The sequence below is a fragment of the Phormidesmis sp. 146-20 genome (assembly GCF_052939475.1).
Genome location: NZ_JBJPHT010000048.1, coordinates 1 through 56490, shown reverse-complemented (window position 1 = coordinate 56490; position 56490 = coordinate 1). Strand labels below are relative to the sequence as shown.

The window sequence follows — 56490 nt, the reverse complement described above, 5'->3', positions numbered from 1 at the left end:
TTCATTAGATCTCAACTTCTGACCTTTGACACAATTTATTTTACAATCCCCTAGCTGCCGCTCAACCTAGCCGTTCATCGCATTCGCCCCTGTACTGAAGTATGGGTCTAACCGTACGAACTGGACTAGAAAAGCTGAATTGGTTCCAGACCTTCCAAGTAGACCTTCCTCAAATAGCGCCGCAGGGTGGGACGACATCGAAGCAGAGAGATTTTTACATGTTCCAACCAGTCGCTTTCAGCATAGAAACCTAGCCACCAATCTGTGACATGGTGCGGCTGTAGGTTCCTGATGATCCCGATTCTCGCTGTTTGTAATTGATCTCTGGTTTGAGCATTAACAATTCGCTGACTTGCTCTCGTAGCGTCGAGGTCGGAACACCCGATCGCAGTGCCGTTCTCAAGTCAATTTGTCCTGTCTCATTGAGCAAACAGGGACGCAGCCAGCCATCCGCCGAGAGCCGCATTCGATTGCAGCGATCGCAAAAGCATTCTGACATTTGACTAATGAATCCCAACGTTCCTTTTGCGCCAGGAATCTGAAACACATCTGCGGGGCCATTTCCTTTCACCTGTCCTTCGGTGAGTCCCCAGCGTTCGCGAATCTGCTGTCGGAGTGTTTCTGAGCTAATCCAGCCGCTATTGTTAAACAGGGCATCGTTGCCGATCGGCATGAATTCAATAAATCGGACGTGCCATTCGCGATCGAGACTCAAAGCAGCGAGTTCTAGAATCTCATGGTCATTCACGCCAGGAATCACAACCACGTTTAACTTAAGGGGACTGAAGCCCACCTGATGCGCTTTTTGAATCCCATTCCAGACTTGTTGCCAGCGCGATCGACCTCGATTTCCTACAATTTTGTCAAAGGTTTCAGGCTCCAACGAGTCGAGACTAATGTTGATTCGCCGCAAGCCTGCATCATACAAATCCTGAGCCAGATCCGCCAACAAAAACGCATTCGTCGTCATCGATAAATCTTGCGTCTGAGGAAAGTGAGCGATCGCTCTAACAATCTCGACCACCCCCGGCCGGATCAGCGGCTCTCCACCTGTCAGCCGAAATCGAGTAAAGCCAACGGGAATAAAGACCTCTTGTAACAGCGTCATCAACTCTGCTTGAGTCAGTAAATTTTGCTGCAAAACATAGGCGATCTCTTCTCCTTCCGGCATACAGTACTGACACCGAAAATTGCAGCGATCGACCAAACTGATGCGAAGATAATCTACTTGGTTCATGCCTCCATTGTGTATGATCTGAGCCAATGCTTCAATTAAGAGGCTTTGATTTGACCTGGTTCGATCGAGTTTTTTGCTTCGTTGTTCACGGCTTCTGCCTCCCAACCCCTCAATATTGGGGGACTTTAAGAGAAGAATTCTGGTTCAAAGTTCTCTAGTTGTGGGGAATTTAGGGGATGTTCCCGGATCTGCAACCCCCTGCGGGTATCTCGAAGAGTAGGAAGCAAAGCCTTCATTAGAAATGACGTTATCCAGAGGTTTGTGAATCCGCGCAGATTTTGTTCTCATAGCTGCGGTTTGAACCGCCGATCGAAAAGTTTTGTCAGGCAACCAAGTCCTGTGACTTATTAAAAGGGAGCCACATTTTCAGCATTTGTCGGATGGAATGCTGACGATCTTCTTGGACAAATACCAGCGGCAATAGTGCCACCAACCGCACGACGCTCGACAGCGCAAACAATCCGGGTAAGCCGCCGTAGTCTGCCAACTCTGCCAAAAAGCCACCCGCCGTTGTGCCCAGTGCCCCACTCACCCCCGCGATCGCCGCCGCCACCGCAAAATAAACCGACTGATTTTTGACAGGTGCAATGCCCAATTGAATGTTGTTGTTGCAAAGGTCGATCGCCGCCCAGGTGCCTCCCGCCAACATATGCAGCAAGGGCAACCACAGCCAAACTGACAGCGTATCCGTCCCTGTGCCCAGCCACAACAAAGGAGTGACCGCCACCAAAATTCCGACTAATAACAACAGCGATCGATTGCCAAAGCGATCGGCCAGCTTGCCCCAAAACAGCAGCATCACCAAATTTGCGCCCGCCGTTAAGCTGTTGTAAATTGTCACACAACTCACATCCAGACCCAAATCATCGAGCATGTAAAGGTTGAAAAAAGGTGCGCTCAAATTAACGGCAAACATCCAAACGCTGAAGTAAATCAGAAATTTAAGGAAGTTGCGATCGCCCAACAAGCGACTAACTAATCCAAAGGGTGGATCAGTCTGAGAAGATTCCGGAGAAGCTTCAACTTGCGCCAACTCAGAAGTGCTTACAGAGGGACGATCGTCCAGTATCGGAGATTCTGTCTGTTCTACAGGTTGTTCTACAGATTGTTCTACAGGTGCCTCATCCAGCGTTTCTAGAATTCCTCTTTGTTCCCGTGGGTTGACATCTGTCATCAGCCATTGATAGCCAAGACTAACCAATCCAAAAATAATGCCCAAAAGGAGCACGATTCCATAGCCCTCGATCGCTCCTCTCGGATAGTGAGATACCATCAAACCCGCCAACGGGACGCAGACCAAACTAGTCAAATTTGCAGCACTATTCCGAAGGCTAAAATACCGTCCCCGCAGTCTTCTTGGCACCAGCGCCGCCAACCAACTCAGCCACGAGGCACCCCCCAAAGCGCCCAAAAAATTCGTCAAAAAGACGATCGTCAATGTCCACAACACCAACGAATGAGACGCGACCTGCTGCCACGAGGCGATCCCAATCACCGCGACCAGTAATAACCAGATCAGACGGGCAGGCACATAGATCCAAAAGCAATAATTGTGACGACTGGTGGTGCGATCGCCCAAATAGGCTCCCAACGGCTGAATCAAATTTGCCAACATGGGGATCGATGCCGACAGTCCAATTTCTACGGGACTCGCGTGCAACTCTACCAAAAAGTTACTCAACAACACGCCGCCCGTAATGTTAGAAAAAACCGTCGCAAACACCCCATCCAGCGTCGAGGCTCTCAAACTTTTGCGAATTGCGTCCTTATGGATCTTAGTCTCAGGCGCAGCGGCGATCGGAAAGACGGGTTCAGTTCCCGTGATCGATTCGGGCGATTCTGTTGAAAAAGGATTGACGGTTGCGATCGTTCCCGAATTCACTAAATCCACTGCTGACCTCTGCACTCTGAAACCAAGGGCTTATCAACTTGCGACATTCAAAAAGTCTATCGCACTCGTCTGATCAAGATTAAGCAATTCTGAAGATGCAGCGACTCCCCTTTAGAACGATTTCTGCTTATCGCTTTGGGAGAAACCTTTTCAGGCTCAAGTCTTCAAAAATTTTCCAGATGTCAGCAACTTTTAAACAATGGACGGTATTAGAGAACACTATTTTTGGCGTTGCTGAATCATGGGATGAATTGCCCCAATGCGAAGGGGAACCCAAGGTTCAAAGTCCCCCAGAATAGGGGATTTAGGGGGCGAAAAGATTAACACTTCTCACAGATTCATCCCTCCAATCAGCAATGCCCTATTTTTGAGGTGATAGTTGAACGAGTGTTTCCATCTTTCGCAGTCAACCCATCACCTCATTTTCTCTTACCAACCCTTTAATACAGGTTCTCTCAACAACTCACGCTTGGTTTTGGTGTTGGTGACGGTGAGAAAGTTTCCTTTGGGCGTTTTGGCCAGAATGTAGACAAACTCTTTGTTAACGGCTTGAAAATAATTGCCTCGACGATCGTAATCTTTGAGCGGTAGCCGAATGCTCTTGCGGGCTTTTTTGCTAACGCCCACATAAGTAAGAGGCGTGTCACCACTGCCACAAATACTCACCCAAAAGTTTTTAGTTTCCGCCGTGATAAACAGGCTCTCTTCCTTTTTGCAGTAGTTCTGCGTTGTTTGAGCGAGTAGGCGATCGTTCGGTTGGGGTTGTGAGTTAGAAATCGTCTGTGCGGCTTGAAGAGGAGCGGCTTCCATTAGAGAAGCCAAGCCCACTAGCACTACCTGCACACTGAGGGAGAGATTGAGAAATCTATATCGAATCATAGGTTTGACACCGAATGCTGACTGTATAGAAGTTTACTCCATACTGAAAGTTCTTATCAAAATTCTTCTCAAATAGGTTGATGACATGTAGAGCGTTTAATGTTGCGCCAAAGTGATCTTTGAGTTCTACAGATCTTAGAGAGCAACCTAAATCACCCACTTGTGCGGGACTTCAAGCCAAAGCAGTCTCGAATTCTCAAAGTCCTCCAGACTGGATGATTTAGGGGGCGAAGGATCTGTAGTATTAACAAATTGATTGGGTATTAAGTAGCGCTGGTTTAAAGACTACACGTTCTGATGTCTCAGGTTTACTAGATTGTCTAAAGTCTAAAAACTAATAGAACGATCTACAAAAGTATCTCTAGTACTCTTGCAGCAATTCTAAAATTTTTTCAAACTGATACTGACTGGCTAACTCTCGGATTGTTTCTGCCTCAAACGCTTGCTCAGAGGGAATTTGATACAGCAGTTGCAAAATCAGGTCATCGTCACAGCGACTTGCAGCTTGATACAGTTGCTCCACCAAGGTCAATGGTAACATCGTCGGATCAAATGATTTTGAGGATTGAGCGTTCCTTGAAGTTTGAGACTGAGATAAGTTGTTTTGATCGTCGGCGTAGAAGTATCGCACTCCCAAAATTTGAGCGATCGCATCATACAGATCATTGACTCGGAGCGGCTTACTGAGAAACGCATCACACCCGGCAGCAAAGGCTTTGGAGCGATCGCTTTCTGAGATGCTGGCTGACAATACAATGATTTTGGGTTTTATGTCTGACTGAGCCTGTCGAATCTGCTGCGTCGCGACGAGTCCATCCATTTGCGGCATCCACAAATCCATCAAAATCAAATGAGGTTGCCACTGTTGCCATACGAGCAGCGCTTCTCGGCCGTTTCCCGCTTCTTGAAGCAAAAAGCCCAATGGATCTAGCCAGTAAGACAACAGCTTGCGATTGTCAGATTGGTCATCTACGAGCAAAACGCGATAAGTGGGCTGATTGGGTGCTAGACCCAGAACCTGGAGACTGGGATAGTGAAGGGAGGATCGACCTGGTATCGGCGGCCCCATCGCTTGACGAACCGGAAGGTCGATCGTAAACAGAGTCCCCTGACCCAACTGACTTTTGACTGAGAGAGTGCCCCCCATCAATTCGACAAATTTACGACTGATCGTTAGCCCCAGTCCTGTCCCTTCGCTGTCCCTTTTCCCGGCGCTGGTTTGCCCAAAGGCTTCAAAGATCTGGTCGAGATCCTCTGGAGCAATTCCGATTCCAGTGTCTTCGACTTCAACATGCAGCCTGTCGAGGGTTGAGTTTGTCTCGATGCCATACCATCTAACTCGCAAGATCACCCGTCCAGTCTCGGTAAACTTGATCGCGTTGCCCACCAGATTGAGCAGGACTTGACGCAGTTTTTTAGCATCTGTGAAGATGTTAGCCGGAACGTCAGCCGCGAGTTCGACTTGAAACTGTAACCCTTTGACCTCAGCCCTGCGCTGAAGCATTTCTTCTACTGTTGTCAAAAGTGAAATCAAATCGATGTTTGTTTCGACTAATTCGACTTGTCCTGCTTCAATTTTGGAGAGATCTAGAATGTTGTTGATCAGTTCTAGTAAGTGTTCGCCGCTGCGATTAATAATCTGAAGACTTCTTTGTTGAGTGAGTGTAGTTTCAGGCGTATCACATAGCAGTTGAGCAAAGCCTAAAATTGCGTTTAAGGGCGTTCGTAATTCGTGGCTCATGTTGGTGAGAAAGGTACTCTTGGCCAGGTTTGCTGTTTCGGCCGCTTCTTTGGCGCGGGCCAGTTGAGCATTGGTTTTGGCTAACTCCGCCGTGCGTTCTGCAACCTGAGCTTTGAGGGTGCGATTGTAGGCAGACAGTAGGGCTTCTGCTTGTTTGCGATCGGCAATATTTTGAAAACACACGATCGCTGCACAAACGTTTCCCGCTGCATCCAAAATTGGGCTGGCTCTGACTTCTAAAGGAACCACCGCACCATCTCGGCGGATTTCCATATCCTCAATTGTGATATTTTCGCCCTGAAGCGCTCGAAAAGCGGGTAGCTGCTCTACGGGATAAAACTGCTGCGTTCCTGCTTGAAAAACACCGCACAAATGATTCCACTGCTCGATCGTCGCCCCCTCGACAAACCTTTGACTAAGTAGCTGTTGGGCTGACTGATTTAGATAGGTGACCATCTGATTGGCATCCACCACAGCAATCCCAATTGGAATCGTTTCGAGAACGCTGGCGAGTCGCTGCTCACTGTCTTGCAACGCTCGAAAGGAAGCCTGAATCTGCGTAGACATCTGGTTAAAAGAAGCCGCGAGTGACCCCAATTCGTCTGAGCGATCGAGGTGAATGGGTTGGTCAAATTGCCCAGTTGCGATGTTTTTGGCGGCAAAATCAAGCTGTGAGATCGGATAGGTGATCCAGCGGGCAGTAGCGGTTCCGGTGATGGTGGCGATAAAAAAGGCGATCGTGCAGAGTGCGATCGTGCGGCGTGTATTGTCATGAATCTGCTGCATAAAGTCGGCTTCAGGAATCACCATCACGGTCAGCCAGTCTACGCCCGATTGATTTTTGAGCGGGGCAACATAGACGAGTTGCCGCTGACCGTTTTCTATAAACTCAAAGCGTTGAGGCTGCTGAATCGTGTCTAACTGAGGCTGCGACCCCTTGCGGGTCACTTGAAGAGCGTGCATCAATGCCGTCGCGGTCGCCCGAATCAAAGGCACACTGCTCTCGGTGGCTAGACGCTGACCGGGCTTGCCCTCACTGACTGTAAAAGGACTTTCGCTCGTCGAAGACGAAACCAATCGTCCCGATCGCTCCATGATGAAGACTTTACCCGTCGGACTCACATTCAATTTGGTCAAATATCGCTGAATGTTTTGTAGCGCAAAGTCTAGTCCTACAACGCCCTTGAGCCGGGATTGGCGATCGTAAACGGGCTGACTGACCGCAATAAAGATCGTCCCCGTCGTAAATCCTGGATAAATCTTGCTCCAGGTTAGCTGGTTGGCTTGTTTTGCAGAACGATACCAGGGACGAAGCCGAGGATCATACTTTCCGGGGTCTGTTTTGAGTCTTTGAGTCCGCTTGCCCGTTGCATCAACTCCGTAATAGGTGCTTTGAAAGTTAGTCGATCGATTCACCACATTGATCCGCAGTTTGTCGTCGGGTGTCCGTCGATTGATGCCCAAAAAAGTTCCGTCTTCTGCGCCAAGCGAAATCCAGCTAATGGTGTCAAACTTTTGAATCTGTTGCCAGAGTAAGCGATCGTTAGCTGGGTTGGCGACCGTCAAATCCCACTTAATTTCTCCTCGATTGACGGCATCCACTGTGATTTGATTCATCAACTCTGCTTTTGAGAGAAAGCCTGTCAGATAGAGATGAATGCGATCGACAATTTCTTCTTGAAGTTTATTAACCAAAGTCTGGACGGTTTGCTGTCCGTTTTGAAAAGACAAATAGCCCACAAGTCCAACCGCTGCCACGATTTGCAGGACAAAGGGAATTGTAAAAACAAACAGCAACGGAACTTTCTTAAATGATTTTCGAGAAGGCGCTGACTGAGGCATCGAATTCAACATTGCAGCGAAAAATGGCAACCTGATTTTAGCTTATGTAAAAGTTATGTAAAAACTTGAAGTATCGATGATTACCTGAATCATCAATACAAAAGAGACAAAAATCAGAGACATTAGACGCGAGCTATTAAATATTAGATCCAGATATTAGATACGCTCAGTCGATCGCAAAGTGAGTTATGTTGGGCGTTGCTGATTGAAGGGATGAATCTGTGGGAAGTGTCCATCTTTTCGCCCCCTAAATCCCCCAAAATTGAGGGACTTTGAACCTTGGGTTTCCCTCTGCTTTGGGGCAATTCATCCCACGATTCAGCAATGCGGTGTTGTGACCACGAAATCCCGATTGTTTGAAGGGTGGGCTACAAGAACAAAGGGTGCCTTCGCACACTAAAGAAGCGATTTTACCCGTTAGTCCACGGAGGGGGACTTTGTTCTGATAGCCGCGTTGCCGAAGGCCCTTGCGAAGCTAACACTAATTGCCAGTGTTCTGTCTGTCAAAGTTTTGCTGCCATTTTTGTCGCTGCTCAGAAGTCAAGGTGGCTGAGATCGAGTCAATGTAAGTCTTTAAAGGAACTGCCAGCGAGTCTTGAAGCTGTTTGGCATCATTTTTTTGTAGCTGACCCGCAAGTTCTGGCTTTGACTGAAGGATTTTGGTGGCATCTTGCTGCATTTTTTGGCGAGCCTGTCTAATCTGCGCCTGTTGGTCTGACGTGAGTTTGATGCCCTGCAATTCAGCCGAAAGGGTACGATCGACCTCTCCCAAAGCCGCCTCGATCGCACCGTTTACGCCTTGCTGGGCGTTGGTTTTGAGCGCGTCTACGATCGTTTGCTGAAGTTGGGCCCGTTGCTCATCGAGCTTTTGTTGAATGAATTTGCCGATCGCCGTTTTCGAGTTTTCTACAGCGCTATTTACCCCTTTTGAAAGTTCGGAGGTGAGCCGCCCGGCGGTAGAGTTTGCGAGTTGGTCAGCAACTTCGGCTTGGCGTTCGTCGAGTCGTCTGGGTCGTCTTTCGGAGGTGGGCTGAGACGCTTGAGAGGGGGCAGGCGTTGGGGACTGCGCGGACGTTGGGGCAAGCTGCACTCGGTTGAGCGACTGACTAACCGCAAGCACCATACCTGCAATGCCTGCTAGAGAAATGGCGATCGCCATCATGGAGAGAGATTTATTTTGATCTGGCATAGTGCCCCCTTTTGCGCCTAAAAATCGTTCAGATTCAGCATTCCCCAAGCGGAAAGCCTTCTCCTATAACATCAAGTTCAAGGGGTCAAACTCCTGAAGCGATGATCGATTTGTTGAGTAATACCAAATTGATCTTTGAGTGCTACAGATCTGGGAGAGCAACCCAAATCCCTCACTTGTGGGGACTTCAAGCCAAAGAAGTCTCGGATTCTCAAAGTCCCCCAGACTGGGGGATTTAGGAGGCGAAGGATCTGTAGCATTAACAAATTGATTTGGTATGGGCGGCAGTATCCAGTAGACGCTGTGAACGATCATTCAGGGTTCAACCCAAAGGCTTCTCATCTTATTCTCCTACAATCGAATGACTCTTATAGAAAAGTTCATCTAAATAAATCAATGGAAGGAAAAAATACTGAATGCTCGAAAGCCTCTCTAGGGAAATGTATAAATTAAATAACAGTTTAGTGAGTTCCTATGAATGATCTTCAGTTAGCCCAATGTTATGAACTGCTTGACATCAAACCTGGCGCAACGGGGGAAGCGATCGACACCGCTTACTCAAAAAAGGTGATGGAGAAGATTCGACTGGGAGACAAGGCAGAGAAAGATCGCCTAAAGATTGCCTACGAAATGCTAAAAGACTATACGCAACTGCAAGCTTATCAAAATGCCCAGCAGATTAGCGAGTCAAAAACAATACAACATCGAATTACTGATTTATTAAACAAAACCTTAAACACTCAAGACACTCAAATTAGACTGCGAGAGACAGAGCTACAAGTTCTCGTGCAAGCAAAAGCACCTAAAGCTGAAATGATTGCCAAAATACATCGCAGTCTCAAAGAATTTTTGGCACCAGAGATCAAAACGGTTGTAATTTATGGAATGAGAGGCAATCAGACGATCGTCTGGAAAAAGCAATTCCCCATGCCTACATCAGGACTCACTCAAGACGATGTTAATCCCTACTCATTTAACAATCGTTTTATAAATCTTGCAGCGTTTCCAATTGCATTTCTATTTGCGCTGGTTACCAACATTGGCTCATTCAAACTTCTATTTTTATCGACGCATATTTGGATTCATGAATGTGGTCATGCGACGGTTGCATGGCTTGCGGGACATCAAGCAACCCCCCTTCCCTTTGGCTGGACAAACGTAGGAGAGGAGCGATCGCTCTTTGTCTACTTTGGCATTCTCGTCTTATTTGGTCTGCTGTTTTGGACAGGACTACGAGAGCGCAAACGTTGGGTAATGGGACTGGCGATCGCCCTCACGCTCTTACAGTTTTATTGCACCTGGATCATGCCGATCGACACCTATGAAATGTGGCTGTCTTTTGGTGGCATTGGAGGCGAGTTTTACCTCAGCACTCTGCTCATGATCAGCTTCTACTTTCCGCTTCCTGAGAAATGGCGCTGGGATTTTTGGCGATATCCGGTTCTTTTGTTAACGGCGAATACATTCTGGGCCAGTTTTTGGCAGTGGCACCAGATCAAAACAGGCGAAGGCTCGATTCCTTGGGGGTCGCTATTTGGCGGTGAGGGCGACGCAGGGGGCGATATGAATCAGTTAAGTCTGACCTATGACTGGAGCGATCAGCAGATCATTGGCGCTTATACCCTTTTGGGTAATGGGTGTCTGCTGATTCTGATTGGCATTTATTTGTGGGTTTTGAGCAAGTATGGGCGATCGATTATAACGTCAGTTCGATGAGAGTGACTTGCTTCGTTTCAATCGGCTTCAGCCCCCTAAATCCCCCACAAGTGAGGGACTTTGAACGAGAAAGATTGTCTCAAAGTCCCCCACTTGTGGGGGGTTGGGGGGCTGAAGTGCTGAATAACGAAGCGAGAAAACTCCATCGAATTCACGTGATTATGGCTCGGTGAGCGATGGCTTAAAGTGTTGTGAAGACTGGGTTTTGAAGGTTGCTTTTTTGAGGTGAATTCAATGAATTATTTCGCTTCGCTGTCCGCGTCTTCTGCCCCCCAACCCCTCATTCTGGGGGACTTAAGACAAGATCTTGGGTTCAAACTTACTTACCTAGGGGACTTTAGTTGGCTCTCCAGAATCTGCACCAAAGGGGAAAATTCATCGAATTCACAGGGTGACACCGCCTTACTTGGGTAAGCGATCGCCCGCTTGTCGAGTGACAACAGGTTTGGAGCCGTCATGACCGTCGAGCGACCCATCAAACGAAACATTCGCTGGAGCAGGCTGGGGCAATTTGCGGATTCGACCTTCTGCTGACTTGATCACCACATACAAGACAGGGACAATAAACAAACTCAACACAGTAGCCACACACATTCCACCGACGATCGCCGATCCCAAAGATTGTCTAGCCGACGCTCCCGGCCCACTTGCCAAGACGAGAGGAACTGCCCCCATCGTGGTCGAAATCGCCGTCATCAAGATGGGACGCAACCGTTCGCGACAGGCCTCCGTAACCGATTGGACAATGCTCAAGCCTTTCTCGCGCTCTTCATTGGCAAACTCAACAATCAAAATCGCGTTCTTACTGGCCATCCCGATCAGCATCACAAATCCGATTTGCGTATAGACATCGTTGGCGGTTCCCTTAAGCAACACAGCCATCAATGCGCCAAGAATTGCAAGCGGCACCGTGAGCATGATGATCAACGGATCGATGTAGCTTTCATATTGAGCCGCCAAAGTCAGAAACACGAAGGTAATGCCCAAAGCAAAGATAAACACTGCGGCACCGCCTGATTCGAGTTCCTCCAGAGACAGCCCCGACCACTCATAACCAAATCCTCTGGGCAGCGTTTCTCTGGCAACCGCTTCCATCGCAGTAATCGCTTGCCCCGAACTCGATCCGGGTGCGGCAGCTCCGTTGATTTCCACGGATCGAAACAGGTTGTAGTGGTTGATAATTGACGGGCCGATCGTCTGCGTCACTTTCACCAAATTGCCTAATGGAATCATCCTACCCGGAGCGCCATTCACGCTGGCACTGCGAACATACAGCCGCTTGATGTCATCTGGGTTAGCGCGAAACTGACTGTCAGCCTGCACATAGACCCGATAAGCGCGATCGAACTGGTTAAAATCATTCACATAAGCCGAACCCAAAAAGATTTGCAGCGTGTTGAAAATGTCTTGCAGCGAGACTTGTAGCTGGCTGGCACGAACTCGATCCACCTCAACCGAAATCTGCGGCGTGTTGGCGTTAAAGTTGGGTCGCAGTCCGGTGAGTTCTGGGCTTTGAGCGGTAGGATAAGTCGTCGCCCGTCCTAAAAATTTGCCCAACGTCTCGCCCAAGGCCCCAAATCCCAATCCGGTGCGGTCTTGCAGGTGAAACTCAAATCCCCCAAAGTTACCGATTCCGGGAATGGCAGGCAGGTTAAACGGCAAGACGACCGCTTCTTGAATCGAAGCCAATTTGGGAAACAACCCACTAGGCTGCGGAAAAAATCCACCAATAATCGCTTGTAGAGACTGATTGGGCCCCGATCGCTCGTCCCACGGTTTTAGCGTTGAGAAAATCAAGCCATTGTTGGGTGTGGCTCCACTAAAGCTAAATCCCCCCACCGCAAAGATGTTTGAAATTTCGGGCTGCTGTTTGAGAATGGCTTCCGCTTTTTCTAAAACTTTTTCCGTGTAGTCAAGCGATACGCCTTCAGGAGCCTGCACGATCGTAATAAAAACGCCCTGATCTTCATCGGGGATGAACGCCTTGGGGACGAAGTTGTAGACGAAATACGTGAGAACCAGCGCCAGTGAAAACCCGATGATCACCACTCGTTTCATCCGAATCGCCTGCGTCACGCCCCGCGCATAGCCATCTCGCGTTTTGTCGATCGCCCAGTTGATCCGATTAAAAAACCAATTATTCGGAGTTTGTCCAGGCTTGAGCAACACAGCAGACAACATCGGCGTGAACGTGACTGCATTAAAGGTAGAAACGGTAACAGAAAAAGCGATCGTCAGTGCAAACTGTCGATAAAGCTGTCCTGTAGTTCCTGGAAAGAATGCAACGGGCACAAATACGGTAATCAGAACGAGTGAAGTTGCGATGACTACACCAAACAGCACATTCATCGATTCCATTGCCGCTTCACGCGGATTCATCCCTTCATCTTGAATGCGACGGCTAATATCTTCGATAATCACGATCGCATCGTCCACGACCAATCCCGTTGCCAACGTTAAACCAAATAGCGTCAGCGTGTTGATTGAGAACCCCAACAGTTTAACGAAGATAAAGGTGCCAATAAACGCAACGGGAATCACAATGGCAGTAATGAGTGCCGATCGCCAGTTCTGCAAAAACAAAAACAAAATCACAACAACTAGCACGACTGCCTCGATCAGCGATTGCACGACTTCTTGAGTACCCGCTTGAATAAAGGTCGTCGTGTCAAAGGCAATGGCATAGCGAATCCCTGGGGGAAAGCTTTTGGACAAGTTCAGCATTTCTGCCTTGACCGCATCAGCCACATCCAGCGCATTGCTACCAAACTGTTGATTGATGCCGAGTCCAACCCCTCTGTGAGTGACGCGATCGTTAGGAGTAAATCGCAAAACTGAACCGTAATTTTCTGCTCCCAATTCTGCACGACCGACATCTTTAAATCGAACTAACGCTCCATTGCTGGCAGATTTGATCACCACATTGCCAAACTCTTCAGCATCTTTGAGGCGACCTTGAGCCGTCACAGAAAATTGATACTGCTGACCAGATGGCGCAGGCGGTTGTCCAATTTGTCCGGCTCCCACTTGCAGGTTTTGTTCTTGTAAGGCGGCGACCACATCTTGAGGAGTCAGATTGCGACTGGCTAATCGTTCTGGATCGAGCCATAGCCGCATGGCGTATTTGCGTTCGCCAAAAATCTGTACGCCGCCCACGCCTTTGATCCGCTTAACGGCATCAGCTAAATAGAGATCGGCGTAGTTGCTGAGATAGATGTCGTCGTATTTGTCTTTGCCTGTTTTTTCGTCAATTTCAGCGTACAGCCCGATCGCCAGCAAAAAGTTATTGTTGGCCTTGACGACCTGCACTCCGGTTTGGGTAACTGGCCCAGGCAAGCGAGACAGAACGGTAGAAACGCGATTTTGCACATCCACGGCTGCTAGATCCTGGTCGCGTCCCAGATCAAAGGTCAGGTTGATGCTGCTGGTTCCTGTATTGGCACTGGTGGATTTGATGTACTTCACCCCGTTGATGCCGTTTAGCTCCCGTTCCAGAATGTTGGTGACGGTCGATTCGACGACTTCTGCGTTTGCGCCTGTGTAGTTAGAGGTGACGCTGACTTGGGGGGGAGCAATTTCAGGATACTGCGCGATCGACAGCGTTGGAATACAGGCAATTCCCAGTAGCGTGATCACGATCGAACACACTGTTGAGAATACGGGACGCTGGATAAAGAAATTAGAAATCGACAGAATCATAGTCTGTGACGGTAGAGGATTCTAACAGGCAATCGAAATAGAACTGTGAACTGATGACAATGAGACGTGGAATACGAAAATCACACCGTCTCACAAAGTAAATCAAACACCTCGTTCAGTGTTTAGCAAAAGAATGAGATTGAAACCAAATTGGCTATTTAGCAGCCGGGGCAGGGGGCGCTTCGGCGATCGGCGCACAGTTTTGCAGTTGTAGAATTCCTGATGTGACAATGCGATCGTTGGCGGTCAGTCCTTCTGTGATTTCTTGATCGTTGCCGACGATCTTACCTAACGTGATAGGTTTTTGGGCTGCGACAAGCTGATCAGGAGGCACGCTGGCAGGTGGGCCACTAGGGGAGGCTGCGGGAGCCTGACAGCCCGATTCGCTAAAGGGAGCCGCCACAAAGATAAAGTCTCTACCGCCCAATCGAGAAATTGCACTCGTTGGCACCACCACACCCGGACGATTGCTCCAAACGACTCTAGCTCTCACAAACTGGGACGTTCGCAAATTGCCCACATTGCTAAAAGTCGCTTTTGCCTGCACAGACTGCGTAGTGGGATCGACATTCGGAGCGACAAAAGAAATTCTCCCGTTCTGCACCGCTTTATTTTGATCGTCCAGTAGTTTGACAGGTAACCCGACTCGCAGCGCCGACGATCGCTCCAACGGCACCTGAATCTGAATTTCTAACTGCTGATTTTGCGTTACAGTAAGCAACTGCGTCGTGGGACTGACGGTATCCCCCACCTTAATAGGAATGTCGCCGATCGTCCCCGAAAATGGAGCGACAACCGTGTAATTTTGCAGTTGAGCCTGCCCCTCGGCAATGGTAGCTTGGGACTGCTCAAAAGCGCGTCGATTGCGACTGACGGTGGACTGAGCGCGATTGATCGCTGATCGTTGAGCCTGAATGTCGGCATCGGCTTTTTGTAAATCTGCCTGAGCGGTTCGCAATTGATTTAACTGCTGGTCAAGAATTTGCCGACTGGTGGCCCCTTGCCGAAACAAATCCTGATATCGCGCATATTCCTGCTGTCTCAGTTGTACATCTGCCGCCGCCGCCGCTCGACTCGCCTGAAGCGATTTCAAGGTATCCTCAGCGCTGGCCACATCCGCTTGCGCCGTATCAATTTCAGCCGCCGCCGTTTCGGCCGCCGATCGCCGACTGGCAACCTGGGCCTGCTGTTCTGCCGCATTGATTTGTAAAAGCACCTGTCCGGCTTGAACGCGATCGCCCGCCTTAACATTGATCGCACTGACTCGCCCCGAAGCCTGTGGTTGCAAAGTCACCGACTGACGCGAATCCAACGTCGCCGCATAATCTGAACTGTCTTCGATCGTCGCCGTTTTTGGATTAGACAACGGGACGGGAGTCGCTTGCGGCTTCATCTGACTGGCAAAGATCATCGGCAAAATGATCCGACTAAACACAATCCAACCGATGCCCCCCAGGAGGGCCAAAATGATGATTGCAGGCAACAAAAACTTACGCCAGCGAGGAGGAGGAGCGCGATCGGGAATGGGCGTTTCTACAATAATCGGTTGACGAGTCAGGTTTCGGTTGGTTTCTTCAGCGCTCATAAGTCAGGTTCCAGCTACGAAGAGGCTATTGAGTTAGCACAAGCGGAAGATTTGTCCAACCTGCTAGGGAATGAAGAGAAATCCCACCAAAGAGCTAAATCATCCGTTGATTATACTACTACGTGTACGAATTATTTGACCTCATCCTTTTGGTGTAGTTGGAGGTCAAAACAAAGCGTCTAGTAAAAGCTTCTATCCTCTGATTCAGCGCTTTTGCTCTCAAATTCTCCACTCCTAAAGGGTTCTGAGCTAGAAATCTCAAGTTGAGGTGTCGAGAATCTCACGCCTTGAGAAACCGCAAACCTATCTTTCTCGTAGGGAGTTAGGCCGCACGAAACGCACCCCTCACGATCGTGAATCAAAACTCGTTGTCTGTAGGGCGTATCAAACGATGGAAGCGCACGGCTAACTTAGATCGGTGCGTTTTGCAAGGTTCGACCCACCCTACAGTTTTGAGGATTGTTGGATTTAGAGTCTAGGGCAAATCGGTGCTGCCCATCAGATAGCGATCGCATTCACGCGCCACACCGCGGCCTTCGTTAAACGCCCAAACGACTAGGCTTTGACCCCGCCGACAGTCCCCCGCCGCAAATACGCCTGGAATGCTGGTCGTGTATTGTTCGTGGTCAGCTTTGACGTTGCTGCGAACATCCCGCTCCAGTCCGAGTGCATCCAAAAGGGGCTGTTCGGGGCCGAGAAAGCCCATCGCTAATAGGACAAGCTGCGCGGGAAGAACCTTTTCGGTGCCAGGAATTTGCTGGGGAATAAACTGTCCCTTTTCATTTCTCGCCCACTGTACCTGCACGGTGTGAACGGCTTTCACCTGTCCGGCTTCGTCGTCTTCAAAGTGGGTTGCCGTCGTCAAATAGCCACGGGGATCTTCGCCAAACTGAGCCGCCGCTTCTTCTTGCCCGTAGTCGAGACGATAGACTTTGGGCCATTCGGGCCAGGGGTTGTCGGCAGCGCGTTCGGTGGGCGGTTTGGGTAAGATTTCGAGTTGTTCGAGACTCTTGCAGCCGTGACGAATGGAGGTACCTACGCAGTCCGTTCCTGTGTCGCCGCCGCCGATGATTACAACGTCTTTCCCTTCGGCTGAAATGAAGTCTGCGGGCGGGTTGCCATCCAAAACGGCTTTGGTGTTGGCGGTGAGAAAGTCCATTGCAAAGTGAATGCCTTTTAGGTGACGACCGTCGATCGCCAAATCCCGTGGTCGAGTCGCCCCAGTACACAGCACGACAGAATCGAAATCCTTGAGCAATGTTTCAACAGGCAAATCCTTTCCCACTTCAGTATTGCAAATGAACTTCACGCCTTCGTCTTCCAGCACTTTGAGACGGCGCATCACGACTTCTTGTTTGTCCAACTTCATGTTGGGAATGCCGTACATCAAGAGTCCACCGGGACGATCGGCGCGTTCATACACCGTCACCCAATGTCCAGCTTTATTGAGTTGAGCGGCCGCAGACAATCCCGCCGGGCCAGATCCAATAACAGCAACCTTTTTCCCGGTGCGTTTGGTGGGCGGCTCTGGAACGATCCAGCCTTCTTGCCAGCCTTTATCGACGATCGAGTACTCGATATTCTTAATCGTCACAGGCGGATTGTTGATGCCCAAAACGCACGCCCCTTCACAGGGAGCCGGACAAACTCGACCCGTAAATTCTGGGAAATTGTTGGTTTTGTGCAGGCGATCGAGCGCTTCCTTCCACAGACCGCGATACACCAGATCGTTCCATTCCGGAATCAGATTATTCACCGGACAGCCGCTGGCCATGCCGCTGATCACCGTTCCTGTATGACAAAAGGGAATGCCACAGTCCATACAGCGTGCGCCCTGAATCCGAAGACTCTCTTCAGGCATCGGCAAATGAAACTCGTCCCAATTGTGAATGCGATCGAGGGGCGATCGTTCTGAGGGAGACTCGCGTAGAAATTCGATAAATCCGGTTGGCTTGCCCATAGTTGTGAGGGATGAGGGATGAAAAACTGTGAGAGATGGTCGGTAAAGTTTCCCTAACGTCATCCAGCAGCGAAGTTAGAGAAATCAAAGTTGATGGCTTAATTTAGCTGCCGCCGATGCGCGTGAGGTCGCGGGCGTTTTCTTCAAAAGCAGCGATCAGCGCGTCGTCACCGCTTAATCCGTCTGCTTCGGCTTTCTTGAGGGCTTGCAAAACTCGCTTGTAGTCTCTGGGCATAACTTTGACGAATTGAGGAATGCAGTCGTCCCAGTTGGCGAGAACTTGAGCAGCTTTTTGACTTTGGGTGTAGTCAGCATGACGCTGAATCAGTTGGCGAAGCGCCTCGATTTCTTCAGGGTCTTCTAGCGTCTCAAGTCCAACCATTTGGGTGTTGCAGCGAGTCGCAAAGTTGCCCTGTTCATCAAGAATGTACGCCACTCCACCGCTCATGCCTGCTGCAAAGTTGCGTCCAGTTTTGCCCAAAACAACCACCTTGCCGCCTGTCATATATTCGCAACCGTGATCGCCCACGCCTTCCACGACGACATTTACACCAGAATTTCGGACAGCAAACCGTTCGCCTGCCATGCCTCGAATGTAGACTTCACCAGAGGTTGCGCCATAGAGAGCGACGTTGCCGATGATCACATTGTCTTCAGCGATGAAGGTGGAAGCTTTGGGCGGATAGAGAAGAATCTTGCCGCCGCTCAGTCCTTTGCCAAAGTAGTCGTTTGCGTCGCCTTCTAGCTCCAGCGTGACTCCTTTGGGGACGAATGCGCCAAAACTCTGACCTGCGCTGCCCTGAAAGTGAAGATGAATCGTGTCTTCGGGGAGGCCTTGCCAGTGACGTTTGGTGATTTCATTGCCGAGAATGGTGCCGACGGCGCGGTTGACATTGCGGATCGGCAGGGTGGCTTTGACGGGAGTCGAGGAAGCGACCCCTTGCGGGTATCTCGAAGAGATCGCCTCCTCACACAACTCCAACAAGACGGTCATATCCAACGATTTCTCTAAGCCGTGATCTTGAGGAATCTGGCAAAACCGCCCTACATCGTCCCCGACTTCTGGCTGATAGAGAATCTTGGAGAAGTCCAGACCTTTGGCTTTCCAGTGCGCGAATGCCTGCTGCGGTTCCAGAACATCCGTGCGTCCCACCATTTCGTTGAGGGTACGGAAACCCAACTGCGCCATCAGTTCCCGGACTTCTTGAGCAATGAAATTCATGAAGTTGACGGTGTGTGCTGGGTCGCCGCTAAAGTTTTTGCGAAGTTGGGGATCTTGAGTCGCTACGCCGACGGGGCAGGTGTTGAGGTGACAGACGCGCATCATAATGCAGCCCAAGGTCACCAAAGGAGCGGTGGCAAATCCAAACTCTTCAGCGCCCAGAAGTGCTGCTACAACGACATCACGACCTGTTTTCATCTGACCATCGGCTTCGATGACGATCCGCGATCGCAGATTATTCAAGACCAGCGTTTGATGCGTTTCAGCGAGTCCCAATTCCCAGGGCAGCCCCGCATGTTTGATCGAAGTCTGCGGCGACGCGCCCGTTCCCCCATCAAATCCAGAAATCAGGACGACATCGGCGTGAGCTTTGGCAACCCCAGCGGCGATCGTTCCCACCCCCACTTCTGACACCAGTTTGACGCTGATGCGAGCGGAACGGTTGGCGTTTTTGAGGTCGTGAATCAACTCGGCGAGGTCTTCGATCGAGTAGATGTCATGGTGCGGAGGCGGCGAAATTAAGCCCACTCCCGGCGTTGAGTGCCGAACTTTGGCAATCCAGGGATAGACCTTTTTGCCGGGTAGCTGTCCGCCTTCTCCCGGCTTTGCGCCCTGAGCCATTTTGATCTGAATTTCCTGTGCCTGAGAGAGATACAGGCTGGTGACCCCAAATCGACCCGAAGCCACTTGTTTGATCGCACTGTTTTTAGAATCGCCGCGATCGTTTGTCCAGGTGTAGCGATCGGGATCTTCGCCGCCTTCGCCCGTGTTGGATTTGCCGCCGATGCGATTCATTGCGATCGCCAGCGATTCGTGCGCTTCCTGCGAAATCGAACCGTAGCTCATCGCGCCCGTTTTAAAGCGTTTCATAATTGCTTCGATCGATTCCACTTCCTCAATCGGGACGGGCTGACGCGGCTTAAATTGCAGCATTCCCCGCAATGTAAAGCGCTGTTGATTTTGTTCGTTGACCAGAAGAGCATATTGCTTGTAGAGGTCGTAGCGATCTTCTCGTACCGCTTTTTGCAGCGTGTGAATAGTTTGCGGGCTAAACAGATGCGCCTCGCCTTCTTTGCGCCACTGATAGTCGCCGCCGACATCCAGCGTGTGACCGTTGACTTCGCGATCGGGAAACGCATGACTGTGACGCAAAATCGCTTCTTGAGCAATCACTTCTAGACCAGCACCTTGAATACGAGAAGCTGTCCAGGAGAAATACTTATCTACAAGGGATTGGCTTAAACCGATCGCTTCAAAAATCTGTGCGCCTCGATAACTTTGTAACGTGGAAATTCCAATTTTGGAAGCGACCTTGACAACGCCTTTGGTCGCCGCTTTGACATAGTTTTTACACGCAGTTGGGAACTCAACACCAACCAGCGACCCTTGACGAATCATCGCCTCGATCGTTTCAAATGCCAGATAGGGATTGATCGCCCCGCAGCCATAGCCAATCAGCGATGCGTAGTGATGCACTTCTCGCGGTTCGCCCGATTCGAGAACCAGCCCAACTTTGGTACGAGTGCCCTGACGAATTAGATGGTGATGCAGTCCGGCAACGGCTAACAGCGCGGGAATTGGGGCGTTATTAGCATCCACATCGCGATCGGACAAAATCAGAATATTTGCCCCCGCTGCGATCGCTTGATTGGCTTGAGAACAGATCGACTCGATCGCTTGCTCCAGTCCGACCGCACCTGCTTTGGGATCGAACAACATGGGCAGCGTCACCGATTTGAAATTGCCTTCGGAAACGTGTTTTAATTTCGCCAACTCTGCATTGCTGAGAATGGGCGTTTTCAATTCGATCAGGTGACAGCTTTCGGGTTGTGGGTTGAGGAGATTTCCTTCTGCCCCGATCGTGGTTTCTGCCGATGTGATAATTTCTTCACGAATGGAATCGATCGGCGGATTTGTCACCTGTGCAAACAATTGCTGAAAATAATCGTAAAGCAGTTTCGGACGATTTGAGAGAACGGATAACGGCGTGTCTGCTCCCATTGCACCCACGGCCTCAACGCCATCTTTGGCCATTGGCGTTAGGAGTAACCGCAATTCTTCAAACGTGTATCCAAATGCTAACTGACGCTGCATTACCGTATTCGGATCGGATTCCAAAACAGGTGCGTCTTGCAGTTGCGACAGTTCAACCATGTGTTGATTGATCCATTCGCGGTAGGGTTGCTGAGTGGCGATCTGAGTTTTGATCTCATCATCCGCAACAATCCGCCCCTCTTCCATATTCACCAAGAACATGCGACCCGGTTCTAGCCGACCTTTGAGCGCAATCCGTTCCGGTTCAATCTCCAACACGCCTGCCTCAGAAGCCATGATCACCAGGTTATCTTTGGTGACGTAATAGCGAGACGGCCGCAGCCCATTGCGATCGAGCACCGCTCCAATCATCGTGCCATCCGTGAACGCGATCGAGGCTGGCCCATCCCACGGTTCCATCAAACAGGAATGGTACTCATAAAACGCCTTTTTCTCATCGCTCATCGACTCGTGCGCCGTCCACGGTTCTGGGATCATCATCATGACGGAATGCGGCAGCGATCGACCCGCCAACACCAGCAGTTCTAACGCATTGTCAAAAATGGTGGAATCGCTCCCCTCGACGTTGATCACAGGCTGCACTTTTTTGAGATCGTCGCCAAATAATTCCGACTCAAACAGCGATTGACGCGCATTCATCCAATTGATATTGCCGCGCAGGGTATTAATTTCGCCGTTGTGAGCAATGTAGCGATAGGGATGCGATCGCTCCCAACTCGGAAACGTATTCGTACTAAATCGAGAATGCACCAACCCCAAAGCGCTTTCTAGATCGGGATCGTGCAGATCAGAATAATACTGCCCCACCTGAGCCGTCATCAACATGCCTTTGTAGACGATCGTCCGGCATGACAAACTCGCGGGATACCAGAATGGATCGATCCTTGGTACGCGAATGGCATTGTGCGATCGCTTCCGAATCACATACAGCTTGCGCTCAAACGCCAGATCATTCGCCAAGTCAGCAGCGCGATCAATAAACACCTGCTGCATAAACGGTTCGCTCGATTTAGCCGTTTCGCCCATTGAGGAATGATCCGTCGGTACATCCCGCCAGCCAAGCACCTTCTGCCCTTCTTGCGCGACAATCTGCTCAAAAATCCGCCGTCCCTTTTCTCGCTGTACCGGATCAGGCGACCCATAGATCATCCCCACCCCATACTGACCGGGATCAGGAAGGGTAATCTCGACCTCAGCCGCCACCTTTTTGAGAAACTTGTGAGGCACCTGGAGTAAAATCCCTGCCCCGTCGCCCGTATTGGTTTCACAGCCGCAAGCACCGCGATGTTCCAGATTTTCTAAAATTGTCAGGGCTTGCTCAACGATCGCGTGGGATTTTTCCCCTTTCATGTGGACAATAAAGCCAACTCCGCAAGCATCATGCTCGAACTGCGGATCGTACAAGCCCTGCTGTGGTGGCAGTTCATTCATATTCATTAGGAAGCCTCGGCGTAGCAAATGACGATGTGATCGAGAGGGTAATATAGGATTCTCTAACGACTCTGAGCAAGAATCGTCTGTCTTAACAAAGTTGTCATTTTGTTGCGCCATCTTGCGTAGAGAAAAATACTCCGGCAAAACTTTAGAAATCCCCCACAGAAAGGAATACACCCCCTTTTACAGATTCTACAAGATTGCTTCCTCAGCTAAATTAATGGTCATCGATCGTCAACAATTGAGGAATTAGCGTTCCTTTTGTCGCACAGGTTGGGCGATCGCAATCAAACCAATTCTCACAAAAACCTCTTTTCAAACCTCTTTTGAATCGATTCAGGTTCCGTCTTGCCAGATCACAGGTTTGTTGAAACAATTAGAAAGTTCTACAGTCTAACTGCTTAGAGAATCCTGGAGTTCCTCCTGTAATTCCTTTATCAGATCCTTTATCAGAGCAGATTTACGCCCAAAGCTTGTGGTGCAAGAGTGAATACCATTCCCCCCTTTGACCTCTCCGAACAGTTTCAAACGATCGGCGCAGAAATCAATCAGGCAGTCTTAGAAGTGCTGGCCTCTGGTCGTTATATTGGGGGCGCAAACATTGAAAATTTTGAGCAGCAACTCGCCGCCTACATCGGAGTTTCAGACTGTGTAGCCTGCAATTCGGGGACGGATGCCCTTTATCTCGCCCTACGCGCCCTCAACATTGGAGCCGGAGATGAGGTAATCACCACGCCCTTCACCTTTGTCGCCACCGGGGAAACAATCAGTCAAGCAGGAGCCACCCCCGTTTTTGTAGACATCGACCCTTCCACTTTTAACCTGGATCTGGAGCAGATCGAGGCGGCCCTCACCCCCAAAACCAAAGCCATTATTCCGGTTCACCTGTTTGGTCAGCCTGTGGAGATGACGCGACTGATGGCAATCGCTCAAGCTCACAATCTATTTGTCATCGAAGACTGCGCTCAAGCAACCGGGGCAGACTGGGCGAGTCAAAAAGTTGGCAGCATTGGGCAGATTGGCTGTTTCAGTTTTTACCCCACCAAGAATCTAGGCGCTTGTGGAGATGGCGGCGCAGTAACGACGAATAATCCAGAGATGGCGGCGACGGTGAGAATGCTGCGCGACCACGGGCGGAGAAGCGGCTACTATCACGAGGCCTTTGGCGTAAACAGCCGACTTGATGCCGTGCAAGCGGTCATTCTCCAAATTAAATTGCGCTACCTGGACGAGTGGAATCAGCAGAGACGCAAGGTGGCCGATCGCTATCATCAGTTGCTCAGTCCGATTCCGGGCATTGTGCTTCCTCAACCTCCCACAGGCGGAACAGGAGTCTGGAATCAGTACACGATTCGAGTGCTAGACGGCGAGCCAGGGAACCTCTCACACCCCGACCCCTTGCGGGTAACCCGAAGAGATCGACTCCGCACTCAGCTTCAGTCTAAGGGCGTGAACTCGATGATCTATTATCCGCTGCCGCTCCATTTGCAGCCGATTTACAAGTCTTTGGGCTATCAGGTGGGTCAGTTGCCTCACTCCGATCGGGCGGCTCGTGAAGTGCTCTCTTTGCCGATGTTTCCCGAACTGTCGATCGCCCAGCAGGATCAAGTTGTTTACAGTTTGAAAGATTGCTTAACCTGAATCAATGCTATTTCTTGAGCAAAAAAATTCATCAAAATGGTCAAATCTTCTCATCTATGAGGATTTGAGACTCTATTGCACCAATCAAATTTAAAGCAAGAAAGTTGTAGTTTTCCATACTAGAATTGGGTAAAAGGTAACAAATAGTAAACATTAATAGCAGTTATAACAGTCGGAACTTTCCGCAACTTTTGATAATCACTTGTTTTTGTAGCCGTAGAAGTTCTACCTTCAAAAGCGCCTGACTGCTATTGATGCTCTGGCATCCACTTTAGTCTTGAAAGGCAGTGTAGAACGTGGGTCAAACTTCCCTCACTCAATTAAAATGCTACGACGCGGCGGCGATCGCCCAATATTATCGATATCGCCCCTGGAGAGCCATCTGGCGAGCTTTGAGAGTCACCGGACTTTTTTTGGGCTTTATCCTTGGACTGAAATGGGACGATTGGCAACATCAGGTCGAAGCCAACAAGCTACGCCGGGCCGCTCAGTTGAGAAATATTCTGACTGTCCTGGGGCCAACCTTCATTAAAGTCGGTCAAGCGCTGTCTACTCGTCCCGATCTGATCCGGCAAGACTTTTTAGACGAACTGGTGAAACTGCAAGACCAACTGCCGCCTTTCCCCAACGAAATTGCCTTTCGGATCGTTGAGACGCAGCTAGACGACACCCTGGACGATATTTTTGCCGAAATTTCTCCCGATCCCGTGGCCGCCGCGAGTTTGGCGCAGGTCTATAAAGCGCGTCTCCACTCAGGCGAAACGGTTGCGGTCAAGGTGCAGCGTCCCAATTTGCTGCCGATTCTCACGCTCGATTTGCTGCTGATGCGCTGGGCCGCAGGCTGGATTTCACCGTGGCTACCGCTCAATCTGGGGCACGACCTGACGCTGATTGTGGACGAGTTTGGCACCAAGCTGTTTGAAGAAATTGACTATCTAAACGAAGGCCGCAACGCCGAAAAGTTCGCCCACAACTTCCGCAACGACCCCACGGTGAAAGTGCCTTCCATCTTTTGGCGCTACAGTACCAATCGAGTGCTGATATTGGAATGGATCGACGGACTGAAACTAACGGACACCGATCGCATTCAACAAGCCGGACTCGACACCGACGCGCTGATTCGGATTGGGGTGACGGCTGGGCTGAGACAGTTGTTGGAGTATGGATTTTTCCACGCTGATCCGCATCCGGGCAATCTATTCGCTGTGGCTCCGTCGCCTTCGGTCAATGGGAGTCAAGCCTTCCCGAATGCGCGGATGGCGTTTATTGACTTTGGCATGATGGATCAGCTAGAAGAAAGCGCTAAAGAAACGCTGGTCGATGCCGTCGTTCACCTGATCAACAAAGATTATCTCGAACTCGCCAAAGATTTTGTCAACCTGGGATTTCTCACGCCCGATGTAGACATTCACCCGATCGTCCCCGCTTTGGAATCCGTTTTGGGCGACATCATGGGCGAAAGCGTGCGAGATTTCAACTTCAAGACGATTACCGATCGCTTCTCTGAGTTGATGTATGAGTATCCGTTTCGCATTCCAGCCAAATTTGCGCTGATCATTCGATCGCTCGTCACTCAAGAAGGATTAGCGCTAACCCTAAATCCCAACTTCAAGATCGTAGAGATTGGCTATCCCTATGTAGCTCGTCGATTGCTAACTGGAGAATCGCCCGCCCTGCGTCGTCGCCTGCTTGAAGTGCTGTTCAAAGGCGGCAAATTTCAGTGGCAGCGCCTGGAGAATATGATCGCGATCGCCCGGTCTGACAGCGGCTTTGACCTATTGCCCACGGCTCAACTTGGCATACAATTCATTCTCTCGGACGAAGGAAGATTTTTGCGTCAGCAGTTGTTGCTTGCCTTGACGGAAGACGATCGCCTGCACACCGAAGAAGTGCGTCGTCTGTGGAATTTGATCAAAGATGACATCAAGCCTGCCCGCTTATTTGACGCAGCGTTGGGCGCACTGGTTGATTTTTCGACCGCAGGCACTGCCGCTCTGTTGCCTTCGATGGCTTCTTTGACGGGCGATCGCTCTAACGGTAGGATGTAAAGGCTATCTTTCTCCCTAATCTACTGTGTACTATTTTCCCGATCCTCCTTATGTTTTGCTGGCTTTTGGCTTATTTGTCAGCCTGACTTCTGGTCTCGCCTTTGATTCGGTGCTGAAGCTCTCGGTCAAAGAATGGTCAAAGAATCGCTCAACGCGCAGCCTGGCCAAGATGCGAGGGTTTCAACTGCTCATTCCCTTTGTGGGCATCGCGGCTGGCTCCTGTGTCTTTTTGAGCGCTGGGATGGAGATTTTTGGCTTCCCGGCAAAACTGGCTTATGCGATCGCGCTTCCCTTAACTGTGTTTATCGGCTGGCTCGTCTGGTGGCAATTGGGCAAAATTTTGGCAGAACTCGATCGCGGCGGTTCTGCTGCTCTGGATTTAGATTCCTTTGAAAGCTAGATTTAACGACTGATTCGACGAAGCTGCTGATCTGCCTTTGTCGCCCAAGTTTGATTTTTTTGAGACGCAAACAGGTTTTTGGCGTATTTGAGAACCTGTTGAGCGTCTTTTAATTTGTTTTGCTTAATAAACACCAGACCCGCTGCATAGTAAGCATTTGCATAATTTGGGTTTGCCTGAGACGATTGCCGAAACGCTTTCAACGCCGCTTCCAAATCTCCCTGCACAAAGAAGATCGATCCCAAACTATAGTGCGCCTCCGCATACCCAGGATTACGTTGAATCGCCTGCCGAAAGGCCGCGATCGCGTCTCCCAATTTCTGCTGTTTTCGATAGGCTAATCCCAGGTGATAGAGCGGCTCCGGAGCATTGGGACTGAACTGTGCCGCTTGGCGAAAGGCTGCGATCGCTCCCGGTAAGTCGTTTTGGAGTTCTAAGACCAGCCCTAGATTGTAGTGTGACAGTCCGAGTTTGGGGTCGAGTTCGAGCGATCGCTGTAGATAGTCTCGCGCCTGGGGCAAGTTATTTCCTTCAATCAGCGCCGCTCCCAGATTTGCATAGGCCAGCGCAAAATTTGGATCAGCCTGTGTCGCTTGATAAAACGCAGTCGCAGATGCTTGAAGTTGTCCCTGTTGCCGCAGTGCCAGCCCCAAATTGTAGTGAGCCGCCGACATTTTAGGATCGAGTTTTGTAGCCTGACGAAAGGACTCGATCGCTTCGTTCACCCTCCCCTGCTGAATAAACTGCAACCCTTGAGTCACCTTAATTTCAGCCTGCCCACCACTTTGAGCCAATACAGGCACTTGAGCCAACGTAAAGCCTGTGATCAAGATAGTGACGGACAACAGTGAGGGAAGCGATCGCTGAGGCATGAGAATGATTTAATGAATCGCAGCAATCATAACAGGAAGCCGCTTTTTTGCGACCCCTTGCGGGTAACTCGAAGAGATCGTCCCTTCCCACGACATCCCACTACAAATGACTTTATCCCTCATCCCTCCTCGCAAAGCGGATTACCCCCAAAGGGGAACCGATCATCAAAGTTCTTCCTCATCTCCCACACTGCCCGCGCTGACGCAGCAAATGATCGCACAGCACCAGCGCCACCATCGCTTCCACCATCGGCACCGCTCTCGGCAACACACAGGGATCATGACGACCTTTTGCTGCCAGCGTTACTTCTTGCCCTTCATCATTGACCGTGCGCTGCTCTTTCCGAATGGTGGCCGTCGGCTTAAACGCAATGCGGAGCAGAATATTTTCGCCGTTGGAAATGCCCCCCTGCACTCCGCCCGATCGATTGGTCACGGTGCGGACTTCGCCATTATCTGAATAAAATTCGTCGTTGTGTTCACTCCCGGTCATCAGCGTCCCTGCAAACCCAGAGCCAATCTCAAAACCTTTGGTTGCAGGTAGAGACATCACTGCTTTTGCCAAATCCGCCTCTAACTTGTCAAACACAGGCTCTCCCAGACCTTTGGGAACATGACGCGCCACACATTCCACGACACCGCCCACCGAGTCGCCCTGTTTGCCAATCTGCTCGATCAAGTCCACCATGCGATCGGCGCACTCAGCATCCGGACAGCGGACAATATTGCTTTCGACCTGTTCTAAGGTCACGGTGTTGGGGTCGATCGCACCCTCCAATTCTTGGATGCGTTTTACATAGGCAATGATTTCGACCCCCAGTTCGCGCAGAATTTTTTTGGCGATCGCGCCTGCTGCCACTCGTCCGATCGTTTCTCGCGCCGACGATCGACCGCCCCCTTGCCAATTGCGAATGCCATACTTTGCATCATAGGTTGCGTCAGCGTGAGACGGACGATACGTATTAGCCATCTCGCTGTAGTCCTGCGATCGCTGGTCTTTGTTGCGAACAAGAATCGCGATCGGGGTGCCCAAAGTTTTGCCTTCAAAGACACCGGATAGAATTTCACACTGATCGGCTTCCTTGCGCGGTGTGGTGATTTTGCTTTGACCGGGGCGACGGCGATCGAGTTCAAACTGAATCTCTTGAGGAGAAATCTCAATCAAAGGGGGACAGCCGTCAATCACGACCCCAACGCCGCCCCCGTGAGATTCGCCAAAGGTGCTGATGCGAAAGAGATGACCGAAGGTGCTGCCCATAGTGTTGTGAGATAAGTTGTGTGATGTGTGCGATCGTATCGCCAAAAGGGTGGATCAACAGACGCGAGATCCGTCTATTCTCTCATTCTCAACCGACGGATTGCCATTAAAAAAGAGTAGAAGAAATCTCCTACTCTCTGTTAAAAATGGGTCGCCTGGGACTCGAACCCAGGACCAGTCGGTTAAAAGCCGAATGCTCTACCACTGAGCTAGCGACCCTAGTGCAATTTCCATGCCGTATATAAATTTAGCACACTGAAGCAGATTTGTGAAAAAAGATTTTGAGCCTCTGCAAGTTTTGAAGAAAGGGAGCCGAGTAACCAACCTATCGCGCAGTTCGAGTGACCCGCAAAGAGTAGTTAGGCTGTTTCTGATAATCGACTCCCTCAGCTTTTACAGTTCGATCATTTTTTTGTTGTGCAATTCCTCCAAATGTATGAGTGAACCAGCGCCCATGACAATATCGAACTTCATTAAAGACCGCTGCACTTGATAGCCCACTAACACGCGAATCACTTGATATTCAGTGGTCAAATCGCTCGTGCCATCCCATTTGAGATAGGCTAATTGATTTGAAGCAACTTCACTCAATTGTTCAACAAACTCTTCAATACAATTCCTGACATCCGAGAGAATGCCAGAGGGCATAAAAATCAATCGCTCTTGCAAATCCATGGTAACGGTAACTTGGTATCGTCTCACTAACGAGCATTGCAACTCAAAGCTAAACGAAACCGAGTCAGGAAGGTGTCTCCTAACGGCCATGTTGTTTTATCCTCTCTATTTAGTTCAAAGAGGATAGGAACGCTGACGGCTCAAACGTTCCCCCATCGTATGAAGTGTATGCAGGATCTTGATTCCAACCTTTCAAGATCCCATCGCAAAGCAGACGTAGTACAATCATGAACGCCTCCGAAGTTAGTGCTCTTAACTTAGGTGGAAGTCCTCGGAGATCCGATTGTCCAGATCAGATTTCCGGGGCGTGATATCCACCTGCGGAATATCTTACACAGATTTTTGATTTTTTGGAATATCAATTTTTGAAGGGAGTAGCGCCTTTGGATTTGGGGCGTTGCTGATTGGAGGAATGAATCTGTGGAAAGTGTCCATCTTTTCGCCCCCTAAATCCCCTAAAATTGGGGGACTTTGAACCTTGGGTTTCTCTCCGCTTTGGGCAATTCATCCCCTGATTCAGCAACGCCAGATTTGGCGAGGTCGTCTGGAATGGGGGAGATTAGAGAAGACAATACGGAAATGGAAGCTTGAGGATTGTAGAAGGAATCAAGCACACCAGAACAAACTGTAACTGCAACCAAATTGGGAGAGTAGAAAATGGGATTTCTCATCATTAAAGGTGTCTTCAATCCAAAAAGCGGTTTTCCAGATGGTGACTCTGTGAGATTTTTGGCTGATGATGACACCCTATTTGACCAGTTAGAAGGACAAGTTGATATTAAACCAGGCGGAGAAGTACAACTTCGATATGAAGCCATCGACGCGCTAGAAAAGGCAGCGAAAAAACCTTTTTCATCCGATGCGACTGAAGCCAATATTGAACTATTGGGTGGTAATAAAAATGGATTGCCAGGATACATCTTGTCTAGCCACACGGACAAAAACGGCAGACCTGTTTGCTTTGTGTTTACAGGCAATTCACCTAATGCAGATGGTACAGATGTTTTCTTAGAGGGCGACTTACTTAAGCAAAGTATCAATTATCAACTGCTAATAGAGGGGTTGGTTTATCCCATGTTCTATGAGACGCTCTATAAAGAACTGCGGGATGAGATGACTGAAGCTGTGAAAGTCGCTCGGCAGGCAGACAAAGGGATTTGGGCGAAAGATGCATCGACTAAAGGAGTCACCATCAAACCGCCAGTCAATCTTGCCGAACTCCCTCCTATCTTTCCAAAACTATGGCGACGACTGGAATCATTCTACGGTCGCCCTTCAAATAAAACAAAAACGGTGCGGCAGTTTGTTGAATCTCTAGCACGAGGAAGCGATCGCTTGTTCACGGTTCCCGATCAAAGATCAATTAAATTTTCTACCGCGATGAGCGTCAGCGGAGACAAATTAAAGCTACAGTACAAACCAGAAGAGTTGATATTCCGTGAATAAGCTGAGGATTCTTGTTTGTTCGCAGATTTTCTCAACGTCGCTGTTGTACTTCAAAATTCCACTGTACAAGTCGCTAAAAGTTGATCTGTTTGAGGTTCAGGGTCATCTACGGCGAGTGATTAGGAATGTTAGTCGTCTTGCCACATGAACTGCACACTAGATCCGTAAAAGAGTAGAAGAATAGAAGGACTCAAGTTTGAACCTTGTTAAATAATGACTAAATCGCTCGGCTCGGTCAGCTTATCAAGTTCTTTCTGTATGGTCTGTTAATTATTACAACCCTTCTCTCAGTCGGTGTTCTATTTTGGTGGCGCTGTCCCCTGGAGCTACTCAGCAATTTTCGAGTGTATTACCTCTTACTTGCGGGTGTGCTGGCGATCGCATTCTCAATTTATCAAATTAAAGGATTCCGCACTTGGCTGCCGCTGTGGGTTTCTTTGGCGTACGCTGTAATTTCATAGCTCTAACATCAAGCGAATTCACGTTAAACCTGGCTGGCTTGTCCGAGTTGGGTTAAGAAGCGCATAGCTTTGGCAATATAGCTGGCACAGTCGTAGGGTGAACTTTCATAGAACGATCGCCAGGCAACTCCTTTATGTTCATCGTAGCGATCGCTTAAGTGAATATTTTTATCAATCCAGGCAAGCCGAACTGCATGGCCCACTAGTACATCCAAGACGATATACTCTTCAATCCTCAAATCAGGGTTGCGTTCGGTCAGAGTCGATAACTCCATGAGGGCTTCTACATTCACTTGACGGTATTCAGGCGCTTGAATTTTGTTTAACAAGTGTTCTACTTGCAGTGCAAAATTCTTTTCGCCAGCAGTCATTTCCATGATCAGAGATTCACTATCGAGGCGGTTGCGTCGCTCTAATTTATCACCGATGACTAATCCCTTACAGTGATGTAAAAGCTGCCATACGCTAGGGTAAAAATCTTTGGGAACTCGATTTAACGCACCATCTAATTGACGTTTGCGCCACCAATCTTGATTAGCGGGTTCGACTTCGGTTTGTTCATCTAACATGACGACCCAATCGATACCGCGATCGGGCAGTTTTACCCGCAGCGATTCTTGTTTAAACAGGGCGCGATTAAAGTCAGCATAGCTTTCGAGAATCTGTCGGAGTCGAGTTTTGATCTCAAATGGACTGAGGCGCATCAATTGTTCATACGCTTCATCCTGGGTGACTTTGAGTTCTTGGGCCAGGTCACTGGTCATTAAGAGAATCAAATAGCCAACTCGTAACGTGAGCAATCCTTTAAATAAATCTGGCTCCGATTTGATCAGCAAACTGAGATAGATTAAAGTCTCTTGGGTGAGGACGCGATCGCGAATATCTTCTCGACAAAAGTGACGAATCTTTTCCAACACTTCTGTATAAGGAAGCGGCTGCATAATCAGCGAATCTTCACTATAAGCGCGACCGACAGCGATCTGTTTTTGTCGCACCACAATATCCGTCACCGCATCGGACAGTCCCACATCAACCTTATCAAGCAGCCCCGCCGCCCGCCGCACTACACCCCAATAGGGTGACCCTGATTTGTCGCCTTTACTGGCTTTGGCGTAGACCTCATTGAGTAAGTCCATCACGGTGACGGGAGCAGACCCAACCTGAGCATCAAAGTTTAATCCCTTTAGGCGGGTCAGGGTGCTGAGAAGCTCAATTTGTTCATATAGATTGGTTGACTCGCGCAGATTGTTTAATAAAGCATCGACATCAGTTTCATACTCCAATTTGAATTCTTGAGTGAGGCTGAGAGAATGATTTTTCTCTAAATTGTGGGGTAGATAATACTTTGTGACTGTGAGCGCTGTGACGGAGGAAGATTCAAACTCAAAGTCATATAGAGAATCGATTCGCTCAGTCCCAGACGTTAGCATAATTTGATTGAGGCGACCTAGCTGGACGGGTACATCTCCACAAAGCCCTTCTTGAAATTCTTGTACAAGATTGAGCAGCGCTTCTCGTCCGAGGTCTAGCATTTCATTAGTCAGCAGCAGCGTCATCGTCGGTCTGCCTAGATGATTCCAGTGGCGATGGATGTAGGCGAGTTCGCTTTTGATGCTGGAAACCAGAAAGTGATAATCGAGCGTTAGATAGAAGCGCTCAGGTTCTAAAAAGGACGGCAGGAAGGCGATCGTTTCTCCACAAATTTTGAAGATTCTAGAGGTGGTTAGCCCTCGCATTCGGCGCATGGGTCGTCCACTTAGCCCCAGTTTATCGTTGCGTCCGACTTGAGCGTAAGCGGCGGCCAGTTCTCTCGCATGACGAATTTGGATCGGTTCGACCTGCTTGAGGGTTTGAGTTTCGATATTATTGGCGGCGAGTCGAGTTTGCAGCGCCTCATTTTCGGCCAGCAGCGCGATTTGAACGGTGGCTTTACGAATTTGTCCGATGCGAAGATGGCAGCCGATCGGATCGACATCGCCCACCGCCAGCAGCCCATCACTGAGCATTTGTGCCAGTAGATAGAGACTTTGGGCCCAGACTAACGGGACATTTTCATTAGGAATGCGCGTCTGAGTGTGAGGTTTGGCTTTTTCAGCCTCGATCGCCGCTTCTGGCACAATGTACAACTCAGGCAGCAGTTTTAAGCCGTCTCGCTCGACGACCAGCCGATCCAAAAGTTGCAGATATTCTTGAGCCTGCAAGCGATCGCCGCGAAATAATCCATCCAGCGCCAGGTAAGTGAAGAACAGCGGCCATTCACACTCGATATGTTCAAACTGCTTGAGTTCCCACGGCTCATAGTGGAGGCGGCTAGTATCTTCTAAAACGGTTTGGTGTCCGTCACGCAGGAATCGCTTGCAGCCATAGTTGCCTTCCAGGAGGTCAATGATTTTGTTGCGGGTACGATCGACCAGTTCTTCATCTTCGACCGCAAACGCGGGATAGCCGATCGCACTCAACAGCGCCGCATCGACTTCTTTGGAGCTTGATTCTCTGGGCAACAAGGATGCCAATGTCGTGCGACAGCGGGCGATTTCGTCGGGTAATACGTGAATGACAGAAGTCTGACTCCCTCGCACGCCGAACAGATTTAGCCCATTCATTGCTTCAAGAGCCGCTTTGGCCATGCCCACAGAACTGGCGTTGAGTTCGGGGTTGCCGTGATTGATTTTGTTGCCTCGTTCCCAGATGCCAAAGTCGGGTGTGCGGTAGGTGCGTCCGATGTAGTAGACGAGATTTTGAATAAAGTTGACTTCATCTAGAGTGAACACGATCGCCAGCCCCGATGAGGTCATCTGCGCCAACATCAGCAAAAAAATCGACGTGGCATCCAGTTGCAAGTGGCCCCATTCATCGTCACCCACGACGACATCGCCCGTATCTGTATCGTATTTAGCGTGAAGCGCATCCAGGGGAGCCTGATTTTCTTTAAATTTCTCGACCTTTTTGGACTGGCGCATCATCGCAAACAGCAAGCCCCGCATCAATTTGATGACGCTGTGTTCTAGCTCAAAGGTGCGTCCGAGGTCAGTATCTAATTTGCGATATGCGAGTCCCAATCCCCAGACGGCGAGAATGCTGTAAACGTTGTCTCGTACCCAGGCATCGGTGTAGTCTCCGTGAGCGTTGACGGCCGTACTCGCAGGGAGCAACCCAGAAATGGGGTTTTGGCGACTAAGAATAATCGCTCGAACCTGCTCATAGTAATGGTTGAGACAAGTCTCTAAATCGCTGGGTTTGACTGCCATACTCTTCCTAAATGAAGCCATCAAGGATAAACTTCTGAATCACCCTGATCCAGATCCCTATATCTTATGAGCTAATGGGTTGAGGTGGGAGGATCAGCGATCGCATCAGATTATTTTTTGATTCACAGTCCTTCAAAATTGGGAGGTTGGGGGGCAGAAGTGCCCAATAGCGAAGCGAGAAAACTCCATCGAATTCACGTTTGATGAATGTATGCAGCTACTTTAGACGCATCATCAAAACCAAAGCAGGGAGCCAATCAACAATATCGCTGCTGGTTCAAAGCCACTCAATCAAAGGAGCAAAAATGAACGCAATTGAACAACTTGAAAGCCTAAGACTTCCCGTTGGGGCGAAACCAGGGCAAGCCATCTTGTTTGTTGATTTAACAGAAATTGACAATTCCTCAGAAGTGCTACAGCAACTCAGCTTGAATTACGAAATTAGCCTTCGATATCTGGAAACAGCAATCGGACTGCACGTAGTGGCTGTTTTGAGGGAGTTTGCCGACATCACCGATGAACAGCATGAGAAACTGCTAGAGGAATGGGAGTCTTTAGCGACTCGGATAACCCCCGACGACCCAAACAAAGCTGTTCGTCTATGGCGTGGACACGCAGGCAAAACTTCGTCTAAGGATGCTGCTTAATTTTCTTCTCTCTGTCCTCATTCTTCCCACTTTTTGAAGGACGGAAGAGGAAGGGAAAAAGATCAGAGATTCAAGATACGGCCTCCTTTCTTTCTTGTCCTCCGTCCTCGTTTTCTCTCTTGTCCTCCGCCCTCCGTCCTCGTTCTTCCGTCCTCCAGTTTGTTTCCAACTAATCCGATTTGAAGTGATCGGTAAACACTACGATTAACCGTTTGACAACTGGTTCGTCGTCATATTTCCAACTAATCCGATTTGAAGTAATCGGTAAACGCTCAGAATGCTCGCACAGGGGATAACGCTGTTGCTATTGAGTTTCCAACTAATCCGATTTGAAGTAATCGGTAAACGGGTAGATCAATTTGGGAGAATTTCTTTCCAGATTAAAGTTTCCAACTAATCCGATTTGAAGTAATCGGTAAACAGAGTCTGCGGAGGCTGTAGTTGAACAGGGCATTGAAGGACAGTTTCCAACTAATCCGATTTGAAGTAATCGGTAAACTTAATGTCCTCAATATTGTTGGAGGCGGTGTTAACTGGTTTCCAACTAATCCGATTTGAAGTAATCGGTAAACTCAAACAAAGGATTTCATGCTAATTCAGTCTGATCTGTTTCCAACTAATCCGATTTGAAGCAATCGGTAAACACCCTCCTCCTGAAGGGAAAGTTGTTGAAATTAATGTGAAAGTTTCCAACTAATCCGATTTGAAGTAATCGGTAAACAATACTGTGGTTGCTCGTTACAACATTGTGACAGGTTTCCAACTAATCCGATTTGAAGTAATCGGTAAACACAGAGCATTGACGACAGCGACAACCTTGGCAATGGTTGTTTCCAACTAATCCGATTTGAAGTAATCGGTAAACTCACCAATGGTGGGAATCGGACAACATTACTCACGAAGTTTCCAACTAATCCGATTTGAAGTAATCGGTAAACGTGAACCGTTTGGCACAACAGTTGATGAGCGCCCAAGGGTTTCCAACTAATCCGATTTGAAGTAATCGGTAAACAAAAGAAAACTAAATCAGAAAATGCAATCTCTTATGTTTCCAACTAATCCGATTTGAAGTAATCGGTAAACCGCCATTGAACAAGATGGGGTCATCATTTCTTTGCAAAAGTTTCCAACTAATCCGATTTGAAGTAATCGGTAAACTCACCCCCCAGAGAGCTTTCTCCTGGAAAACGTTTCAAGCCTCAAAACCACAGAGGGTCTTTTTGCTCGTGAGATCAGTATAGCATTCAGGCAAAAAATAGAGAACTCATCAGCCAAAACCCTTACGCAGCAAGCGATCCACAGAGGTCAACGAAAGAATGCGGCTTTCAGCGATCCGCCGACCTGTGTGGCAAAGCAGAGTTCCTATCAGAAAACATGCGGATCTCGGCCCCCAAAGAACACAGAAAAGCTCAAACAATGTAACAAGTTGGCGGTGGTTCAGGTAGCGGACTGCCAATGGTCAACACCCGCGACACCGCATCCTGCGAAATCCAATAAAACCGCACACTGTCTTCTGAGTCCTTCACCTTGCCCTGCACCTTTTGATAAAGTTGCCGCATCTCCTCCAGACTCAGAAAACACTCAAACACCGAATATTGCACCCGTCGCCCATGCCCCTCCAAAAAATTTGAGAGCTTCAGCCGTCTCTTATCATCAGGAATGTCATAAACCACAACCACCAGCATCAAATTACTCTCCGAAACGGTTCATAAGCGCAATTCCCCAGTAGAGCCTTCACATACCGCTTCACCTGAAGCTGAATCACCCGTCGATAAGAAACAGACGTTTGCACATCGGGATGAGACACCGTTTCACAAATCCGCGCCTCAAAATGCTTCAAGAACGTTCGCCGCGCCGCATTCTCCAAATAAATGCCACCCCCCACCTTGGGATAAGTAAAATCAGTCGGACTGAGAATCTTCTGATTTACCAGCTTCATCACCAACGTATCCACAATGGGAGACCGAAACTCCTCCATCAGATCAAACGCCAAATCTGCCCGTTGCCGCTCCATGCCATGCAGATTGCCCAAATATGGATTTAACCCCTCCGCCAGCAGCAAACTAAACACATTGTTGAGCAACAGCGTATAGCCAAAACTCAGCAGCGCATTCATCGGATCTTTGGGCGGATGAAAATTGCGCTCCGTAAACGTAAACCCAGGATTGACAATCAACTTGCTCATCGCCGAAAAATATTGTGCCGCTCCCGCTCCCTCATATCCCCGCACCTGATCGATCAATGCCGCATCATCCAACCGTCCCACTGCTTCCCGCAATTCATCGAGTCGAGCGATCGCATCCACCACCTCCGAAAATTGCCGCTTTCGATTCAGCCGCAACAGTCCTTGCTTCGAGTTCCAGAGTTTCCCTTGCACGATCGATTTCGCGATCGCCAGCCGAAAGGCCTGATCTTTCTGACGCTCAAACTGTGCCGTCTCCAGCGTGAGATTGGCAGATTCTGCACTCCACAAATGCCCCTTATACTCTCCCAATTGAGTCAGAAACACCACCGGGATCTTCAACTCCAGACACGTCGAAATCACAGCCGTCGTCAGTTGAACATTGCCAAACACCAAGACACGATCGCACTCCCGAATCGGAATTTCAAGCTTCGGCTCTTTGGGCGGCTGCACCACAAAGCACTCCTGTTCGCGACTCATCACCGTTCCCTGTTGAACTAGATAAAGCGTTGCCATATCAATTTTCCAAGTAGTTTCATCCGAAGCGATCGACCCTGAATCATGCGTTCTCACCTGATATCCCAGCACCACAAACAACGGCGGCGGGATCGGAGTCTGCGCCACTCTCAACGCCTCAACCATCGCCAACTGCATCTGAGTCGGTCGAATCATCGGATCAGCATGAATCAGCCGAAGCCCGTCATCTTTTGCCCTAGTCGGGTTCTGATCTTGGGTAGGCTTTTTGATCTGCACGACCACCGTTTTGGCAAACGCATGTCCTAAGAAACGAAAGCCGCGATCGAAATTAGTCACTTGCGTCTTTTCTGGATGCAATTTCAACTTCATTGCACTGAGCAAATCAGCAACCTCTTGCTTTGCCTCGATTATTCGCTGCTCTGTGCGCGCCATCACCAAAAAATCATCCGCAAAGCGAACCACTTTTAGCCCCAATTCTGTCAACCGTTCATCCAAATCATCCAGGTAAACATTGGCAAGAATTGGCGAAACCACCGCACCTTGGGGAATGCCTTTTTGTCGCATCACTAACCCTGCGCCCGTCAGTACAGGAGCCGTAATCCAAGATCGAATCAGCGTCAAAAACTTTGGCTCATCCAACCGTTCTCGCACTTCTGCCAACAAGCGATCGTGCGAGATTTCGCCAAAATAATTCACAATGTCGGCATCCAAGACCCAGGTATGGCCGCGATCGCGCCAATATCCCACCCGTTCTACAGCTAGTAGATGCGATCGTCCGGGGCGATAGGCAAAACTACATGGCTCAAACTGAGGTTCGAGCAGGGGATGTAGCACATTCAGAAGCGCTTGCTGCACAATGCGATCTCGAACCGTTGGCACCCCTAGTTCTCTGACTCCTCCCGATTTCTTAGGGATCAGAATTTGCCGCAACGGTAACGGATGATAAGTTCCTTGAGCAACGGCTTTTTGAAGAACAGCGAGATATTGATCTGCTTTTAGGGTGAAATGCTCGATCGTTTCCCCATCCACACCTGCACAGCCCCGATTTTCTGCAACGTCCTCCCAGGCAATCCGAAAGTTCTCAAAGCTGAGAAAGCGATCATAAAAAGCCATCACGTCTCATATCAATTCAAAGATTCGCTACAAATGCTTCGGTCTAGAGATTGCCCCTACCTCATTTGCAGGATTCTCGGTTCTGTGTTGTATTCAGGATTTAAATGAGTATCGTTTATCGTCTCTTCACTTCGCCCTATTCATGCCATCAAATCAAACGCCTTGACTCCGGTTGGCTAGATCAGGCAGGGGCCTCTCTGTTTGGCTCGTCTACTTCGGTCTCAAACAGATCGGCTAAATTGCAGCATTGCAGCAGTTGGGCACTTTCTGGAATTAAGGAATCTTGCAGCTTGTATACTTGCTGAAGAATAGCTAATTCACGCCCATATTCACGCTGAACCGTCTCGATCGTTTCCTCTGGTGCAGTCGTCAAGGGAGGCGTTTTTAATAAGTAGAGCGCCATATTGATGTTTGACAAAGGGTTTCGTAGCTCTTGATAAAAGTGGTTGAGTAGACCATCGCGAGTGCCAGAATTTTGCTCCGATGCGGAAGTTTGAGACACGTCGGGACGAGATCGATCGCTGGCTTCCTGTCTCGCGATCGCTTGTCTACTAAAGCGTTTGAGTAGTGCAGATTGTTTGGCTAATCGTCCTGAAATCGCCCCCAAAAGCTCAGTTGCAGTACAAGGCTTGGTGAGATAGTCATCCGCCCCCAACTCCATGCCGTATCGAATATCAGACTTGGTGCTTCTCGCGGTCAGAAAAATAAAGGGAATCCCAGCCGTTTCGGGAGATTTTCGCAGATGCGTCAAAACAGAATAACCGTCTAAATCGGGCATCTGCACATCGCACAAAATCAGATCAGGATGATGCTCACGAGCAAGATTAACCCCCACATTTCCATTCTCTCCCCCAATGCCTCGAAAGCCCTCAGCTTCTAATAAATCTAAAATTGATTCTCGAACCGTTTGCTCGTCTTCAATGACTAAAATTGTTTTCATCGCTTGCCTGCATCCTCAACGGCAGTGTGACTGTAAAAGTGGTGCCTTTTTCGACTTCGCTGACGACTTCAATCGTGCCGCCGTGTAAGTCAACGCACTGTTTGACGATCGATAACCCTAACCCAGTACCCGGAATGCCATGTACATTACTGGCGCGGTGAAAGGAGTTAAACAATTGAGCCTGGTCACTTTCTGGAATACCAATACCGTGGTCTTGAATACGGAAAATTGCATTCTCTTGATTACAGATTAAATCAATTAAAATACTTTCACCTTGTGGAGAATACTTAACTGCATTTGAAAGCAGATTAGTCAGGATGTGTTGTAACAGTTTCTCGTCTAAGTAAGGGAGTTGAATATCGTTTTCTGATGGATTAATTGAAATGCCTTTATACTCAAATTGAATTGTGCAGGGCTTTACTTGTGACAGTTTTAATTCTTCGATTAAGTCCTGACAAAATTGGATTAGATCGATCGGTTTTGGCTTATATTGCAGTTTGCCTGCTTCAGTTTCTCCAACTAGCAAAACTTCGTTAAGTAGCTGATTCATGCGCCTGACTGAAAGTTGAATGCGCTGAAGGTAAGTTGTTTTTTTGGCATCCGTTAATTGGTCTCCGTAGCGCTCTAAAAGCTCGGTCGAAAAGAGAATTGCGTTTAATGGATTACGAAATTCGTGAGAGACAACGGAGACAAATCTTGATTTGAGTTCATGCACTTCTCGTTCTTTGTCAAGAGAAGCTTGAATTGCGGTTTCGGCTTTGTGACGGGAGAGCGCGATCTCGATCGTGGTGATCAATTCTCGGTCTTCAAAGGGTTTGAGAATATAGCCAAAGGGTTCTGTAATTTTTGCGCGACTGAGGGTGTTTTCGTCCGCGTGAGCCGTCAGATACACAACAGGAAGATGGAAAGTTTGACGGATTTTCTCAGCCGTTTCTACGCCATCTATTTTGCCGCGCAGCCGAATATCCATCAGCACCAGATCAGGCTGAAATTGAGCAACATTTTCTAACGCCTCAACCGCACAGGTCGCGATCGCCACCACTTCATAACCTGCATTGAGCAAGCTGCTTTGAATATCTAAAGCAATGATGCTTTCATCTTCTACAATCAGGATCTGAGCGGCTGGCATGGGCTAAAATTTTTGTTTTTGATCGGTAAAGTTAATTTTGAAGGTAGAGCCATTTTCTCGGTCTAAATCAAGGGTGCCTTGAAGCTGTCTGGTTAAATTACAGACTAATTGTAATCCTAATGATTTTGTTTTACGAAAGTCGATATTAGAGGGCAACCCAGACCCGTCATCCTGCACGACTAGAAGATAGCGATCGTTCGTTTCCGCAGAGAGCGCAATACTAATTTGACCAGACTTCTCAGTAGAAAAAGCGTATTTCAAGGAGTTAGAAACGAGTTCATTAATAATCAGACCACAAGGGATTGCGGTGTCAATACTCAGCCGAACATCTTCAACGGTGAGATTGAGGGAAACGGCTCGTGAACTAATGGAATAAGACCGAAATAAATCATTCACTAGACTCCGAATATATTCTGCGAAATCTGTTTTTGCTAAATCCTCTGATTGATACAACTTTTCGTGAATTAAGGCCATTGCCCGCACTCGATTTTGGCTTTCCTTAAAAACTTCTAGAATACGATCGTCTTTAATGTACCCGGCTTGTAGTTTGAGCAAACTAGAGATAACTTGTAGATTGTTTTTAACGCGATGGTGAATTTCTTTGAGCATCACTTCTTTTTCTTGTAGCGATTCTCGAATTTGATTTTCGGCTCGTTTGCGATCGGTAATATCAACGACTGACCCAATGATTTCAACCGGATGCCCCTGGCGATCGCGCAGTAGTTTCATTCCATCTCGTAGCCACCGATAAGACCCATCTTGGTGCAAAAACTGATATTCACAACTGACTTGCTCTGTGACAAATAGTTGAGACATTTTGGTTAAAACATTGGGCAGATCATCGGGGTGAATGCGATCGATCCAAAAGTGCGGATCTTTGAGATATTGCCACACTTCATAGCCAAGTTGTTGGATGACATTTTCGCTAACAAAAGTGCAGGGTCGATTGCGATTGGGTTGACAAGTATAGATGACCGAGGGATTAGAAGAAAGCAGATATTTGAAGCGAGCTTGAGTGGCGAGTAAGGCTTTTTCGGCCCATTTACGATCGGTGATATCCCGCTGTAGGGCGACGTAGTGAGTCAGGTTTCCCGCAGGATCAACGATCGGGACAATGTTCAAATCTACCCAAAATTCAGAGCCGTCTTTGCGGTAGTTGAGCAGTTCGATTTGAATAGGTTTGCCGTGATTAAGAGCGTGACGAATTTTGTCTAACTGGACTCGATTACTTTTGGGCCCTTGTAGAATGCGCGGCGTTTTTCCTAACACTTCTTCGGCGCTGTAGCCTGTCGAAGCGGTGAATGCAGCATTCGTATAAATGATTTTGGGATTGTCAGAATTTGCGTCTGTAATAATCACCGAATCATTGCCATTGACGACTACAGATTCTAAAAGTCGCAATCGGTCTTCTGCGCGCTGGCGTTCTTGTTGGGCTTGGGCTTCTTGTAGGACGATCGACAAATAATCTGCAATCTCCATCAGCGTCGCCACTTCATAATCACTCCATTCACGAGGTTCGGGGGCATCAAAGCAGAGTAGCCCTAATTTTTGATTAGAGTGTTGCACCGGGACAGAGAGAATGGCGCAAGCCTTACGGGCCACCATCGAAGCGGCGATCGGGGACAAAAACGCCTCCTGAGCGACATCTTGAATGATGATCGGCTGACGGCGATCGATAATTTCTAGATAAGTGGGTGCCTGAGATAAGTCTTCGACCATTCCCTGCAAGGTCGGCATCGTTTCTGGCTGTACCGAGTGGACGGCTGTGAGCAATCCATCATCGATCACCCCATACAAAACGCGCAGTGTCTTAAAGTAGCGGCCAATTTGTTGAATGGTCGATTCAATGACTTGCTCGACTGACAATCCTGCTGTGATTCCAGTTGTGATGCTATTTAGCAATCGTAGACAGATTTGACTTTCTCGTAGACTTTGTTCAATTTGTTTGCGTTGAGCGATTTCTTGCTGTAGCTGCTCATTGGTGCTTCGGAGTTCTACAGTACGTTCTTCTACTCGAATTTCAAGTCTTTCTTTAGCGTTGCGTAAAACTGATTCGGCTCTTTTCTGTGCAGTGATATCGGTAGCAACTCCAATTAAGCCCACAACCTGATCTTGTTTGTCTCTCAGTGGCGTTGCGCGAGTGTCATAAATTATGCCGTTAACCTCGATCGTCAGGCTGCCTTCAGACCCTGCCAGTACTTGTTGCGCTGCTTTTAACAACTCTGGATGGTCTTGGTATAAGTCAAACATAGATCGCCCAACGACTTCACCTGACTTACGCCGAATTGCACTCAGTCCTTTGCCTTCAGAAAGGGTAAAAATGCCGTTACGATCGAGGGCATATAAAATCGTTGGCGTATTGGTGACGACGGTTCGCAGCAGTTTTTCTCGTTCTGCTAGTGCGATTTCTGCCCGTTTTGCTTCTGTGATATCTCGGCAGCTAATAACTCGCCCAATGATCTGATCGCCCAGTCGCTGAGGTTTTGAATAGCGCTCAAACACTCGACCATCTTTGAGTTCTAAAATAATTTGACTTTCGAGATTGGGCTGCTCAAATTCTGCTTTTAATTGATGTAAAAAAACATGGGAATTTTGCAACTGGTCGATCGCTTTTTCTAATAGTTCTTGCTCACTATCTAACGATTCGACTAGCCCCCACTGCTCAGAAAATTTGTGGTTAAAGTTGAGAATATTGCCGGAGATGTCGATCGCTAAAATTCCGTCGGCTGTGGCTTCTAAAGTGGTTTGTAGTAAACAGAGCGATTGTTCTAAATTGGCGCGTGTGCGTCTGCGTTCGGTAATGTCGGTGATCATCACCAATACGCCTTTGTAGGTGCCCTGGGTAAAGATGGGTGTGGCAGAGACGATCGCCCACAAATCAGCCCCATTTTTGCAGAGAAACTTACAGTCGTGCTGTCCCTGATCACCCTGACGCAGACGATCCAAACACTGGGCCGCGATCGCTTGTCCTTCTGCATCCATAAAGTCAAACAGCGACTTACCCAGCATTTCTTCGACGCTGTAGCCCAACATCTGAGCGAGTCTGCCATTCGCAAAGCTGGTTTTTTCTGCTGTATCTAGAACCCAAATTCCCTCAGTGGCGGTTTCAATAATCCGGCGATATCGTTCCTCACTTTCCTGGAGGGCGGGTTTGGATTGGCTAATTTCTGCCTGCAACTGGGCGATCGTGCTTCCAATTTCTGCTAGATACGATCGCACCTGCTGCACCTGCGAATCGGGGAAAGAAGCCGTCTCAATCCACTGGTCGATCGCTTGCTGCAAGGCGGTGAATGGTGGCGAATCGGGCAATTGCATGATCTCGTCGGCAGGGTTCGTGAAGACATTAGGACTTGGCTTTGAATTTCCGGTCGAATGTCCCGGTCGGCTGTCCCCGAATATTAAGGATTTTCCGCAACTCTTTGAAGTTCAAGGGTAGTGTTCCCTGCATAATGGGATCTGCAACGGTATTGTCACTTAGCTACTTTTCTCTTCTGGCTATGTAGTTCTCTCTATGGTTTATCGGTTGCTCAAAAACTTTTGATTAAGCCCCTCACAAATTTACTGATGGAAGCCGTTCTAAAAAATCTGGTTGGAGAAGCTGGTGTTTGTCCCTGGGACAGTCTGGAGGCGACGCAGCGATCGTCCCTTTCTCAAGCGGCTCCGGGAAGTACGATCGCCTGTGTCGTCTATCCCCACAACTCAATAGAATTGGCGGCTGTCATGACCTGTGCGGCCGAAAATGGCTGGCGAGTCTTGCCCTGTGGCGGTGGGAGTAAATTGGGCTGGGGCGGACTGGTACAAGGCGTGAATTTGGTGGTCAGCACTCAACGGCTAAATCGACTCATCGACCATGCGATCGGGGATTTGACTGTGACGGCCGAGGCAGGTTTGTGCTTTTCAGACTTACAAACTGTGTTGGCTAAGGCGGGACAATTTTTGGCGATCGACCCCAGTTATCCCGATCGCGCCACATTGGGAGGCATCATCGCGACGGCTGACACAGGCTCTCTACGACATCGCTACAACAGTGTGAGAGACATGCTTTTGGGCGTTTCGTTTGTTCGCAGTGATGGGCAGATCGTCAAAGCGGGCGGGCGAGTCGTCAAGAATGTAGCAGGCTATGACTTGATGAAGCTGCTGACTGGATCTTATGGAACGTTGGGCATCTTGACGCAGGTGACGTTTCGCGTGTATCCGATTCCAGAAGCCTCTCAGACCGTGGTATTGGCAGGCGACAGGGACAAAATTGCTCAAGCAACCCAAACTCTGGTCAACTCTGCGTTAGAGCCGTCAGCGATCGACCTGCTCTCCAGTCAGACCATGAGAACTTTAGAACTGGGTTCAGACGTGGGGTTAGCCGTCCGGTTTCAGAGCATTGGTGTCAGTGTCAAACAGCAAGCCGCGCAGATGGTAGCGTTAGCCACCGCCTTGGGATTGTCTACGACCCTTTACGCTGAGTCAGAAGACACCCTTCTATGGCAACGATTGGCTCAACAAATGCCTACGGCTGCCCAGTCCGACACGATCGCCTGCAAAATAGGAGTCAGACCATCTGAAGCGGTCGCTGTTCTCAGTAAAATTGAGGAAAAGTTAAGTAGTGCAATTGCCCTGATCCATGCCGGAAGTGGAATCGGCTTTTTGGTGTTAGACCGTGCCGTGACCCGATCAACGCAAATTTTGGAGGTACGATCGATCTGTGAAGCTGCGGGTGGCTATTTGTCTCTTCTACAAGCGCCGATCGCGTTCAAACAGCAGATGGAGGTTTGGGGCTATTCGGGCAGTGCGATCGAGGTGATGAAGAAAATCAAACAGCAATTTGACCCTTCGGCACGCTTAAGTCCTCACCGTTTTGTAGGCGGTATTTGAAAAATAGAATTAAAAAATAGAACTAAAATGCAAACGTTTGAACCCTCCACAAATTCTGAATCTTCTGAACCGACGATCGCAAGCTTTCTAGGCTTTGACCCCAATCAGCCGCCCGATCCCACCCTGATCGATAGCTGTGTTCACTGTGGATTTTGCTTATCGACCTGTCCGAGCTACCGTGTGATTGGCAAAGAAACCGATTCGCCGAGAGGTCGGATTTATCTGATGGATGGCGTGAATGAAGGTGAAATTCCGCTTTCTCCGGCGACGGTGCAGCATTTTGACTCGTGTTTGGGCTGTCTAGCTTGTGTGACGACCTGCCCATCGGGAGTGCAATACGACAAATTGATTGCGGCCACTCGTCCTCAAGTCGAACGCAACCACGATCGCCCCCTTCCCGAAAAGCTTTTGAGACAACTGATTTTCTCGGTGTTTCCCTATCCTCAGCGAATGCGGGCCTTGTTGCGACCGTTGGGGCTGTATCAAAAATCGGGTCTGCAAAAAATGGTGCGATCGCTCGGTTTTCTCAAGCAGATTTCCCCTCAGTTGGCGGCGATGGAGTCGATGTTGCCCAAAATTCCGCCCCAGGCGTTTGTGGATACGATTCCCACATTGATTCCCGCTGAGGGAGAAAAGCGCTATCGAGTCGGGATGCTGCTGGGCTGTGTGCAGCGATTATTTAACCCAGATGTCAATGATGCGACGGTGCGAGTGTTGACAGCAAACGGCTGCGAAATTGTCGTGCCCAAATCTCAAGGATGTTGTGGGGCGCTGTCTCATCACCAGGGGCAAGAAGATCAGGCGAAAGTCTTTGCTCGTCAGATGATCGACAGTTTTGCTAATACGGGTGTAGATGCGATCGTGATCAATGCGTCGGGCTGCGGTCACACGCTCAAAGAATACGCCCACATTTTGCAAGACGACCCAAACTATTCCCAAACGGCTAAAGAATTTGTCAGCAAAGTTAAAGATGTTCAAGAATTTCTCGCAGAGGTGGGGCTGACGGCCAAACTTTCTCCGCTTCAAGACAAGCCATTGGTGATGGTTTATCAAGATGCCTGTCATATGCTGCACGGACAAAAGATCAGTCTGCAACCTCGCCAATTATTAAAACAAATTCCCGGTGTGCAATTGAGAGAACCGATCGATGCTGCGCTCTGTTGTGGAAGTGCAGGGGTATACAACATTCTCCAACCTGACGTAGCCGAAGAGTTGGGTCGCCAAAAAGTTGAGAACTTGACCAATACCAAAGCGCAAATTATCGCGTCGGCCAACATCGGTTGCTATGTACAAATCACCAAACATTTAGAACTACAACACAAAACAATCCCTGTTTTACATCCAATGCAGTTGTTGGACTACTCGATTCGGGGTATTCAGTTACCAAAGGATTAGATTCATGAGTGATAACGAGTCATAAAAAATGGATGCCTCCACAGATAGATCTTAATTAAGAAATAAATCTCTCACAAGATAAGTAGGTTTTGAGAAATCAACCTTCTACAGTTGAAGCACATTCCTGTAGAGATTTTGGTCGTGAGCATTTATATCCTTGAACTCCTGGTAATTGGTTTATTGCTGTTGATGGTGACGCTAGGGTCAGGGTGGATTGCTCGTTTGCCGCTCTCCTATGCACTCATCTATCTCATTGTTGGAATTGTTCTCAGTCCCTATGGATTTAATCTGATTCAAATTCGCCCGGAGACAGAATTTTTAGAACGAGTTGCTGAATTTGTAGTCTTGATTTCTCTGTTTAGCTGCGGTCTGAAAATGAATCGCCCCTTGCGGCTTTGGGCGTGGAATTCGACCGCTCGACTAATTGGATTTTTGATGCCCATCTCGATTTTTGCGTTGGCAGCGATCGGTCACTGGGTTCTCAAAATGGATTGGGGGGCAGCGATTCTCTTGGGTGCGATCTTAGCCCCAACTGATCCGGTTCTCGCGTCTGAAGTGCAATTGGATGACCCAAACGATCGCGACGAACTCAGATTTGGTCTCACGTCTGAAGGCGGACTCAACGATGCGCTGGCCTTTCCGTTTGTCTATTTTGGACTGCGATCGCTCAAAGACCCCAACTGGGACAACTGGTTTAAAGAATGGGTGGCGATCGATTTGCTTTGGGCGATCTTTGCCGGACTGGTTATGGGCTACCTGGTTGCCAGAGTGATTCGGTGGGTCGATCACAAGCTGCAACGAGTGCAAACAGTGGATGAGTTGATGGAGGACTTCGTCGCATTAAGTATCGTTTTAATCAGTTACTCGCTCACTGAAATTATTAATGGCTACGGTTTTTTAGCCGTCTTTGTAGCGGGTGTGACAATGCGCCGCCGTCGCGATCTTGATAAATCCATTTCACAACTACACTTCATCGAGCGTCTCGAAAAACTATCAGAAATTGGGACGATTCTTCTGCTGGGTTCTCTGTTGCGTGTTGAACCGATGCTGCGCTTTGCGGGAGATGCTTTTATCGTGGCAGGGGCGCTCTTTTTGGTGATTCGTCCGGTGGGTGCCTGGCTGAGTACGATCGCCCTTCCTGGTCATCCGGCTACTCGCTGGCTCTATGGCTGGTTTGGCATTCGCGGCGTTGGTTCGATTTACTATCTCGCGTATGCACTCGGCTCTGGACTAAAAGGTGATACAGGAGAACGCATTGCCTGGATTACGTTTATTACGATCGTTCTTTCGGTGATCTTGCACGGTGTGACCGCAACGCCTCTAATGAAGTGGTACGAACGCAACGTCGAAGGGAATACCACACTAGAAGAAGATCCTGCACAACATGAAAGAGATGTAGAAGGGGCATAAAAATTATGCAAAGATGAACCCAAACAGCCACTCAACTTAAATTAATACAACATCCCAATTCAACGTGTTAATTGTGAATTTGATGGAGAATTTTCAGTGCATTGTTGAGAACCTCTGCCCCCCAACCCTCGAGTTCTGGGGAACTTTCAGACAAGATTTCCGGTTCAATGTCCTTGCTGAGAGCCTTCGCCCCCTAAATCCCCCAAAAATGCGGGACTTTGAGCCGTCGTCATGGCTTTGAACTTTGGAAATCTTTCCTTGGTCAAAGTCCCCCAGACTGGGGGATTTAGGGGGCTGAAGCCGACTGAAACGAAGCGACAACGACTTGTGTCTACACGGTAGCCTAGTAAGGCGGGGAGCTAGAGAATCCCGCCTTTATGAGTGGGTATTATGAGTGGGTATGAGTGGGGAAGCCGTAGGCAGAGGGTAGAGAATCTGTGGCAATGGAAGATCAAAGTGATATTAGCGGGAATCGGTCTGCCACACTCTTAAGATACCCACACTCTTGAGATACAAAGGGAAACTTGGAGCGACAACCGGAGCGCAGAAATCCATCAAATTCACGTTAAATCAAGGGCAATTAGTAGCGAAAGACTGCCGCGACAGGGGCATCATCGGGCACTTTTTCCGGTTCGACAGCGTAGACCGTTCCGCCATGAAAAATGGTTTGAATCGCGGCTGCATTGAGCAGATCTTCATCGCCAGGCTGAGCATCGTTGTGCATTTCAAGCTCCATTGAATCAGGATCAAAATGCCCCCATCTTTGCACACCCACCGGAACGAAAAGCTGTTCTACACGACCATAAAACGCGCCTTGAATCACTTCATCTAAATTGTTTGATCCTTTGCCAGCCGCGATCGACTCATGATAGTAATCGATCGCTTTTTGCTGGTCTGTTTCAAACTGCGGCTCTACGATCGCCCAAGCTTCTGCATGAAGTTCTTGGGGGGTTTGCTGCTTTGTATTGTGTTGGATTCCTTCTTCAACAATGAAATTGTAGGTGTTTGCTTCGTGATAAATGGGCAGCAAATAGTTAACACCTGCTAAAACAAGAGGCGATCGCCGATTGCGAAAAAAGTCGTGCAGCGCTCTATCAACCAGGTGAAAATATTGCAGCAGATCTTCCTTGACGTTTTCGCGCTCGCCTCCCTGTCCGTGATATGAGCCACCACCTTGTAAGGCTGCACGACCTGCACCACCGCCCTGTCGCCGCTGTTCATCTTTGGCCGTCTCGTCATACTGCAACGCTTCATCCATACGCTTGGGCAAGCCTTCGATTTCAATTTCACGAGTAATGCCGTAGCGGTTGCCCTCCACAAGACGCACGTCGCGCTGACCCAGGGTGAGAATATAAAAGCGATCGTCTCCACTCAACAGGGGAATTAATGGCTTGAGATGAAAGCGATCGTTCACAACGACCAGTTCTATCAGGTTGATCGGCACGCGATAATAACGGAAAAATCCCTCTGCAATAAACAAAGCTAAACCTGCGTTTTGATTCTGCCAAAATTCATCGTTATCCAATTCGATCGCGGGCTGAAGAAGTTGACCTGCATTAGTGGGACGCAATTCATTTTTTTCTAATTCTGCTTCTGCCTGTCGAATCAAATTCTTAAAGCGGAGAGAGTTTTGCTGAGTTTCTGAACCCAACTGCACAGTTGGCATGTAGATTGATACACACAATCCTTGCGGCTGTTCGACAAGTTCTTTTAGTTCTGCGATCGAAAGAAAGCTCATATGATTAGGGTGAAAATTAACGAGAGATAAATGTGAATTACTCACACAAAAATCGTAAAAATCTTTTTAAGCCGAAGCCCCTGCCCAATGGTAGAAAACAAAGGTAGAAAAGCAGCCCGATCGTCTAGAAGCCTAATTGAACGTGAATTCGATGAGAGTTTTTTCGCTTCGTTGTTCACGGCTTCTGCCCCCCAACCCCCCAATTTTGGGGGACTTTCAGAGAGGAATTCTGGTTCAAAGTCCCTCACTCGTGGGGGATTTAGGGGGCGTTCCTGGATCTAAAACCGAAGCGAAGCGTTCATCGAACTGACGTTAATTGACTGACGAAACTTTTTGCTTGGCGGTTAAAACCGCAGCTATAAAAAAAAATCCACCGTCGCGGTATTAACAAACCTCTGGCTGGAGTTAGTCTGCGAAGGCGGACTTCGTTCTTTTAGGCGCGAACTCTATTCGCCAGCTCCCATGCCTTGTGCCTCTTCTTCAAATCGATGCTGAATTGTAATGCCTCGACTCTGCATGACTTGTTCAAACAAGTCGGTCGATAACGCTTGCTCGATCGCCCATACGCCCGGTTTTTTTAACTGCCCAGATAGCAACAATTCCACGACGGTTCCGGTGCCAACTCCTGCGGCGATCGCGGTGTCTGAATGAGTCAACGTTGAGTAACAGCGAGTCGGCTGACCATTTTTAGTGCCAATCACTTCTGAACGAATCGCTACCCCAATGCCGCTAAAGCGATCGGTGACATCGGTCATAAAGTGGCTGACATAGGACAAAAACTCAATCACGGCTGAATTGCGTAGCCAGCTTGGATGCCACCAGCGCGCTACACTCCAGGTCAGATAATTGTAGAAGCGGGGCACCGTCGCAAACTTGGTAATCACTGTTTTGACGGAAAAAGTATCCGGTAATGTAAAAGCTTCTGGCATATCAAACCAGTAAACGCCAATTTTTCCATAGGGTTCAGGAAACTCGACGACTTCACGATCGCTGTAGGGTTTGACCGATCGCCATTCGCCATTCATCCAGGCCTCAAAGGGTCGCTGTAGCCCCAAAAAAGTCGTTCTCATCACCGTCACGCCTGCCCCACCAGACCCAGAGACCACATAGCTGAGATGAATCGTTTCTGCCTCGTCTAACTGCTCAACGCCCTGCCGCACCATACTATTGGAGATTCCTGGAAAGATGCCCGTATTGATCACGGCGGTGACTCCAGCGGCTTCGGCCTGAGTGCGATATTCGAGAGCTTTGCGCGTAAAGGAAGGATGATCGCTGACATCAACATAGCTGACTCCATGTTCAATACACAGCCTCAACACAGTGGCATCGCGATAGTGAAATGGGCCCGCACAGTGAACGACCACATTGACAGCAGAAATCGCTGCTTGCAAGGTGGTTTGATCGGCGAGATCGACCGTGAGAAATCGTACTCGATCGCCCAACAATTCGCTTTTGTGTTCGCCTTTTGTGAGATTGCGTCCGGCGATCGTCACCTGCGCCTGGGTGTGCGCCAACAAATCGGCTGCAACTTTACTGCCCACTCGTCCACTGCCACCGAGAATTAAAACTTGGTCTGTCATGCGATCGTCCGGTTCACAATTTTTTAGATGAGAGCGTTTCGCAAAATGCTCTCTGGCGAGTCAGGAATGCTGCTGCCCTCAATTATTTTCCCCGATTTTGAGCCACTACTTCTGCTTTAACACGGAGCCAAAGGTAGATTTCAAGGATTCTGTTGCATCTCGTAATGTTTGCACGATCGGCTGTTGAGCATGAATAAAAACTCTCGCACAATTGCGTCCTGGCATTCCTGAAATCGAGCCACCGGGGTGGGTTCCGGCTCCCGTGAGAAACAGTCCGTCGATCGGAGTCTTATAGTTGGCCAATTCTGGCAACGGACGGAAAAACACCATTTGATCAAGCGTCATATCAATGTGATAGTAATTTCCTTTGAGTGCGCCCAACCGTTCGCCTAACTCTGCGGGACTTTCGACTCGACGAGCGATCGTGGCTTTCTTCAAATTTGGCGCGTATTCAGCCAGTTTATCGAGACAGCGATCAGCCACTTTATTCTTTAACTCATCTGTCCAACCTGTGCCATTGAGTCCAGTTCCTTCTGCGCCTTCAATTTGGTAGGGGGCAAAGAATTCGATCCACAAAGTGTGCTGGCCGTCGGGTGCCATTGTCGGGTCGAGCATCGTTGGCTGAACAACATACATCGAGGGATCGGCATCAGGAATTCGACCGATCGCGGGTTCCGTGTGAGCAATCTCGACATGTTTAACGGAATCAGCAATGAGAATGGAACCGATCGTATAGTCGTCCCGGTGATTGTAACGCTCAAATCTCAAAGGCTCTGATAACGCGCAATCAATTTTGAGAATGGTTTCGTTGTTATTAACGATTCGCCGCTCTAATCGCTCGCGCAATTCTGGAGAAGCCGCATCGACATCACTGTGATCCATGAGATTTAGAAACAATCGCTTCGCATCGATATTAGAAATTACGCCTTTTGTAGAACGATATTCCTGCCCATTAGACATGCGAACGCCAACCGCACGACCATCATCAACGAGAACCTGTTTGACCCTTTGATCGGTGAGAATTTCGCCCCCCAAACTTTTGACCAACTTAACCAACGCCTGCACCAGTGCGCCTGTTCCACCTTTGGGCCGTGCCATTCCAGGATGGTGTCGCATCGCCATCATCATCGCCCCGATCGCTAAATTCTTCTGAGAAGGGGGCGCACCCAATTCACACGCCAATCGAGCTAGGGGCGCTTTGACAATCTCCTCATCAAACCATTCATTGAGAATATCTTCGGCGCTCGTCAACATATTGCGAACAAAATCCAGCACCTTATTTGACGATCCCACAACGGACAGCAAATCCTTGATTTTAGAAATATCGTAGTTACCAAGAATATCAATGACTGATTTGGGCGGCGCATTAAACATCGGCACCATTGCATTCACAGCCCGCTGCCAATAGCTTGTAAATTCTGCATATTTTTGAGCATCGCGATCGCTATATCGCGCAATTTCTGCACAGGTTTTCTCGACCGATTGATGCGCCAAAAAATACTTACCATCGGGATGCGGACAAAACACAACCGGATCACAAAATAGATATTCCAATCCATACTTTTCCAGTTCTAATTCCTGCACAACCGGGCCGAGGTGAATAAACTCATGGTCGATCGCACATAAATTAAATTTAAACTCTGGCGTTTCAGGAATGACTGCTTCGGTTGTGGCCGCTCCTCCGGGCACCGATCGCTTTTCTAGCAGCAACACTTTATATCCCGCCTTCAATAAATAAGCCCCGCAGACCAGCCCGTTGTGTCCCGCTCCAATGATAATCACGTCATACATACGATCGCTCCCTCCTATTGCTTCTCAAGACCAGAGACTAAAGACTAGAAATACTTCCTCATCCCTCATCTCTCATCTCTCATTCCTCCCCTACTCCTCCAGTCAGATTATTGCGTATCCTGAGTAACTTTTCCCTTCAGTCGTGAGAAGGATGAATCGATCGCCCGTCTGCGCGATGGTTATATCTGAACGCAATGCCGATCCTCTATCAATTAATTGGAGAATGAAAAATGGTGATGACCCTTGATGATACCAAGCGCATGGCGATCGGGATGAAACTCGCCGATATGAAAGCGCTGTTGGAGCTATTGATCTCTAATGAACAAAAGTTTATTTCGGCAGTTAGCGATCAAGATATTGTCGATCGCTTTAGAGACATGCTGAAAGATGATCAAAAAAACTTAGGCATTCTTGAAACCGTCATCATTCAATATGGCGTTAAGTCTGAACCTAAAGACGCGATCACTCAAATGATCAGCAAGCTTAATGAGTTGATGTCGGGTTCTGAACTCACCATTTACGAAAAAGTCTTCCAACATGAATTGCTCAAGCATCAAGTGGTGATGAGTGGTCTGGTGATTCACAAAGCGGCTCAAAAAGTGGGTGCTGACGTAGAAGCTGCGATCACTCCCCTCAATACCGTCAACTTTGAAGAACGCGCTCACCAAGAGCAACTTAAAGGTGTTCTAGAAGTGTTAGGCGTTCGTGAACTCACTGGGCAAGAAGCTGATCAAGGTCTGTGGGCACGGGTTCAAGATGCGGTTGCGGCTCTGACGGGAGTTGCAGGCAGTGTCGTGACTCAAACCTCTGACAAGTCTGATATGAACCTTCAGGATGTGATCCGGATGGATCACCAAAAAGTCAACACTTTGTTCATGGAGATCAACCAAACCAAAGATCCTCAGAAACGTCAGGAATACTTTGGTCAGATCTACAAAGATCTCAATGCCCACTCTCGCGCTGAAGAGGAAGTTGCCTACCCTGCGGTGCGTGGCAGATATCCTGAAGCCGACCTCAAGGAACTCTATGATGAGCAAGCTGAGATGAAGGTGTTGATGGATCAGATTCGATCGATGAATCCTGCTTCTGATGAATTCCTAAACGCTGTCAATCGTCTAAAAGACATTGTGATGGATCACGTTCGTCAAGAAGAAAGCACCTATTTTGGGGCGATCCGCGACAACTTCAGCAGCGACGAAAGCGAGCAACTCGCCACTCAATTTAAAGCTGCTAAGAGCCGCATTCAAGATGAAATGTCTTCTTCGATGAAGTAGGACGATGAATTAGAAATGACTTGCACTCTGCACTCGATTTGAACTATTCAGAGTCTAACTATTTCTCACAATAACTTTCGGGATAGCGAACTCAAGGAGGGTCAAAAATGGCTCTCCTTTTTTATTGGGTTATTTGTGGCTGGTCTTGCTCGCGTTCGATGAAGCTCTTTCGCTTGGATGTTTAAATCTTCTGCCCCCAAGCTGCTAATTTTAAGAGAATTTCAAGCAAGCGTTCTGGCTCAAAGTTCCTCACTGGATAATCATACGTCGTAGAAATTATTCAACTCGACGTTCTTCTAAAATGGGATTGATGTTTAACGATCAATAGCTACGGTTTGTCTAAATGCAGCAATTGAGGTGAGATGTGAAAAAAGGCGGCGAGTTCGTTGGCTTGACGATCGCTGATTTCGCGTTGATGATTCAAGATTTCGAGAACGATCGCTTCACTGCCTAAAATTGGAGCCAGACTTTGGGTGCAAGTTTTGCTTACTCTATGAATCGGCGTTCTTCTACAATGAGATTGGCGTTCAGCGATCGACGTTCCATCATGAGACAAACCATTGAAATCTCAGATCATCTGGCAACCCAAATTGAGCAATATTTGCAGAAGCACCCCGAAGTTACACTGTCTGATCTGATCGAAACAGCGTTAGAACAAAAGCTGACGTTGAGCGCTGAGGATGAGTCGCCTGAGTTGATTGATTGGATGCGTCGAGAGGTGGCAATTGGGGCAGAGCAAGCCGATCGACAAGAATTTAGCAAAAAAACGCTGAATGAAATTAAAGCTCAAGTGTTGTTAGAGCATCAACAACATGGACAAGTAAGAGACAATGCCGCACTATAAGCTGACCATTCAGGCGGAGCAAGATTATCGAGACATTTTGAGCTTTACGCTGGATAAGTGGGGAGTCAATCAGTTTGAGAAGTATGCCACGCTTCTTGATAAGACGTTCGATCGTCTCGCTGGAATGCCAGGACTGGGGAATCGACGAGATGACATTCGACCAGGCTACTACCGATATCATATGGGGAGACACTACATCTTCTATCGAGTCGTACCAGAGGGGATCGAAGTTGTTCGTATCTTGGACGATCGTCGAGAAATTGGAGAGCAGCTATTTTCGACATGAGTTTTTGATACTAAGTATTAGATTCGTGAAACGCTGATGTTGTAGAAAATAGCGCTGTAACAACACTTCAGGAAATTCTAGGGCTGGCTTATACTAGATTTCACAAGTCTCTGCGCGAGAGAAGAGACCTGAAAATAGTACAATACGCGCAATCATTAGTGGATTCAATCCCCCAGGTAAGTGCCCTCTTGGGGCACCGTATTCAAAAGTTTGTAATACATCGTGTACGTATTTTGAGTCTTTCATCCATCCCACTCGTTTGCAGAAGGGATTGTAAAATAAATTGTGTCAAAGGTCAGAAGTTGAGATCTAATGAACT

34 protein-coding genes, 1 tRNA gene and 1 CRISPR repeat array are annotated in these 56490 nt (G+C 48.6%); of the genes, 12 read left to right on the top strand and 23 right to left on the bottom strand.

Features of this window, described 5'->3' with window-relative positions; genetic code table 11:
• Positions 1-250: 250 nt before the first annotated feature.
• The 5 genes from moaA to ACKFKH_RS26640 all read right to left on the bottom strand — a co-directional run bounded on the left by moaA (position 251) and on the right by ACKFKH_RS26640 (position 8779).
• Positions 251-1237: a GTP 3',8-cyclase MoaA gene (gene moaA / locus ACKFKH_RS26660; RefSeq protein WP_446861379.1), complete on the bottom strand. Its 987-nt coding sequence runs from the start codon at positions 1235-1237 to the stop codon at positions 251-253.
• Positions 1238-1559: 322 nt separating this feature from the next.
• Positions 1560-3128, bottom strand: coding sequence for an MFS transporter (locus ACKFKH_RS26655; RefSeq protein WP_446861378.1), 1569 nt, complete (start codon positions 3126-3128; stop codon positions 1560-1562).
• Between the two features lie 429 nt (positions 3129-3557).
• A complete protein-coding gene (locus ACKFKH_RS26650) occupies positions 3558-4007 on the bottom strand; it encodes a hypothetical protein (RefSeq protein WP_446861377.1) in 450 nt (149 codons plus the stop codon).
• A gap of 361 nt (positions 4008-4368) precedes the next feature.
• A complete protein-coding gene (locus ACKFKH_RS26645; protein ID WP_446861376.1) occupies positions 4369-7602 on the bottom strand; it encodes an ATP-binding protein in 3234 nt (1077 codons plus the stop codon).
• A 469-nt stretch (positions 7603-8071) separates the two neighbouring features.
• Complete coding sequence (locus ACKFKH_RS26640) at positions 8072-8779, bottom strand: hypothetical protein (protein WP_446861375.1); 708 nt, start codon at positions 8777-8779, stop codon at positions 8072-8074.
• A 474-nt stretch (positions 8780-9253) separates the two neighbouring features.
• On the opposite strand from ACKFKH_RS26640, the gene ACKFKH_RS26635 reads away from it, so the two are divergent.
• Complete coding sequence (locus tag ACKFKH_RS26635; protein WP_446861374.1) at positions 9254-10495, top strand: hypothetical protein; 1242 nt, start codon at positions 9254-9256, stop codon at positions 10493-10495.
• Positions 10496-10897: 402 nt separating this feature from the next.
• Here ACKFKH_RS26635 and ACKFKH_RS26630 read toward each other — a convergent pair whose 3' ends face one another.
• The 4 genes from ACKFKH_RS26630 to gltB all read right to left on the bottom strand — a co-directional run bounded on the left by ACKFKH_RS26630 (position 10898) and on the right by gltB (position 22453).
• Positions 10898-14194, bottom strand: coding sequence for an efflux RND transporter permease subunit (locus ACKFKH_RS26630; RefSeq protein WP_446861373.1), 3297 nt, complete (start codon positions 14192-14194; stop codon positions 10898-10900).
• Positions 14195-14348: 154 nt separating this feature from the next.
• Positions 14349-15779 carry an efflux RND transporter periplasmic adaptor subunit gene (locus ACKFKH_RS26625; protein ID WP_446861372.1) on the bottom strand — a complete coding sequence of 477 codons (1431 nt, stop codon included), beginning with the start codon at positions 15777-15779 and terminating at the stop codon, positions 14349-14351.
• Between the two features lie 475 nt (positions 15780-16254).
• A complete protein-coding gene (gene gltD, locus ACKFKH_RS26620) occupies positions 16255-17739 on the bottom strand; it encodes a glutamate synthase small subunit (RefSeq protein ID WP_446861371.1) in 1485 nt (494 codons plus the stop codon).
• Positions 17740-17842: 103 nt separating this feature from the next.
• Complete coding sequence (gene gltB, locus ACKFKH_RS26615) at positions 17843-22453, bottom strand: glutamate synthase large subunit (protein WP_446861370.1); 4611 nt, start codon at positions 22451-22453, stop codon at positions 17843-17845.
• Between the two features lie 483 nt (positions 22454-22936).
• Between gltB and ACKFKH_RS26610 the strand changes: the two genes are divergently transcribed.
• The 3 genes from ACKFKH_RS26610 (at position 22937) to ACKFKH_RS26600 (ending at position 26539) form a co-directional block, all read left to right on the top strand.
• A complete protein-coding gene (locus ACKFKH_RS26610; protein ID WP_446861369.1) occupies positions 22937-24091 on the top strand; it encodes a DegT/DnrJ/EryC1/StrS family aminotransferase in 1155 nt (384 codons plus the stop codon).
• Positions 24092-24387: 296 nt separating this feature from the next.
• Complete coding sequence (locus ACKFKH_RS26605) at positions 24388-26139, top strand: ABC1 kinase family protein (RefSeq protein ID WP_446861368.1); 1752 nt, start codon at positions 24388-24390, stop codon at positions 26137-26139.
• Positions 26140-26164: 25 nt separating this feature from the next.
• Entirely contained in the window at positions 26165-26539 is a 375-nt protein-coding gene (locus ACKFKH_RS26600) for a hypothetical protein (protein ID WP_446861367.1), read from the top strand.
• Positions 26540-26541: 2 nt separating this feature from the next.
• Here ACKFKH_RS26600 and ACKFKH_RS26595 read toward each other — a convergent pair whose 3' ends face one another.
• The 4 genes from ACKFKH_RS26595 to ACKFKH_RS26580 form a co-directional block, all read right to left on the bottom strand.
• Entirely contained in the window at positions 26542-27411 is an 870-nt protein-coding gene (locus tag ACKFKH_RS26595) for a tetratricopeptide repeat protein (RefSeq protein WP_446861366.1), read from the bottom strand.
• A 178-nt stretch (positions 27412-27589) separates the two neighbouring features.
• A complete protein-coding gene (aroC, locus tag ACKFKH_RS26590) occupies positions 27590-28669 on the bottom strand; it encodes a chorismate synthase (protein ID WP_446861365.1) in 1080 nt (359 codons plus the stop codon).
• A gap of 147 nt (positions 28670-28816) precedes the next feature.
• A tRNA-Lys gene (locus tag ACKFKH_RS26585) sits at positions 28817-28888 on the bottom strand.
• Positions 28889-29062: 174 nt separating this feature from the next.
• Positions 29063-29434 carry a hypothetical protein gene (locus tag ACKFKH_RS26580; protein ID WP_446861364.1) on the bottom strand — a complete coding sequence of 124 codons (372 nt, stop codon included), beginning with the start codon at positions 29432-29434 and terminating at the stop codon, positions 29063-29065.
• Positions 29435-30001: 567 nt separating this feature from the next.
• On the opposite strand from ACKFKH_RS26580, the gene ACKFKH_RS26575 reads away from it, so the two are divergent.
• On the top strand, positions 30002-30790 hold the full coding sequence (locus ACKFKH_RS26575) for a thermonuclease family protein (RefSeq protein WP_446861363.1): 789 nt from the start codon (positions 30002-30004) through the stop codon (positions 30788-30790).
• Positions 30791-31274: 484 nt separating this feature from the next.
• On the opposite strand, the gene ACKFKH_RS26570 is transcribed toward ACKFKH_RS26575, so the two are convergent.
• Positions 31275-34499, bottom strand: a complete 3225-nt coding sequence (locus tag ACKFKH_RS26570; protein WP_446861362.1) for a glycoside hydrolase family 15 protein — start codon at positions 34497-34499, stop codon at positions 31275-31277.
• A 305-nt stretch (positions 34500-34804) separates the two neighbouring features.
• Between ACKFKH_RS26570 and ACKFKH_RS26565 the strand changes: the two genes are divergently transcribed.
• Complete coding sequence (locus ACKFKH_RS26565) at positions 34805-35146, top strand: hypothetical protein (protein ID WP_446861361.1); 342 nt, start codon at positions 34805-34807, stop codon at positions 35144-35146.
• A gap of 161 nt (positions 35147-35307) precedes the next feature.
• Positions 35308-36304: a CRISPR direct-repeat array (repeat unit 36 nt; unit sequence GTTTCCAACTAATCCGATTTGAAGTAATCGGTAAAC).
• Between the two features lie 251 nt (positions 36305-36555).
• Here ACKFKH_RS26565 and cas2 read toward each other — a convergent pair.
• From cas2 to ACKFKH_RS26540, 5 genes are all read right to left on the bottom strand, one after another.
• Entirely contained in the window at positions 36556-36831 is a 276-nt protein-coding gene (cas2, locus tag ACKFKH_RS26560; RefSeq protein ID WP_446861360.1) for a CRISPR-associated endonuclease Cas2, read from the bottom strand.
• Entirely contained in the window at positions 36831-38918 is a 2088-nt protein-coding gene (gene cas1, locus ACKFKH_RS26555) for a CRISPR-associated endonuclease Cas1 (RefSeq protein ID WP_446861359.1), read from the bottom strand. The genes cas2 and cas1 overlap by 1 nt, the downstream gene beginning before the upstream one ends.
• A 181-nt stretch (positions 38919-39099) precedes the next feature.
• The gene (locus ACKFKH_RS26550) at positions 39100-39858 is read right to left on the bottom strand and encodes a response regulator transcription factor (RefSeq protein ID WP_446861358.1); all 759 of its coding nucleotides are present in this window, start codon (positions 39856-39858) and stop codon (positions 39100-39102) included.
• Positions 39836-40987: a hybrid sensor histidine kinase/response regulator gene (locus tag ACKFKH_RS26545; RefSeq protein ID WP_446861357.1), complete on the bottom strand. Its 1152-nt coding sequence runs from the start codon at positions 40985-40987 to the stop codon at positions 39836-39838. The genes ACKFKH_RS26550 and ACKFKH_RS26545 overlap by 23 nt, the downstream gene beginning before the upstream one ends.
• A gap of 3 nt (positions 40988-40990) precedes the next feature.
• On the bottom strand, positions 40991-44302 hold the full coding sequence (locus ACKFKH_RS26540) for a PAS domain S-box protein (protein ID WP_446861356.1): 3312 nt from the start codon (positions 44300-44302) through the stop codon (positions 40991-40993).
• Between the two features lie 249 nt (positions 44303-44551).
• Between ACKFKH_RS26540 and ACKFKH_RS26535 the strand changes: the two genes are divergently transcribed.
• From ACKFKH_RS26535 to ACKFKH_RS26525, 3 genes are all read left to right on the top strand, one after another.
• Positions 44552-45853, top strand: a complete 1302-nt coding sequence (locus ACKFKH_RS26535) for an FAD-binding oxidoreductase (protein WP_446861355.1) — start codon at positions 44552-44554, stop codon at positions 45851-45853.
• A gap of 27 nt (positions 45854-45880) precedes the next feature.
• Complete coding sequence (gene glcF / locus ACKFKH_RS26530) at positions 45881-47248, top strand: glycolate oxidase subunit GlcF (RefSeq protein ID WP_446861354.1); 1368 nt, start codon at positions 45881-45883, stop codon at positions 47246-47248.
• 141 nt (positions 47249-47389) lie between these two features.
• Positions 47390-48658 carry a cation:proton antiporter gene (locus ACKFKH_RS26525; protein WP_446861353.1) on the top strand — a complete coding sequence of 423 codons (1269 nt, stop codon included), beginning with the start codon at positions 47390-47392 and terminating at the stop codon, positions 48656-48658.
• Between the two features lie 580 nt (positions 48659-49238).
• Here ACKFKH_RS26525 and ACKFKH_RS26520 read toward each other — a convergent pair.
• The 3 genes from ACKFKH_RS26520 to crtO form a co-directional block, all read right to left on the bottom strand.
• Complete coding sequence (locus tag ACKFKH_RS26520) at positions 49239-50396, bottom strand: baeRF3 domain-containing protein (RefSeq protein ID WP_446861352.1); 1158 nt, start codon at positions 50394-50396, stop codon at positions 49239-49241.
• 446 nt (positions 50397-50842) lie between these two features.
• Complete coding sequence (locus tag ACKFKH_RS26515) at positions 50843-51976, bottom strand: saccharopine dehydrogenase family protein (RefSeq protein ID WP_446861351.1); 1134 nt, start codon at positions 51974-51976, stop codon at positions 50843-50845.
• A 105-nt stretch (positions 51977-52081) separates the two neighbouring features.
• On the bottom strand, positions 52082-53767 hold the full coding sequence (crtO, locus tag ACKFKH_RS26510) for a beta-carotene ketolase CrtO (RefSeq protein ID WP_446861350.1): 1686 nt from the start codon (positions 53765-53767) through the stop codon (positions 52082-52084).
• A gap of 230 nt (positions 53768-53997) precedes the next feature.
• On the opposite strand from crtO, the gene ACKFKH_RS26505 reads away from it, so the two are divergent.
• Positions 53998-55041 (top strand): hemerythrin domain-containing protein, encoded by a 1044-nt coding sequence (locus ACKFKH_RS26505; protein ID WP_446861349.1) that lies wholly within the window; start codon positions 53998-54000, stop codon positions 55039-55041.
• 328 nt (positions 55042-55369) lie between these two features.
• Here the strand turns inward: ACKFKH_RS26505 and ACKFKH_RS26500 are convergent, their stop codons facing one another.
• Positions 55370-55597 carry a hypothetical protein gene (locus tag ACKFKH_RS26500; protein ID WP_446861348.1) on the bottom strand — a complete coding sequence of 76 codons (228 nt, stop codon included), beginning with the start codon at positions 55595-55597 and terminating at the stop codon, positions 55370-55372.
• On the opposite strand from ACKFKH_RS26500, the gene ACKFKH_RS26495 reads away from it, so the two are divergent.
• A complete protein-coding gene (locus ACKFKH_RS26495; protein WP_446861347.1) occupies positions 55589-55885 on the top strand; it encodes a hypothetical protein in 297 nt (98 codons plus the stop codon). The genes ACKFKH_RS26500 and ACKFKH_RS26495 overlap by 9 nt on opposite strands.
• Positions 55872-56171: a type II toxin-antitoxin system RelE/ParE family toxin gene (locus ACKFKH_RS26490; RefSeq protein ID WP_446861346.1), complete on the top strand. Its 300-nt coding sequence runs from the start codon at positions 55872-55874 to the stop codon at positions 56169-56171. The genes ACKFKH_RS26495 and ACKFKH_RS26490 overlap by 14 nt, the downstream gene beginning before the upstream one ends.
• Positions 56172-56490 lie beyond the last annotated feature (319 nt).

What these genes read in the sequence shown, in the direction of transcription:
- moaA (WP_446861379.1), bottom strand. Translation starts at nt 1,237, where the DNA reads ATGAACCAAGTAGATTATCTTCGCATCAGTTTGGTCGATCGCTGCAAT.
- ACKFKH_RS26650 (WP_446861377.1), bottom strand. Translation starts at nt 4,007, where the DNA reads ATGATTCGATATAGATTTCTCAATCTCTCCCTCAGTGTGCAGGTAGTG.
- ACKFKH_RS26645 (WP_446861376.1), bottom strand. Translation starts at nt 7,602, where the DNA reads ATGTTGAATTCGATGCCTCAGTCAGCGCCTTCTCGAAAATCATTTAAG.
- ACKFKH_RS26640 (WP_446861375.1), bottom strand. Translation starts at nt 8,779, where the DNA reads ATGCCAGATCAAAATAAATCTCTCTCCATGATGGCGATCGCCATTTCT.
- ACKFKH_RS26635 (WP_446861374.1), top strand. Translation starts at nt 9,254, where the DNA reads ATGAATGATCTTCAGTTAGCCCAATGTTATGAACTGCTTGACATCAAA.
- ACKFKH_RS26630 (WP_446861373.1), bottom strand. Translation starts at nt 14,194, where the DNA reads ATGATTCTGTCGATTTCTAATTTCTTTATCCAGCGTCCCGTATTCTCA.
- ACKFKH_RS26625 (WP_446861372.1), bottom strand. Translation starts at nt 15,779, where the DNA reads ATGAGCGCTGAAGAAACCAACCGAAACCTGACTCGTCAACCGATTATT.
- gltD (WP_446861371.1), bottom strand. Translation starts at nt 17,739, where the DNA reads ATGGGCAAGCCAACCGGATTTATCGAATTTCTACGCGAGTCTCCCTCA.
- gltB (WP_446861370.1), bottom strand. Translation starts at nt 22,453, where the DNA reads ATGAATATGAATGAACTGCCACCACAGCAGGGCTTGTACGATCCGCAG.
- ACKFKH_RS26595 (WP_446861366.1), bottom strand. Translation starts at nt 27,411, where the DNA reads ATGCCTCAGCGATCGCTTCCCTCACTGTTGTCCGTCACTATCTTGATC.
- aroC (WP_446861365.1), bottom strand. Translation starts at nt 28,669, where the DNA reads ATGGGCAGCACCTTCGGTCATCTCTTTCGCATCAGCACCTTTGGCGAA.
- ACKFKH_RS26580 (WP_446861364.1), bottom strand. Translation starts at nt 29,434, where the DNA reads ATGGCCGTTAGGAGACACCTTCCTGACTCGGTTTCGTTTAGCTTTGAG.
- ACKFKH_RS26575 (WP_446861363.1), top strand. Translation starts at nt 30,002, where the DNA reads ATGGGATTTCTCATCATTAAAGGTGTCTTCAATCCAAAAAGCGGTTTT.
- ACKFKH_RS26570 (WP_446861362.1), bottom strand. Translation starts at nt 34,499, where the DNA reads ATGGCAGTCAAACCCAGCGATTTAGAGACTTGTCTCAACCATTACTAT.
- ACKFKH_RS26565 (WP_446861361.1), top strand. Translation starts at nt 34,805, where the DNA reads ATGAACGCAATTGAACAACTTGAAAGCCTAAGACTTCCCGTTGGGGCG.
- cas2 (WP_446861360.1), bottom strand. Translation starts at nt 36,831, where the DNA reads ATGCTGGTGGTTGTGGTTTATGACATTCCTGATGATAAGAGACGGCTG.
- cas1 (WP_446861359.1), bottom strand. Translation starts at nt 38,918, where the DNA reads ATGGCTTTTTATGATCGCTTTCTCAGCTTTGAGAACTTTCGGATTGCC.
- ACKFKH_RS26550 (WP_446861358.1), bottom strand. Translation starts at nt 39,858, where the DNA reads ATGAAAACAATTTTAGTCATTGAAGACGAGCAAACGGTTCGAGAATCA.
- ACKFKH_RS26545 (WP_446861357.1), bottom strand. Translation starts at nt 40,987, where the DNA reads ATGCCAGCCGCTCAGATCCTGATTGTAGAAGATGAAAGCATCATTGCT.
- ACKFKH_RS26540 (WP_446861356.1), bottom strand. Translation starts at nt 44,302, where the DNA reads ATGCAATTGCCCGATTCGCCACCATTCACCGCCTTGCAGCAAGCGATC.
- ACKFKH_RS26535 (WP_446861355.1), top strand. Translation starts at nt 44,552, where the DNA reads ATGGAAGCCGTTCTAAAAAATCTGGTTGGAGAAGCTGGTGTTTGTCCC.
- glcF (WP_446861354.1), top strand. Translation starts at nt 45,881, where the DNA reads ATGCAAACGTTTGAACCCTCCACAAATTCTGAATCTTCTGAACCGACG.
- ACKFKH_RS26520 (WP_446861352.1), bottom strand. Translation starts at nt 50,396, where the DNA reads ATGAGCTTTCTTTCGATCGCAGAACTAAAAGAACTTGTCGAACAGCCG.
- ACKFKH_RS26515 (WP_446861351.1), bottom strand. Translation starts at nt 51,976, where the DNA reads ATGACAGACCAAGTTTTAATTCTCGGTGGCAGTGGACGAGTGGGCAGT.
- crtO (WP_446861350.1), bottom strand. Translation starts at nt 53,767, where the DNA reads ATGTATGACGTGATTATCATTGGAGCGGGACACAACGGGCTGGTCTGC.
- ACKFKH_RS26505 (WP_446861349.1), top strand. Translation starts at nt 53,998, where the DNA reads ATGGTGATGACCCTTGATGATACCAAGCGCATGGCGATCGGGATGAAA.
- ACKFKH_RS26495 (WP_446861347.1), top strand. Translation starts at nt 55,589, where the DNA reads ATGAGACAAACCATTGAAATCTCAGATCATCTGGCAACCCAAATTGAG.
- ACKFKH_RS26490 (WP_446861346.1), top strand. Translation starts at nt 55,872, where the DNA reads ATGCCGCACTATAAGCTGACCATTCAGGCGGAGCAAGATTATCGAGAC.